Annotated in this window: 53 protein-coding genes (1 of these 53 running past the window's edge); 26 read left to right on the forward strand and 27 right to left on the reverse strand. The window is 40.7% G+C overall.

Features of this window, described 5'->3' with window-relative positions; translation table 11 throughout:
• Window positions 1–430 precede the first annotated feature (430 nt).
• On the forward strand, window positions 431–964 hold the full coding sequence (locus ACSFVZ_RS16220) for a gamma carbonic anhydrase family protein (protein ID WP_235383861.1): 534 nt from the start codon (window positions 431–433) through the stop codon (window positions 962–964).
• Here the strand turns inward: ACSFVZ_RS16220 and ACSFVZ_RS16225 are convergent.
• Both ACSFVZ_RS16225 and aroE read right to left on the reverse strand, forming a co-directional pair.
• Window positions 961–1,215, reverse strand: a complete 255-nt coding sequence (locus tag ACSFVZ_RS16225) for a DUF1488 family protein (RefSeq protein ID WP_435559234.1) — start codon at window positions 1,213–1,215, stop codon at window positions 961–963. The genes ACSFVZ_RS16220 and ACSFVZ_RS16225 overlap by 4 nt on opposite strands.
• Window positions 1,212–2,036: a shikimate dehydrogenase gene (aroE, locus tag ACSFVZ_RS16230; RefSeq protein WP_135923110.1), complete on the reverse strand. Its 825-nt coding sequence runs from the start codon at window positions 2,034–2,036 to the stop codon at window positions 1,212–1,214. Before aroE ends, ACSFVZ_RS16225 begins: the two co-directional genes overlap by 4 nt.
• Window positions 2,037–2,077: 41 nt before the next feature.
• Between aroE and ACSFVZ_RS16235 the strand changes: the two genes are divergently transcribed.
• The 3 genes from ACSFVZ_RS16235 to ACSFVZ_RS16245 all read left to right on the forward strand — a co-directional run bounded on the left by ACSFVZ_RS16235 (window position 2,078) and on the right by ACSFVZ_RS16245 (window position 4,705).
• Window positions 2,078–2,509, forward strand: a complete 432-nt coding sequence (locus ACSFVZ_RS16235; RefSeq protein WP_054554758.1) for a group II truncated hemoglobin — start codon at window positions 2,078–2,080, stop codon at window positions 2,507–2,509.
• Between the two features lie 81 nt (window positions 2,510–2,590).
• A complete protein-coding gene (locus ACSFVZ_RS16240) occupies window positions 2,591–4,186 on the forward strand; it encodes a methyl-accepting chemotaxis protein (RefSeq protein WP_253039935.1) in 1,596 nt (531 codons plus the stop codon).
• Between the two features lie 66 nt (window positions 4,187–4,252).
• Entirely contained in the window at window positions 4,253–4,705 is a 453-nt protein-coding gene (locus ACSFVZ_RS16245; protein WP_435559235.1) for a hypothetical protein, read from the forward strand.
• Here ACSFVZ_RS16245 and hemF read toward each other — a convergent pair.
• From hemF to ACSFVZ_RS16275, 6 genes are all read right to left on the reverse strand, one after another.
• Window positions 4,702–5,652, reverse strand: coding sequence for an oxygen-dependent coproporphyrinogen oxidase (gene hemF / locus ACSFVZ_RS16250; RefSeq protein ID WP_135923108.1), 951 nt, complete (start codon window positions 5,650–5,652; stop codon window positions 4,702–4,704). The genes ACSFVZ_RS16245 and hemF overlap by 4 nt on opposite strands.
• Window positions 5,653–5,654: 2 nt before the next feature.
• The gene (tsaC, locus tag ACSFVZ_RS16255; RefSeq protein WP_135923107.1) at window positions 5,655–6,221 is read right to left on the reverse strand and encodes an L-threonylcarbamoyladenylate synthase type 1 TsaC; all 567 of its coding nucleotides are present in this window, start codon (window positions 6,219–6,221) and stop codon (window positions 5,655–5,657) included.
• A gap of 34 nt (window positions 6,222–6,255) precedes the next feature.
• Window positions 6,256–6,825: a DNA topoisomerase family protein gene (locus ACSFVZ_RS16260; RefSeq protein WP_435559236.1), complete on the reverse strand. Its 570-nt coding sequence runs from the start codon at window positions 6,823–6,825 to the stop codon at window positions 6,256–6,258.
• A 71-nt stretch (window positions 6,826–6,896) separates the two neighbouring features.
• Complete coding sequence (locus ACSFVZ_RS16265; protein ID WP_054563780.1) at window positions 6,897–7,370, reverse strand: DUF494 family protein; 474 nt, start codon at window positions 7,368–7,370, stop codon at window positions 6,897–6,899.
• Window positions 7,363–8,460, reverse strand: coding sequence for a DNA-processing protein DprA (dprA, locus tag ACSFVZ_RS16270; protein ID WP_135923105.1), 1,098 nt, complete (start codon window positions 8,458–8,460; stop codon window positions 7,363–7,365). The genes ACSFVZ_RS16265 and dprA overlap by 8 nt, the downstream gene beginning before the upstream one ends.
• 30 nt (window positions 8,461–8,490) lie before the next feature.
• Window positions 8,491–9,609 carry a LysM peptidoglycan-binding domain-containing protein gene (locus ACSFVZ_RS16275; protein WP_435559237.1) on the reverse strand — a complete coding sequence of 373 codons (1,119 nt, stop codon included), beginning with the start codon at window positions 9,607–9,609 and terminating at the stop codon, window positions 8,491–8,493.
• A gap of 118 nt (window positions 9,610–9,727) precedes the next feature.
• Here ACSFVZ_RS16275 and def point away from each other — a divergent pair, with 118 nt between their 5' ends.
• From def to trkA, 4 genes are read left to right on the forward strand one after another with little or no spacing between them, the layout of a single operon-like run.
• The gene (gene def / locus ACSFVZ_RS16280) at window positions 9,728–10,237 is read left to right on the forward strand and encodes a peptide deformylase (RefSeq protein ID WP_135923103.1); all 510 of its coding nucleotides are present in this window, start codon (window positions 9,728–9,730) and stop codon (window positions 10,235–10,237) included.
• 20 nt (window positions 10,238–10,257) lie between these two features.
• Window positions 10,258–11,211, forward strand: a complete 954-nt coding sequence (gene fmt, locus ACSFVZ_RS16285) for a methionyl-tRNA formyltransferase (RefSeq protein ID WP_199526973.1) — start codon at window positions 10,258–10,260, stop codon at window positions 11,209–11,211.
• Window positions 11,204–12,490: a 16S rRNA (cytosine(967)-C(5))-methyltransferase RsmB gene (rsmB, locus tag ACSFVZ_RS16290; protein WP_435559238.1), complete on the forward strand. Its 1,287-nt coding sequence runs from the start codon at window positions 11,204–11,206 to the stop codon at window positions 12,488–12,490. Before fmt ends, rsmB begins: the two co-directional genes overlap by 8 nt.
• A gap of 12 nt (window positions 12,491–12,502) precedes the next feature.
• Window positions 12,503–13,879: a Trk system potassium transporter TrkA gene (trkA, locus tag ACSFVZ_RS16295; protein ID WP_054563775.1), complete on the forward strand. Its 1,377-nt coding sequence runs from the start codon at window positions 12,503–12,505 to the stop codon at window positions 13,877–13,879.
• An 84-nt stretch (window positions 13,880–13,963) separates the two neighbouring features.
• On the opposite strand, the gene ACSFVZ_RS16300 is transcribed toward trkA, so the two are convergent.
• The 9 genes from ACSFVZ_RS16300 to ACSFVZ_RS16340 all read right to left on the reverse strand — a co-directional run bounded on the left by ACSFVZ_RS16300 (window position 13,964) and on the right by ACSFVZ_RS16340 (window position 21,833).
• On the reverse strand, window positions 13,964–14,182 hold the full coding sequence (locus ACSFVZ_RS16300) for an EF-hand domain-containing protein (RefSeq protein WP_135923100.1): 219 nt from the start codon (window positions 14,180–14,182) through the stop codon (window positions 13,964–13,966).
• A gap of 87 nt (window positions 14,183–14,269) precedes the next feature.
• Window positions 14,270–14,485 carry an EF-hand domain-containing protein gene (locus tag ACSFVZ_RS16305; protein ID WP_135923099.1) on the reverse strand — a complete coding sequence of 72 codons (216 nt, stop codon included), beginning with the start codon at window positions 14,483–14,485 and terminating at the stop codon, window positions 14,270–14,272.
• A 135-nt stretch (window positions 14,486–14,620) separates the two neighbouring features.
• A complete protein-coding gene (locus tag ACSFVZ_RS16310) occupies window positions 14,621–14,833 on the reverse strand; it encodes an EF-hand domain-containing protein (protein WP_135923098.1) in 213 nt (70 codons plus the stop codon).
• A gap of 67 nt (window positions 14,834–14,900) precedes the next feature.
• Window positions 14,901–15,110 carry an EF-hand domain-containing protein gene (locus ACSFVZ_RS16315; RefSeq protein ID WP_135923097.1) on the reverse strand — a complete coding sequence of 70 codons (210 nt, stop codon included), beginning with the start codon at window positions 15,108–15,110 and terminating at the stop codon, window positions 14,901–14,903.
• Window positions 15,111–15,614: 504 nt separating this feature from the next.
• Entirely contained in the window at window positions 15,615–16,271 is a 657-nt protein-coding gene (locus tag ACSFVZ_RS16320; protein ID WP_135923096.1) for a flagellar brake domain-containing protein, read from the reverse strand.
• A gap of 37 nt (window positions 16,272–16,308) precedes the next feature.
• A complete protein-coding gene (locus ACSFVZ_RS16325) occupies window positions 16,309–17,760 on the reverse strand; it encodes a TrkH family potassium uptake protein (protein WP_135923095.1) in 1,452 nt (483 codons plus the stop codon).
• Window positions 17,761–17,857: 97 nt separating this feature from the next.
• Window positions 17,858–18,475, reverse strand: coding sequence for a YigZ family protein (locus ACSFVZ_RS16330; RefSeq protein ID WP_135923094.1), 618 nt, complete (start codon window positions 18,473–18,475; stop codon window positions 17,858–17,860).
• Between the two features lie 58 nt (window positions 18,476–18,533).
• Window positions 18,534–19,856: a Xaa-Pro dipeptidase gene (gene pepQ, locus ACSFVZ_RS16335; RefSeq protein WP_135923093.1), complete on the reverse strand. Its 1,323-nt coding sequence runs from the start codon at window positions 19,854–19,856 to the stop codon at window positions 18,534–18,536.
• A gap of 90 nt (window positions 19,857–19,946) precedes the next feature.
• The gene (locus ACSFVZ_RS16340; RefSeq protein ID WP_235383869.1) at window positions 19,947–21,833 is read right to left on the reverse strand and encodes a transglycosylase SLT domain-containing protein; all 1,887 of its coding nucleotides are present in this window, start codon (window positions 21,831–21,833) and stop codon (window positions 19,947–19,949) included.
• A 195-nt stretch (window positions 21,834–22,028) separates the two neighbouring features.
• Here ACSFVZ_RS16340 and fadB point away from each other — a divergent pair, with 195 nt between their 5' ends.
• The 3 genes from fadB to tusA all read left to right on the forward strand — a co-directional run bounded on the left by fadB (window position 22,029) and on the right by tusA (window position 25,753).
• Window positions 22,029–24,188, forward strand: coding sequence for a fatty acid oxidation complex subunit alpha FadB (gene fadB, locus ACSFVZ_RS16345; protein WP_199526969.1), 2,160 nt, complete (start codon window positions 22,029–22,031; stop codon window positions 24,186–24,188).
• A 5-nt stretch (window positions 24,189–24,193) separates the two neighbouring features.
• Window positions 24,194–25,360 (forward strand): acetyl-CoA C-acyltransferase FadA, encoded by a 1,167-nt coding sequence (gene fadA / locus ACSFVZ_RS16350; protein ID WP_138557619.1) that lies wholly within the window; start codon window positions 24,194–24,196, stop codon window positions 25,358–25,360.
• 153 nt (window positions 25,361–25,513) lie between these two features.
• Window positions 25,514–25,753: a sulfurtransferase TusA gene (gene tusA / locus ACSFVZ_RS16355; RefSeq protein ID WP_054554785.1), complete on the forward strand. Its 240-nt coding sequence runs from the start codon at window positions 25,514–25,516 to the stop codon at window positions 25,751–25,753.
• Between the two features lie 172 nt (window positions 25,754–25,925).
• On the opposite strand, the gene ACSFVZ_RS16360 is transcribed toward tusA, so the two are convergent.
• The 7 genes from ACSFVZ_RS16360 to dnaA form a co-directional block, all read right to left on the reverse strand.
• Window positions 25,926–26,375: an early set domain-containing protein gene (locus ACSFVZ_RS16360; protein ID WP_435559239.1), complete on the reverse strand. Its 450-nt coding sequence runs from the start codon at window positions 26,373–26,375 to the stop codon at window positions 25,926–25,928.
• Window positions 26,376–26,436: 61 nt separating this feature from the next.
• Window positions 26,437–28,506, reverse strand: a complete 2,070-nt coding sequence (gene glyS, locus ACSFVZ_RS16365; protein ID WP_435559240.1) for a glycine--tRNA ligase subunit beta — start codon at window positions 28,504–28,506, stop codon at window positions 26,437–26,439.
• A gap of 8 nt (window positions 28,507–28,514) precedes the next feature.
• A complete protein-coding gene (gene glyQ, locus ACSFVZ_RS16370) occupies window positions 28,515–29,414 on the reverse strand; it encodes a glycine--tRNA ligase subunit alpha (protein WP_054554789.1) in 900 nt (299 codons plus the stop codon).
• A 143-nt stretch (window positions 29,415–29,557) separates the two neighbouring features.
• Window positions 29,558–31,984, reverse strand: a complete 2,427-nt coding sequence (gene gyrB / locus ACSFVZ_RS16375) for a DNA topoisomerase (ATP-hydrolyzing) subunit B (RefSeq protein ID WP_199526834.1) — start codon at window positions 31,982–31,984, stop codon at window positions 29,558–29,560.
• Between the two features lie 12 nt (window positions 31,985–31,996).
• Window positions 31,997–33,091 carry a DNA replication/repair protein RecF gene (gene recF / locus ACSFVZ_RS16380; protein ID WP_199526835.1) on the reverse strand — a complete coding sequence of 365 codons (1,095 nt, stop codon included), beginning with the start codon at window positions 33,089–33,091 and terminating at the stop codon, window positions 31,997–31,999.
• A 5-nt stretch (window positions 33,092–33,096) separates the two neighbouring features.
• Entirely contained in the window at window positions 33,097–34,200 is a 1,104-nt protein-coding gene (dnaN, locus tag ACSFVZ_RS16385) for a DNA polymerase III subunit beta (RefSeq protein ID WP_199526836.1), read from the reverse strand.
• A 13-nt stretch (window positions 34,201–34,213) separates the two neighbouring features.
• Complete coding sequence (gene dnaA / locus ACSFVZ_RS16390) at window positions 34,214–35,614, reverse strand: chromosomal replication initiator protein DnaA (RefSeq protein WP_135923085.1); 1,401 nt, start codon at window positions 35,612–35,614, stop codon at window positions 34,214–34,216.
• A gap of 506 nt (window positions 35,615–36,120) precedes the next feature.
• Here dnaA and rpmH point away from each other — a divergent pair.
• From rpmH to yidC, 4 genes are all read left to right on the forward strand, one after another.
• Window positions 36,121–36,255, forward strand: coding sequence for a 50S ribosomal protein L34 (gene rpmH / locus ACSFVZ_RS16395; RefSeq protein ID WP_008488847.1), 135 nt, complete (start codon window positions 36,121–36,123; stop codon window positions 36,253–36,255).
• Window positions 36,256–36,262: 7 nt separating this feature from the next.
• Window positions 36,263–36,685 (forward strand): ribonuclease P protein component, encoded by a 423-nt coding sequence (gene rnpA, locus ACSFVZ_RS16400; RefSeq protein WP_435559241.1) that lies wholly within the window; start codon window positions 36,263–36,265, stop codon window positions 36,683–36,685.
• 128 nt (window positions 36,686–36,813) lie between these two features.
• A complete protein-coding gene (yidD, locus tag ACSFVZ_RS16405) occupies window positions 36,814–37,086 on the forward strand; it encodes a membrane protein insertion efficiency factor YidD (protein WP_054563758.1) in 273 nt (90 codons plus the stop codon).
• 8 nt (window positions 37,087–37,094) lie between these two features.
• Window positions 37,095–38,726 (forward strand): membrane protein insertase YidC, encoded by a 1,632-nt coding sequence (gene yidC, locus ACSFVZ_RS16410; protein ID WP_199526838.1) that lies wholly within the window; start codon window positions 37,095–37,097, stop codon window positions 38,724–38,726.
• Window positions 38,727–38,783: 57 nt separating this feature from the next.
• Here yidC and ACSFVZ_RS16415 read toward each other — a convergent pair whose 3' ends face one another.
• Both ACSFVZ_RS16415 and ACSFVZ_RS16420 read right to left on the reverse strand, forming a co-directional pair.
• On the reverse strand, window positions 38,784–39,989 hold the full coding sequence (locus ACSFVZ_RS16415; protein WP_435559242.1) for a PepSY-associated TM helix domain-containing protein: 1,206 nt from the start codon (window positions 39,987–39,989) through the stop codon (window positions 38,784–38,786).
• 9 nt (window positions 39,990–39,998) lie between these two features.
• Window positions 39,999–42,143, reverse strand: a complete 2,145-nt coding sequence (locus ACSFVZ_RS16420) for a TonB-dependent siderophore receptor (RefSeq protein ID WP_435559243.1) — start codon at window positions 42,141–42,143, stop codon at window positions 39,999–40,001.
• Between the two features lie 209 nt (window positions 42,144–42,352).
• Between ACSFVZ_RS16420 and mnmE the strand changes: the two genes are divergently transcribed.
• The 4 genes from mnmE (at window position 42,353) to ACSFVZ_RS16440 (ending at window position 50,097) form a co-directional block, all read left to right on the forward strand.
• A complete protein-coding gene (gene mnmE / locus ACSFVZ_RS16425; protein ID WP_138557628.1) occupies window positions 42,353–43,717 on the forward strand; it encodes a tRNA uridine-5-carboxymethylaminomethyl(34) synthesis GTPase MnmE in 1,365 nt (454 codons plus the stop codon).
• A 176-nt stretch (window positions 43,718–43,893) separates the two neighbouring features.
• Entirely contained in the window at window positions 43,894–45,027 is a 1,134-nt protein-coding gene (locus tag ACSFVZ_RS16430; protein ID WP_335668912.1) for a tyrosine-type recombinase/integrase, read from the forward strand.
• A gap of 356 nt (window positions 45,028–45,383) precedes the next feature.
• Window positions 45,384–48,680 carry a VPA1262 family protein gene (locus tag ACSFVZ_RS16435; protein WP_335668913.1) on the forward strand — a complete coding sequence of 1,099 codons (3,297 nt, stop codon included), beginning with the start codon at window positions 45,384–45,386 and terminating at the stop codon, window positions 48,678–48,680.
• A gap of 550 nt (window positions 48,681–49,230) precedes the next feature.
• Window positions 49,231–50,097, forward strand: a complete 867-nt coding sequence (locus tag ACSFVZ_RS16440; protein ID WP_335668914.1) for a phage integrase N-terminal domain-containing protein — start codon at window positions 49,231–49,233, stop codon at window positions 50,095–50,097.
• Window positions 50,098–50,115: 18 nt separating this feature from the next.
• Here ACSFVZ_RS16440 and ACSFVZ_RS16445 read toward each other — a convergent pair whose 3' ends face one another.
• Window positions 50,116–50,385 carry a helix-turn-helix domain-containing protein gene (locus ACSFVZ_RS16445; RefSeq protein WP_101566470.1) on the reverse strand — a complete coding sequence of 90 codons (270 nt, stop codon included), beginning with the start codon at window positions 50,383–50,385 and terminating at the stop codon, window positions 50,116–50,118.
• Between the two features lie 116 nt (window positions 50,386–50,501).
• Between ACSFVZ_RS16445 and ACSFVZ_RS16450 the strand changes: the two genes are divergently transcribed.
• From ACSFVZ_RS16450 to mnmG, 7 genes are all read left to right on the forward strand, one after another.
• The gene (locus ACSFVZ_RS16450) at window positions 50,502–50,711 is read left to right on the forward strand and encodes a hypothetical protein (RefSeq protein WP_335668915.1); all 210 of its coding nucleotides are present in this window, start codon (window positions 50,502–50,504) and stop codon (window positions 50,709–50,711) included.
• A gap of 29 nt (window positions 50,712–50,740) precedes the next feature.
• Window positions 50,741–51,103: a hypothetical protein gene (locus tag ACSFVZ_RS16455; protein ID WP_335668916.1), complete on the forward strand. Its 363-nt coding sequence runs from the start codon at window positions 50,741–50,743 to the stop codon at window positions 51,101–51,103.
• A gap of 465 nt (window positions 51,104–51,568) precedes the next feature.
• Window positions 51,569–53,260 (forward strand): DUF927 domain-containing protein, encoded by a 1,692-nt coding sequence (locus tag ACSFVZ_RS16460; RefSeq protein WP_435559244.1) that lies wholly within the window; start codon window positions 51,569–51,571, stop codon window positions 53,258–53,260.
• A gap of 63 nt (window positions 53,261–53,323) precedes the next feature.
• Complete coding sequence (locus ACSFVZ_RS16465; protein ID WP_016900014.1) at window positions 53,324–53,656, forward strand: excisionase family DNA-binding protein; 333 nt, start codon at window positions 53,324–53,326, stop codon at window positions 53,654–53,656.
• 286 nt (window positions 53,657–53,942) lie between these two features.
• Complete coding sequence (locus ACSFVZ_RS16470) at window positions 53,943–54,683, forward strand: isocitrate lyase/PEP mutase family protein (protein ID WP_253039947.1); 741 nt, start codon at window positions 53,943–53,945, stop codon at window positions 54,681–54,683.
• Window positions 54,684–55,269: 586 nt separating this feature from the next.
• On the forward strand, window positions 55,270–55,719 hold the full coding sequence (mioC, locus tag ACSFVZ_RS16475) for an FMN-binding protein MioC (RefSeq protein WP_295510807.1): 450 nt from the start codon (window positions 55,270–55,272) through the stop codon (window positions 55,717–55,719).
• Between the two features lie 428 nt (window positions 55,720–56,147).
• A protein-coding gene (gene mnmG / locus ACSFVZ_RS16480; RefSeq protein ID WP_138557631.1) for a tRNA uridine-5-carboxymethylaminomethyl(34) synthesis enzyme MnmG crosses the window boundary here: on the forward strand, window positions 56,148–57,671 show its 5' portion. Its footprint extends 366 nt past the window's final position; only the first 1,524 of its 1,890 coding nucleotides appear in the window; the start codon lies at window positions 56,148–56,150; its stop codon lies beyond the right edge, outside the window.

Consider the following 57,671-nt stretch of genomic DNA (forward strand, 5'->3'; position numbering starts at 1 on the left):
AAACTAAGCTTCGCTGTTAGAACTCAATCTGTACGAGTGCCCACACAGATGATTGCTTTATATTGTTAAAGAACGTTGCGACGTTGTCGCTAGGGATGCGTATAATACATCCTTAATTTTTCGAGTCAACACTTAATTTCAAACTTTCTTTCGATAATTTGAAACCGAAGTTTCACTTAACTCTCTGCTACATTGTTCAGCGTCTTTCGTTGCTGTCCGCCGTGTCAGTGGGGTCGCATTATAGGGAGATGGATTTTTTACGCAAGCACTTTTTTTCAATAAAATTTAAAAAAACGTACTGTTCGCTCAGCTTTTGAACTAAACACCCTAAAACTGGGTGTTTTGCAGTCAATTTAGGCCTGTTTTGGTGTATTTATTTGCTTCGCTGTTACACTAGACTGAGCGCATTTTAAAATTAAAAGGTGAATTTATGACTATCCGTTCTTATAAAGGGATCACTCCGACATACGATAATAGTGTTTATATTGATGAGTCATCGGTTTTAGTCGGTGATATTACGCTTGGTAAAGATTCAAGTGTATGGCCTCTTGTTGCTGCGCGAGGTGATGTTAACTATATACGTATTGGTGAACGTACGAACATTCAAGATGGCAGTGTTTTACATTTAACTCGTGCCTCTAAGTCAAACCCCGATGGTTACCCGCTTATTATTGGTGATGATGTCACTGTTGGTCATAAAGTAATGCTACACGGCTGCCAACTTGGTAATCGTATACTTGTTGGCATGGGTGCAATTGTAATGGACAACGCAGTTGTTGAAGATGATGTGATTATTGGTGGTGGTTCACTGGTACCACCTAATAAGCGTTTAGAGTCAGGTTACCTCTATGTAGGTAGCCCGGTTAAACAGGCTCGCCCTTTAACAGAGCAAGAGCTCGCCTTTTTAAAAATCTCTGCTGATAATTATGTTCAACTTAAAGATGAATACTTAGCTGAGGGCTAAAGCACCTCTGTTAATTCGATTTGTCCTGCCGAGTTATACTGCTCATCGTCGATCAGTTGCTCGGCGAGCTCTTCGTAATCGAAACGATAAGATTCAAAGTAATTAACCGCGCTGCTTTGATCGGCAAAATCATACTTGCTGGTATCAATGACACACTCCACCATCAAGCCACTTACTTGTGCGAAGAATACCAACTGCTTTTTTTCTGGCTTAAATTCGAGTCGGTCGATAAATTGGATAGCTTGATTCACGCAATTTCTCCTGCTTTTAGCGCGGTAACAACGGGTATGATTTCTGGCATTTTATTGCGCCATACAAAATAAGCTTGTGCCGCTTGACCAACTAGCATGCCACAACCATCGAGTGTTAAACATGCCGAGTTAATAGACTTAACCCAACTAATAAATGCGGTATCATCATTGGCGTAAAACATATCGTAAGCGCACTGACACTTAGCAACGTACTCTTCTGCTATACCTGGCAAGTCTCCCGTTACACTACTTGAAGTAGAATTAATAACCACATCATAGTTGTTTGCTGGGATATCATTTAAACCAAAGCCCTGCACATCTATTTCACCATTAAAATGACTCGCTAGCGCCTGCGCCTTTTCAGCGGTACGGTTTGCTATTGTTAAGCTTTCGATTTGCTCATTCAATAATGGTTGAATAACACCGCGCGCCGCACCACCTGCTCCAATAAGCAGTACTCGCTGACCTTTTAAGGTGACATTATTGGCTAAAAGGTCTTTAACAAGCCCTACACCATCTGTGTTATCGCCAAGTAGGCTACCATCTTCGAGTTGCTTAATAGTGTTGACTGCCCCAGCAATTTTCGCTTGCTCTGTGAGTTCATCGACCATGGCAAACGCCTGCTCTTTAAATGGCAATGTAACATTGGCCCCTTTACCACCGGCAGCGAAAAACTCAGCGACAGTTTTTTCAAATGCATCTGTTGGTGCTAAAATGGCGCTGTATTGTATTTGCTCGTTTAATGATGCAGCAAATTGTGCGTGTATTGCGGGTGATTTCGAATGTTTGATTGGATTTCCAAAAACCGCGTATTTATCCATAGTGAAGCAACCTCTTCGCCCTGTTGAGCTTTATTAATATTATGATTAAACGACTTTTTTCTAAATCGAAACCAACGCCTGAAACGCCTACCCCAGAGAAAACACCTTACGAAATTATTGGCGGTGAAGCTGGCGCTCGAGCAATTGCAAACCGATTTTACGACATAATGGCCACAGATGAATACGCCAAACCATTATATGATATGCATCCTCAACCTTTAGATAGAATTCGCCAAGTATTCTTTGAGTTTTTATCGGGCTGGCTGGGCGGCCCGGACCTATTCGTTGAAAAATATGGTCACCCAATGCTCAGAAAGCGTCACATGCCTTTCCCTATTGATCAAGACTTACGTGATCAATGGATGCATTGCATGAATAAAACGCTCGATATCGAAATTGATAACCCACTACTTCGCGAAGGGTTAAGACAATCGTTATCGCAACTCGCCAGCCATATGATTAATCAAAATTAACTAAGCTTTGCGCTATATCAATGTACGCTTTTTCTAAATAAAGATAATAAAATTTCCTTAATTTAGAAAAAGCGTCGTTAAATGAAATCTATCCAATTTAAAATTTATGCCTTGCTGGCAGTGACCGGGCTATTGGTTTTATTTGCCAGTATATTTAGTAGCGCCCAGCAACAACATGAATTAGCACAAGATACTGTTGAAAATAACATAAAGCTGCTTGCCGATAATTACTTTGACTCCATTAATACCATGATGCTGACTGGCACTATGGCTAACCGCGAAATTCTGAGTACTAAATTAAGAAGCCACCCTAATATTGAAGATGCCCATATCATACGTAGTCCGATCGTTAATAAAATTTATGGCCCCGGTAATGCAAACCAAGTAGCTGTGAATGATGCTGAGCGTCAAGCATTAACTGGCAATGAAGCACTTTTTATTGACCAAGATACAAGCACGATGACTTACCTTAAACCGATGTTTGCCAGAAGTGACTATAAAGGTACTAACTGTTTGGGGTGTCACCAAGCACAGGAAGGTGATGTATTAGGTGTAGTAAAAATTAGTTATTCGTTGGCTGATATTGAACAAGAAGTTTCAAAAAACACGTTAATGAACACGCTGCTATTAACGGCGATTTTCATTACTGCATTTACACTGCTGGCGGTGATGTTTAGAAAAATATTTATCAAACGCTTAAAAGTCATTAGCCATACCATGCATTTGGCAACGACCAATAAAGACCTAAGCCTAAAAATTGATGACAACAATAGCGACGAGCTTAGTTCACTTGCCACCAGCTTTAATCACATGATTGGTGCATTTAAAGATAATATTGCCCAAGTTTCCCATTCTTCTAAGGTGTTGATCCACTCTGCCGAAAGCATTTATGCCTCAGCGGATGCAACAGAACAGGCAATTTTAAAGCAAAAGCAAGGTACAGACTCAGTTGCAGCTGCCATTAATGAGCTCGAAAGCTCATCAAGCGAAGTTAAAAATACGACACATTTTGCGTCTGAGAAGTCTGAGCACAGTAATCAGCTTGCACAGCAAAGCTTACACGTTGCTGAGCATACAGAGCAAAGTATTAATCAACTTGCGGCTGATGTGAGAGCTGCAGCTGATCAAGTAACTCAACTACAAACCCAAACGCTAGACGTTGGCAAAGTACTTGAGGTGATCAGTAGCATTGCCGAACAAACTAACTTACTTGCACTTAATGCTGCGATTGAGGCGGCTCGTGCTGGTGAAGCTGGCCGTGGCTTTGCTGTGGTAGCTGACGAAGTGCGCACTCTTGCAACTCGCACTCATGACTCAACGGATGAAATTCGCCGCACTATCGACAAACTGCAAAGTGAAGCTGCGCAAACCGTTAATACGATGAATAACTCTTGTGAAGAAGCTGACGAGAGAGCAGTTCAAGTTAAGCAGGTTGCAAAAGCATTACGTGATATTTCTTCACAAATGAGCGAGATAAACCAACTTAACGTACAAATTGCTGATGCCACTGAACAGCAGAACCTTGCAGCTGAAGAAATTAACCAAAGCGTTATTGCAATCAGTGATAATGCCGAGCATTCATTGGTTGATGCGCATGAAAACCAAAAGGTCAGTGAAGAGCTGTTGTCGTTAGCACGCTCACTGGATGAACAAGTGAGACGCTTTAAATTAAGCTAAATTGCGAGTTTTTCATGCAACTGCTAGAGTTGTTATGAATATTTCATAGTAAATAAGGATGTTTAAATGAAATTTATAACAACTCTTTTAGTCTGCATTGGGGTTATTGCGGCACTACTGTTTACCTACCAGCACAGCGTAAACGATTCCTCAGTTCAAATAAGCACTATTGATGAATATATTTATCATGATGATATTCAACAGATTGCTCAATCACTGCTTAGTCAGGGTAAAACATCACTCAGTGATAAACATGAACAAAGCATTGTTGATGGTTTTGAAAAGCTTATTCAGCATCCTGAGTATTATGAAGTAAAACTCGACTTTTATGCCTGTGATATAAACCAATGTCTAACGCAAATCAGTGCTCCCATCAATACTCCTAAAGAAGAGTTAGAGATTTTAAAAGCTGAGGTGTTATTTAGCGTATTGCCAGAGCTGCCAAGTAGCGAACGGGTCGTCACCCTCGTCGAAGGTGACAACAAAATGTTGATTAGAGTGGTTTCAATATTTGATTAAAGCTGCCACTGGCGTGCAACTAGGTCTGACTCTTGCGTATTTAACCAATCTTGTGGGCGTAAATAGTACTGATACAGCTTAGCCTCAGGGCTGTCTGCAGCTGGTACATAGTTATATTCCCAACGTGCCAATGGCGGCATCGACATTAAGATAGACTCTGTACGTCCACCGGTTTGTAAGCCAAATAATGTTCCGCGGTCCCAAACAAGGTTAAACTCAACATAACGACCACGACGATACAGTTGGAAGTCGCGTTGTTGCTCAGTTGTTGGTGTGTCTTTGCGGCGCTCAATAATGGGTAGGTAAGCGTCTAAATAACCATTTCCTACCGCTTGCATAAAGGCAAAGCTTTGCTCAAAGCCAAGCTCATTTAAATCATCAAAGAATAAGCCACCAACACCACGAGTTTCACCACGGTGTTTTAAATAAAAGTAATCATCACACCACGTTTTATATTTGTCGTAAACCTCTGTACCAAATGGCTGACATAAATCGCTTGCCACCTGATGCCAGTGTTGTACATCTTCAAATACAGGGTAATAAGGGGTTAAATCAAAACCGCCACCAAACCACCAAATTGGCTCTTCGCCTTCTTTTTCGGCAATGAAGAATCGTACGTTGGCATGGCTAGTCGGAATATGAGGGTTATTAGGGTGGATCACTAATGACACACCACACGCATGAAAACTACGACCAGCGAGCTCAGGACGATGTGCTGTTGCAGAGGCTGGCATTGAAGCACCAAACACATGCGAATAGTTTACCCCGCCCTGTTCAATGACATTGCCACCTTGGATAACACGAGTACGGCCACCACCGCCTTCTGCACGTTGCCAATTATCTTCAACAAACTTTGCTTTGCCATCGGCACTTTCGAGGCCCTGACAAATTGTGTCTTGTAAGGCCATTAAATAGGTTTTAACTTGTTCGAGTAGCTCGCTTTGCATGTTTATCCTCTAAATACTTTGCCGGTCGCTGCGTCTTTGATCACGCTTGGTTGAGTGTTACCGCCAAGGGGCTCATCTACGTAGAAGTCAACCATATCAGTAAACTCTGCTTTTGCCTGTTCAATACTCATAACTGTAGGCTGGCCAGTTAAATTTGCACTTGTAGAAACAAGCGGTTTACCAAATTGCTGGCACAGGGCTTTTACTGTTGGATGATCAGTTACACGTACCGCAATAGTATCAAACTGACCTGTTAACCACTTTGGCGTTTCTTTTGCTGCTGGCATCACCCAGGTAATCGCACCTGGCCATTGCGAGAATATATCTGCACGCTTATCCATTGGGATTTTGGCATCATCAACATACTTTAATAACTGACCATAGTTATCAGCAATTAAAATTAAGCCTTTTTCAACTGGGCGCTGTTTAATAGCTAATAGCTTTTCAACCGCAGCTTGATCATCAGGATCGCAACCAAGACCAAATACAGCTTCGGTTGGATATACAATTACACCGCCTTGTTGCAAAGCATCAATAGCACTGGCAGGTTGTGCAACAGGTTCAGACAACGGAACTCTCCTCAATATGCGAATAACAAGTGTATTAAGATTCAACTAACTTATGCATACACGACTTCTGCGGGCATTGTAGCACAACACCTGAGGCAGTTTTCTTTTCAGTCATAATTGGCCATTGGCAAGCTGGGCAAGGCTTTGCAACGGGTTTATGATTTAATGTGTATTTACAGCGTGGATAGCAATCACAAGAATAAAAGGTTTTGCCAGACTTATTACTACGCGCAACGAGTTGGCCTTTTTTGCACTTTGGGCATGCTGGCAATACTGGTGCATCATCGGGCTCTTCATCATGAGCAATATAATGACAATCTGGATAGCCTGTGCAGCCTATAAACATGCCATAGCGACCATTTTTAATTACCAATGGCTTGCCACACTCAGGACAGGCACTGTCTTCAAGGACTTTTATCTGTTGGCTATCATGATGTGCTAATGGGCGAATGTAGTCACACTTTGGGTAACTGGCACAGCCTAAAAACGGTCCTGACTTTGAGTTGCGCATAACCAACTCAGAACCGCATTTAGGGCAAACCTCATACTCTTTTTCTAATGCATGTTTATCTGCAGAAAAAAGAGAATGGTCGATTTTACTCATAAGATTCCTGTGGGGTTGGCTAATTTTCGCCTAATATACCCAAACTCAACAAAGATACAAGCAAAGTCTACTCAGTGTAAGACGTCGGCTGGTTCGTCAAATATTAAGTCTTCCATTTGCGCATAAGCTTGCTCTGAACCTGGCACATTAAATAGCACCATTAACACTACCCACTTTAGATCTTCCAAAGAAATAAATGGCTTATCTAGAGCGCAAAGTCTATCAATGACCATTTCTCGAGTAACGGTGTTGATCACACCGATTTGCTCTATAAACATTAAAAATCCACGACACTCAACGCTCAGCATTTGACACTCACTATCAGTGTAAATACGCATTGCATGCTGCGGCTGTGCATTTAGATACGGATATATATCACTTTGTTGCAGATCAGCTAGCTGCTCTAACCAATCAAGTGCTTTGTAAATTTCGGGCTTATTAAAACCTGCTCGAACTAACTCATCAGTAAGCTCGTTCTCTTCTGTAAAGATTTCAGCTTCGCTATGAATGTAGTTTTCAAAAAGATACATGAGGATGTCAAACATATTTATGTCCTCCAAGTCTTATATAACCGTCTAGCACTCGCTCAACTTTATCGGCAAGTTCTAGGTCAAGCAACCGAGCTTGTACTTCATCGACTGGTAATTGGCTACGCTGCGTTATTTGATCAACACTTGTGACTTCATACCCGATACTGTTGAAGACAGGACAGTTAGGCTCATTTGCACTAGGCTGTTCTATACTATATAGACTGTTTTCACAGAAAAAGCTCACTTCATCGAGAATATCACTTATATTTTCTGTGAGTTTAGCTCCTTGCTTAATCAAAAAGTGGCTCGCTTCAGACAAAGGACTTTTAATTGATCCCGGTACTGCAAAGACTTCTTTATTTTGCTCTAACGCATAGCGTACGGTAACAAGTGAACCACTTTTTATCTGCGCCTCTACTATAAGTACACCTAAAGAAAGGCCGGAGATAATACGGTTTCGACGTGGAAAATTAGTAGCACTAGCTGCCGTGCCAGGTAAGAACTCCGACACTAATAAACCACGTTCAGCCACCTGTTTAATCAACAATTTATTTCGTTTGGGGTAGGCAATATCAATTCCTGTTCCAAGCACAGCAATTGTGTTGCCGGTACCAGCTAATGCACCTTTATGCGCCGCACTATCAATACCCATAGCCATTCCAGAGGTAATTGTCATGCCAGCCAGTGAAAGTTGATGAGCAAACTCTGCGGCTATTTCAAGACCTATTGGTGTAGCATTACGGCTACCAACAATAGCTATTTGCGGTGACAGCAGTAGATCCGTGTTACCTAAACAAAACAGTAATAAAGGTGCACTCGCTATTTGTTTAAGTAACGGCGGATAATCGTCATCAAAGTAACTCACAACCTTAATTTGCAACTGCTCAATTTGTGTTTCATGGTGAGCCACTAACTGCCAGTCAGTATTTACTAAATTATCAGCTTGCGCCTGCGATAAACCAAGCTGCTGTAACTGTAGGCTAGTGAGTGAAAATAACTCACCAAGCGGATGCTTTTGACTTAATGCTATAAGGCTTTTGATCCCTAAGCCTTTACATAAATAAAAGGCAAGCCAATGGGATAGCTTGCCTGAAACCTGTACCATGCTCCCTCCTTAGAGCCTCCAGATTGTGAGTTAGTTTAGAACTGCATAATCCCCAACTCGAATTGGATGCTGGTTTTTTACTATTAATGCGTAGCTAACGTTGTCATATACTTTAAACACCATTAACTCACCCACTTTTTCCTTTGGCATATGCCATACATTACTGTCTTCATCGCTTTCAATACCAAAAAACTCATTTGTATCTGAAATTAGTTTTTCAAGACTGCTAGAGTCTTCGCGATAACGTGGCCCCTCTCGACCATCAAAAACTTCTGGTGATTGGCGCTGAATATCTAGCACATAACCCGGTTCAACTTTATCGGCGCCCAAGTTTAGTACCACAATATCCATGGTACTAAATTCACGCAACTCATTGGCTGACGCGATAATCGTGCCATTCATTGTGGTATCTGGGCGTTTCATAGTGAAGTATGCAGGTAACATTTGCCCTTCCATTGCGGGCATCAAGAAATCGTGTGGTTTTATTTCTTGCTTAACTAACTCAACTTTAACTGAGGCAGGCACACCATTAGCAACATCTCCACTTCTGAATGCGCGTACAATAGCAACTAACTCAGCTTTGTGTGCCAAAACGTCTTTAGATTCAGGATCAACCAACTTATCACCTTGGCGGTACACACCATATGCCTCGTTAAGATGCAGATCGCCTTTAACATATAAAACATGCCCCATGGTGTTCATTTTTGTATTGACGCTAGCACCAAGCACATATGGCTGTTCGGCGATACCATCTGTACTAATAGCTTGCTGATAAGTGAGGTATGGACGCAACAACTCAAGCGGTAATGTAGGGACGGCTTGCTTACCTTTCGGCGTAATTCGCCCTTCAGGAGACAGCTTTTTATAGCGTGCATTTTTAACCAAACGAGGATTACCATCTTTATCGTAAATTAAAGAAAGCGCATCCCCCGGATAAATAAGGTGAGGATTCGCGATTTGCGGATTCATTTGCCACAAATCAGGCCATTGCCATGGCTGGTCAAGATACACACCTGAAATATCCCAAAGTGTATCACCTTTCTTTACAATATATTGTTTTGGAGCGTCTTTTTTGATCGTTAACACATCAGCAGCTGCTGGAAAAGCACAGCTAATGGCTAGCAAAGCCGCAACTAGTGAGTATCTCATTTGGCTTCCTTGAGTTGTTTTTTGATTATTATCAACCAAAACCTGTTAAAGGTGAACACGAATGGCTAAAATAAGAGCATACAATACCCTAAATGAATCACAAGTGTAAAAGGTAACTATGGCTAGGTTAGAAGTTTTGAGATTTCCGGATGAGCGTTTACGTACAATCGCGAAAGAAGTACCAGAAGTAAACGATGAAGTTCGTCAAATTGTCAAAGACATGCTTGAAACAATGTATGACGAAAACGGTATCGGCTTAGCTGCAACGCAAGTAGATATCCACCAGCGAATTGTGGTGATCGATGTATCAGAAGAGCGCGACCAACCGTTAGTATTAATTAACCCAGAAATCACCAAGAAAGATGGCTCAACGGTAAGTGAAGAAGGCTGTTTGTCAGTGCCTTATTCATATGCAAAAGTTGACCGCGCAGAAACGGTAACTGTAAAAGCGCTAAATGAAAATGGTGAAGAGTTCAGCCTAGATGCTGACGAGCTATTAGCTATTTGCATTCAGCACGAGCTTGATCACCTTAAAGGCACCCTATTTATTGATTATCTATCGCCTTTAAAGCGCCAACGTATCCGTAAAAAGCTTGAAAAAGAAGCAAAGCTGGCTGCAAAACAATAAGTTAATCAATAGGAATTTCTGTGACACAACCATTACGCATTATTTTTGCTGGTACGCCAGATTTTGCTGCGCGCCATTTACAAGCATTGATCGACTCAGAGCACGACGTTGTTGGTGTTTATAGCCAACCTGATCGCCCTGCGGGCCGCGGTAAAAAGCTTAAAGCCAGTGAAGTTAAAGAGCTAGCACTTGCTCATAACTTACCTGTATTTCAACCGCAATCGTTAAAATCAGCTGAAGCGCTTGCAGAGCTTACAAGCCTAAACGCAGACATCATGATTGTGGTGGCATACGGCTTATTATTACCAAAAGCAATTTTAGACGCGCCACGCTTAGGCTGTTTAAATGTGCATGGTTCTATTTTACCGCGCTGGCGTGGTGCAGCACCGATTCAACGTGCTATTTGGGCTGGCGATAATGAAACCGGTGTAACAATAATGCAAATGGATGAAGGCTTAGATACCGGTGACATGCTGCACATCAGCCGCTGCCCGATTGATAGCACAGAAACCAGTAGCTCTTTATACGATAAGCTGGCTGCGCTTGGTCCAGATGCACTGATCAGCACGATTAATCGTCTTGCTGCAGGTGAAATCACAGCAGAAAAGCAAGATGACGCACAGGCAAATTACGCCAAGAAGCTTTCAAAAGACGAAGCTAATATTGATTGGTCAATGGATGCTGCGCAAATTGAGCGTAATATCCGTGCCTTTAACCCTTGGCCAGTTTGCTTTACCGAAATGGCAGGGCAAACAGTAAAGATTTGGCAAGCTGAAGTGGTAACACAAAGTGCACAGGCAGGTAAAATCATCGCTGCTGATAAACAAGGCATTACAGTAGCCTGCGGGCAAGATGCACTTAAAATCACCCTTCTTCAACCGCAAGGTAAAAAGCCAATGGCAGTGAGCGATTTCTTAAATGGCCGCAGTGATTGGGTTGAACCGGGTACAACATTAGGCCAAAACAATGAGTAATGTAAGAGCACTCGCTGCTGAGACTCTCTATAACGTAGTTGATAAAGGTGCATCATTAAATCAAGAGCTACCTTTTGCCAGCCAAGGTTTATCGCCTAAAGACAAGGCCCTTTTACAACAAATTTGCTACGGTGTGCTGCGCTATTTACCTAGTTTAGAGAATTATTGCCAGCAACTTTTAGATCAACCCTTAAAAGGTAAGCGCCGTATTTTCCAGTTTTTGTTGTATGTGGGTATTTACCAACTTCAACATATGCGTGTACCGCCTCATGCGGCTATTAGCGAAACAGTAAATGCACTTCAGCAAATGCGCGCACTGGGTTTAAAAGGCCTGATCAACGCGATTTTACGTAGTTTTCAACGTGAACAAGCAGAGCTTGAAGAAAAAGCGCAGCAAATTCCTGTTTGCAAATTTAACCACCCAGGTTGGTTTATCAAACAACTAACTGCGGCTTACCCTGACAACTGGCAAGAGATCCTTGAAGCCAACCAACAACAAGCACCTATGTGGTTACGTGTAAACCAAGCGCAATACAGCACTCAAGAATACAGCGAGATGCTTAAAGCCAATGATATTGAGCACACCTTAAATCCTGACTTTCCTGATGGAATTAAACTCGCAAAACCGTGTGATGTATACGCACTGCCAGAATTTGATACCGGTGCCTGCTCAGTGCAAGATGCGGCAGCTCAGTTAGCGGCACGTTTTCTTGAGCCACAAAATGATGATGTTATTTTAGATGCGTGCGCGGCCCCTGGTGGCAAAACCTGCCATATTCTAGAGCTTGCCGATGCCGACGTATTAGCACTTGATAGCGATAGCGAACGTCTTGAACGCGTTAAACAAAATCTTGTACGCATTGGTTTAACTGCCGATCTACAATGTGCTGATGCTTCACAACCACATATTTGGTGGGATGAGCAGCAATTCGATCGTATATTACTTGATGTGCCTTGCTCAGCAACAGGTGTTATTCGTCGTCATCCTGATATCAAGTGGTTACGACGCGCATCTGATATTGAAGATCTGGCAAATTTACAAGGCGATATCCTCAATAGCATCTGGCCACTACTTAAGCCTGGTGGTACGTTAGTTTACGCGACCTGCTCTGTATTACCGCAAGAGAACCAGCAACAAGTTGCTAAGTTCCTTGCTAATAATCAAAGTGCTGAACATGTACCTCTGCATGAAAACGACGCCCCTACTTTACCTGGTCTGCAATTATTGCCTGGTGAAAGTGACGGTTTCTACTATGCAAAGCTAGTTAAAAAACACTAATAAGAACACGCTATGAAAATAATCATACTCGGTGCCGGACAAGTTGGTGGCACATTGGCAGAAAACCTCGTTGGTGAGCAAAATGAGATCACCGTTGTCGATATCGACGGTAACCGTTTGCGAGAGTTACAAGATAAGTACGACTTACAAGGTGTTACTGGCCACAGTGCGCATCCTGATGTATTGCGCCGTGCAGGTGCAGAAGACGCCGATATGATTATTGCCGTAACCAGTTCTGACGAAGTGAACATGGTCGCTTGCCAAGTCGCTTATAGTATTTTTAACACCCCAACCAAAATAGCCCGAATTCGCTCAGAGCAATACTTAAAGTATCGCGAAAAGCTATTTCATAACGATGACTTACCTGTTGATCACTATATTGCGCCTGAAGCGTTGGTTACTAAGTATATTCGTCGCTTAATCGATTATCCGGGCGCTTTACAGGTATTACAATTTGCCGATGGCATGTTATCGCTAGTTGCGGTGAAAGCGTATTACGGCGGTTTACTGGTTGGTTATGCTCTTTCAGCCTTGAAAGAACACATTCCGAATGTCGAAACTCGCGTAGCGGCTATTTATCGTCAAGGTAAAGCAATTAAACCGCTTGGCACAACCGTTATCGAAGCGGACGATGAAGTGTTCTTTATCGCTGCAACCAAGCATATTCGAGCGGTAATGAATGAGCTGCAAAAGCTCGAACGTTCATACAAAAAGATCATGATTGCCGGTGGTGGTAACATCGGTGCAGGTCTTGCTCGTTCACTCGAGAAAAATCACAGTGTTAAATTACTTGAGCGCAATAAAGAGCGAGCTGCGCAGTTATCCGAAATGCTTGATAACACCGTGGTGTTTTGTGGCGATGCCTCTGATCAAGAGCTGTTATCAGAAGAACATATCGAGCAGGTTGATGTGTTCATTGCGGTAACTAACGACGATGAAGCAAATATTATGTCTGCGATGCTGGCAAAGCGTATGGGCGCACAAAAGACCATGGTGCTTATTCAGCGTGGTGCTTATGTCGACTTAGTACAAGGTGGTGAAATTGATATTGCTATTTCGCCTCAGCAAGCAACCATCTCGGCGCTGCTAACACACGTTCGTCGTGGTGACATCGTTAATGTTTATTCATTGCGTAAAGGCGCAGCAGAAGCCATTGAAGCGGTTGCTCATGGTGATGAGCATACTTCTAAAGTTGTTGGCCGCGCAATTGCTGATATCAAACTACCCGCAGGTACGACTATTGGCGCAATAGTACGTAACGACGACGTACTGATTGCCCATGACGATACGGTTATTCAGTCTGGTGACCACGTAATCATGTTCTTGATTGATAAAAAGCACATTACGGTTGTTGAAAAGCTGTTCCAAGTAAGTGCTATCTTCTTGTAAGTAAAAGCTTATAAACGAAAAAAGCAGCCATCACAGCTGCTTTACGACTCTTGAAGTGAAAGTACCTAACTTTTCTAAAAGATTCTATTGGATTTGAGCGAACTCTTCTTTTGATAGTTCGCCATTACCATCGCTGTCTAGCTCTGGGAATAACTTTTCAAGCTGTGTATTTGCAGATGCTTCTTCTTTACTGATCACACCATCGCCGTCAGTATCAAATGTTGCAAAGCTTACGCCCTGTGCAAAAGCTGCTGATGATGTTGCTAATGCTAAAATTGCGATTGTTGTGCTTAACTGTTTCATAATAACTACCTCAAAATTTGAAAAGAGTGAAATCCGTTTCTGAGATCCCTGTTTAGTGGAAACTGGTATAACTGCGTATTAGTTCAGTTATTCGGCTTTAGAAAACTCTGCTTCAGTAAGAACGCCGTCGCCATCAACATCTAATGTTTTGAACTGCGACATAATGTTTGCATCAACGGCCGCTTCGCTTTTGCTGATCACGCCGTTACCGTCTACATCTAAGGTATCAAAGTCTGTTGCTGCAAATGCTGCCGATGAAGATACAAGTGCAATAAGTGCTAAGGTTTTATTAACTGTTTTCATAATCATATTCCTTCAATATTAAGTGTTAGCTGATCGCACTTCCGGTATTGTCCTTTTTCATGGATTCCCTTATCCATTTAGGCTGTCTTTGGCAGCACAGAACTGATCAGCTAAGTAAACTGTTATTTAATTGCATTAAGCTTTTGAGAACTCTTGTTTCGATAACTCGCCGTTACCGTCAGTGTCTAGTTCACTGAATTTGCTCATTAACTCTGCATCAACGGACGCTTCGCTTTGGCTGATTACACCATCGCCATCAACGTCTAGGGTATCGAAATCACTCATCGCAAATGCTGCTGATGAAGATACTAGTGCCATAAGTGCAAGTGTTTTATTTACTGTGTTCATAATGTCATTCCTTCAAAGTGTGTTGTCTGAGTTAGAAAGTCCTTTTCAGTGTGTCCTTACAATGAAATTAAGCTTTTGAATACTCTTCTTTAGAAAGCTCACCGTTACCATCTGTATCTAGCTCTTTAAATTGACTCATTAGTGCTTCGCTTACAGATGCTTCACTTTTGCTGATAGCGCCATCACCATTAACATCTAATGTGTCAAAATCTGCAGCAAACGCTGCTGAAGATGTTGCTAGAGCTACCAGTGCTAAAGTTTTATGTAATGTTTTCATAATCACTATTCCTTCAATGTTGTCTCAACTTTGATAAAGGATATATTCCTTCAATGTTGTCTCAACTTTGATAAAGGATATATTCCTGAATCAGTTTTTCTCTGTGTTCGCTAGGACTATTTCAACTTCGATGCCAATGTTTAAAAAGTCATAAAAATCAACAACTTTCACGTTAAAATATGGTTTTTAATAAAAATTAGTCGATTTTTTTGTTGCTATTTTGCAACAGAGTGAATGGTAGTTTTTTTACATCATTTAAAATCAATGACTTATAAGATTTAAAATGGAGACAGTGGGTGTAATACAGGATCAGAAAAGCAAAATTTTCTGAGTTTGAATATAAACTCAATCTGAACGAAGAAATTAAAATAAAATAACGAAAATAAAAATCACATTCAAAATATTGATTTTTAAGATAAATTTAAATTTATTATGAATTAATTTAGGTGTTGGCAGGATAAAAACATGAAAAGTCGCCACTTTGTTGCAAAATGGCGACTTCTGCTATTTTTCAAGTACAGACAAGTCGATTAAATGTTCTTTCATAAAGCCTTTCATTTCATCTTTACTCGAATCTAACTGAATACCTAAAATAAAACCTGCCGCTCTTTTACGTACTCGACATACAGTGCCATTAAACTCCCGTTTACTTAGCACAACTTTACACTCTTGCCCTTTGAGCTGGCTCAAGTCTTCTTTACTGTCGATATCAAACTGCACGCCAGTGAGAGAAATATCTTTAATGAGGCCTTCGAGTGTTTGCTCTTTGATCAGTAAGTTTGCAGAAAATAGTGTGGGAATTCGCGTTTCACTTCTTAAACTATAAAGCTGCACTTGCTGTGGAAAGTTTAGAAAAATTAAGCGATGAGGATGCGATGAAATTGCACTAACCTGCTGACGAAACGCAATGACTTGACCACCACCCGTCTCAAGTACAGCACGTATTATAATCATTACAGCATCTTTAATGTATTCATGTGCATTCGCTATCCGCTTAATAGATGGGTAATTTAAGATTATATATTGATCATTTAACAAACCAATAAACTCTGTTTTTACGCGTTTACTATCAGTTGGTGTGGTGATTTCAATATCAACCAAACTACCTGCAGGAATGCAGCCCAGTTTTTCAAGATTAATTTGTTTTTGTGTCTTCGGCATTGTTTCGCCTCCACTAACAGAAAATCACATACTCGTTTTATCCACGCCAGAAGGTTGGAGTAAATAACACTAACAAGGTAAATATTTCTAGACGACCAAACACCATAGCTATCGTTAATAGCCATTTGGCTGAATCTGAAATGGCACCATAATGCGCAGCAACTTCACCTAACCCAGGGCCTAAGTTATTTAGACACGCGGCCGTTGCAGAGAATGCACTTATGTTGTCCATCCCCGTCCCCATCAATGCCAGCATGATGATCACAAACACCAAAGCATAGGCAGAAAAGAACCCCCAAACGGCTTCGACTACTTTATCGGGCAACGCTTTTCGGCCCAGTTTAATAGAGTAAATAGCCCTAGGATGCACAAGTCGATTTAGCTCACGGATACCTTGTAAATAAAGTAAGAACACACGTACTACTTTCATGCCGCCGCCAGTAGAACCTGCACAGCCACCAATAAAGCTTGAAAAGATAAGTAGAATAGGTAAAAACAAAGGCCATGCCGAAAAATTATCGGTAGCAAAGCCCGCGGTGGTACTCATTGATACCGCTTGGAACATAGCTTGGTCGAGAGTCTCATCACCATCGGCATAAATGTTATTCGATGACAATACCGTAAAACAGACAATCACCAACGCTAATTGAATGAGTAAGAACACTTTAAATTCAGGGTCACGTAAATAAACACGAATACTGCGTGATGATACCGCCGCATAGTGAAGTGAGAAGTTAATTGCTGCAATAAGCAAAAACACCACACAAATAAAATTAATGACAGGGCTATCAAACTGCCCCATTGACGCGTCATAAGTAGAAAAGCCACCAATCGCAATAGTAGAGAACGCATGACAAATCGCATCAAACCAATCCATACCCGCAGCCCAGTACGCTAAAGTACAGGCAATTGTTAGCGATACATAAATATACCAAAGATGCTTTGCTGTATCGGCAATACGCGGCGTCATTTTAGAGTCTTTAACAGGTCCTGGGGTTTCTGCACGATATAACTGCATACCACCGACCCCTAGCATAGGCAGTACCGCGACCGCGAGTACGATGATCCCCATACCACCTAACCACTGTAATTGTTGGCGATAAAAGAGTACAGACTTTGGCAGGTATTCAATTCCGGTTAGTACCGTTGCACCTGTGGTTGTTAGCCCTGAAAAGGCTTCAAATACGGAGTCAGCTAAGGAGAGGTTGGGCTCTTGTAAGAACACTAAAGGCACTGCTGCGAAGGTACCTAGTACCAGCCAGAACAAAACCACAATCAAGAAGCCTTCTCGGGCTTTTAGATCACCATGCTCATGACGGTTCGGATAGTAAGCCGCTAAACCAATCACAACACTAAAGATGAAAGCAAGAACGAATGGCACACCACCACCGTCTTTATAAATTAAAGACACCAGTGCCGGTGGCACCATGGTGATACTAAATAGTGCCACAAGTTGGCCGAGAATTTTAATTATGGTACGAAATTGCATCGAGGCGTATCGCTTTCTTATTTAATTGATTTAGCTAATACAGTTTATTGTCTTATAGGCTTAATTGTAAGTAAACGGAATGTATTATTTTTACATTTCAAACTTTTCTGAGTTTTAGCACCACTGCTCCATGAGTAAGCTCATGCACATCATTAATGGCTTGCTCAGCTTGCCGACTATCAATCTCTATTTGCCAAGTAATGTTTTCAGCAAATTGCTTATCAATATTAAGCACTTGATATTTACTTTTTAGTAACTGCTCTATTGCCCCTTGTGCGCTGTAGTCGCTGTGGCCAATTAACTCAATACTCGGAACTTTCGTGATGGTTTTAAGCTCACGCATAGCATTATTTAAACTACCGCCATAAGCACGTACTAGACCGCCTGTACCAAGCTTAATACCACCAAAATAACGTGTTACTACCGCCGTTATTTCACCGATACCCGATCCAGTTAACACATTAAGCATGGGCTTACCGGCAGTGCCATTTGGCTCTCCATCATCCGAAAAACCATAAACGTGACTACCACCTGGGTTGCCTGCAACATGCGCCCAACAATTATGTCGTGCATCACTGTATTTATCTTGGATTTCTTTAATAAAGGCTTTTGCAGCCGCTAGATCTGGGGTGTGGGCAATATGCACAATAAAGGTGCTTTTTTTAATTTCTTCTTGGTAAAAAACCGGCTCAGCCGGATATTGATATTCAGACATAATTGTTTATCTAAAAAAATGGGGCCAAGCGGCCCCGACATTCACTAACATGTAACGATTAATCTAAGTGTAGATCACGGGTCATGTTTTCTAAGCTATCTTCATGAACGATAATGTTATCTTCAATACGGATACCGCCAAATGGCTTGAACTCTTCAACTTTTTCCCAGTTAATGAATTGCTTGTTATCAGTTTGCGCAAGGTCACCAAGTAATGATTCGATGAAGTATAAACCTGGTTCAATTGTAAATACTTGGTTTTTCTCTATTAAACGAGTACAACGAAGGAAAGGATGACCCTCTGGCGGTGCCTGATGCGTCCCCTTATCATCGGCCATAAAGCCGCCCATATCATGAACTTGCAAGCCTAAATGATGACCAAGACCATGTGGGAAGAAGGTTGAAGTAATACCACGCTCAACAATCTCAGCAGCTGGTAACTTCACAATATTAAAGTCGCTCAGTACTTGTGCTACACGTTGATGACAATCTAAATGCAGTTCGCCATATAACAAACCTGGCTTTAAAGACTTACCTAAAGCAATTTGATGTTCAGTCATTACCTTGATTAAGTCACTAAATTCGCCTGACTTTTTAAAATCATAGGTACGCGTGATGTCTGCCGCATAACCATTAAAGTTAGCACCCGCATCAATTAAGAAAGAACGATGGCTTTGCGGTGCTTGAGGCTCAAAATGGGTGTAATGCAAAATCGCACAGTTTTCATTAAGCGCAACAATATTGCCGTATGGCATTTCGTTTTCACTCTGACGCGTTGCCATGAGATAAGCTTGCTGAATATCAAACTCTGAACCACCAGCAAAGAAAGTATCGCGTGCTGCTTTGTGACCCTCTACTGCGATACGGTTGGCTTGACGCAAACACTCAAGTTCGTATTGCGTTTTATAAGCACGATTGTAATGCAAGTAGTTCATTACTGGCTCAGGGTTCATAATGCTAAAGCCCAGCGCTTGAGCAACCTCTAAATATTCACCGATATAAGCAAATTTAGCCTTGTCGTAAGGAAGCAGTTTCTCTACCTGATCTGGCTGAACTAACAATTCAATATCAAAATACTCAGCCCAAAAATCACGAGGTTCATCGGGTACCTTGTGCCAAAAATCAACAGGACGATAAAAGATTAATTTAGGTTTTGCTGTACCATCCACCACAATCCAGCAGTGTGGATTATCAATCACCGGCAACCAGGCTTTAAATTGTGGATTCACTTTAAACGGATAATACATGTCATCTAAAAACTGGCGCTTAGCTTGACCTGAGTGAATCACCAACCCTTCTAAACCTTCACGCTCTGTAATAGTACGAGTACGCTGTTGTAAGGTTGCAATGTGTTCGGCGTATAACACCGCTAATTTATCCATAGTAAACCCATTTTAGTAAATTTAACTTGTTGTCAGTCTATCATAGTCGGCTATATCCCCCAACAGAGGCAATTTAGCAACATATATAAACTAACCACCCATAGTCATATCAAGAATTGGCGCCAATACATTACCATCTCGACCAAGACGCGTATGGTATACCTGCCTATACGCAAAAACATTTTTTACATAGTTGCGCGTTTCTGTGTAAGGAATTAACTCTATCCATAACTCTGCTGGCATTGCTTGCTCTGGTATCCAGCGCTTAATTCTATGATAACCCGCATTATAAGAAGCCGTAGCTAAGATCTCATTGCCATGATTTTTCTTTTTCAAATACTGTAGATATTGACTACCTAAACGAATATTTGTTCGCGGTTGATATAACTGTTTTCGAGATACAGCGCTTTTATTCATATATTTCGCTGTACTTGGTAACAATTGCATCAAACCGTAAGCATTGGCATGAGAGCGAGCATCAGGAGCAAACGAACTTTCACGTCGTGAAATTGCAATACTCCACGCAACATCTATATGACTGCGATTACTGTAGTTTTCAAAAATATTTTTAAAGGCAAATGGAAAGCGCAGCTCGACATAATCCCATTCTTTTATTTGTGCCAAGGTATAAATAGTGCTGTCATACCAGTCAAGCTCTGCCGCAAGCATCGAAGCCGCGAGCTTTTCTTCTTTGGTTGATGTATCTGTTAAATAATTCCACTCACGACGCGCAGATGTGAAACGTTCAAGCTCATAAAGCGCTCGAGCCCGTTTAAAACCAGGTGCATTTGCAACCTCAAGCTTGAGTTGATCACTTACTTGTAATCCTTTGTTATTTAAGCTTACAGGGATACCTAACCGAGCAGATGCTAAAAACCCATAATAATCACGCTCTTTTGCCACTGTTTGCCAAATGGCACGAGCTCGTTCGACTTCGCCACGCTGATTTAAGCTATATGCCAACCAATATTGCTGCCCTAAACTTAAATTTTCTTTACCGGTAAAAAAGGCAGCGATCCCCGACCAATCTTGTCTTTCAAGCATGTTAGCGAGCTGCCATTGCATAAGTTTACTTGTTTGCCGCTCTTTCGGTACTTTGTTAAGCCAAAAACGCGCTTGATTATGACCACTTGAAGCGAGCGATAAAGCAAAGCTGTAATACACATCCGCTTTTTGTTCATCCGTATAGGTGAACATTTTATCGAGTTTTTCCCACGCCCTTAGTGCTAAATCTTTATCTCGCCAAACTAAACGCTTCACACCATAAAGTGCTATTTGTCCCTCTTTGGCTGTTTTCTTTTTAAATCGATATAAGCCAGCTGATGCACTTGGGTCTCTTCGCACTGTTAAATATAAATCAGCTAAATATTGTTCATTGCGAGGAAGCAAGGTTTTTAAATAAGGAATTAAACTTGCTGACCCACCTTCAGCCGCTAATGTAATGCGTTGCCAAACTCGTTGCTGAGTTTGGTAGCCTTTTTTCTTCCATAAGGAAAAAAGCTGATCACACTCTTTCGGTTGTGAATCTCCCACCACCCATAAATCAGTCACCTGATTCATAATAGCTTTTTCGGGTGCACCCAAATCTAATTGAAAACTCAAGTATGGGCAGGTCAGTTCGTTATTACTGGTTTCTCGATAATTACGAATATACGCTGCTTTTTTATTATTCTGTCTTAAGTACTCAAGCCACGTTTTTCGCACAGGCCATTCTAAAGGCGTATTTTGATAAACGTTTAAAAAGTTTTCGATTTCAGTTTGATGCTTAAGGCTTGGGTTACGCTGCCAATAAGCCATTTCAACATAAGGCTTTAATGGGTGATTAAGCCCATTTGCCGCCTCTTTCATGTCTTGATAATCACCGTAACGGGCCTTTTTTTCTGCTTTTAAGAAAGCGTCATGTTTATCGTTGGCGTCGGCTGCAAAAAAAGGAAAAAGTAATGCGGCAGCCGTCCAACCAAGGAGTTGTTTTTTCATGATGACCTTTAACAAAAATTAAAGAATAACTAACAATAAAGTTCCACTACACCTTAGCATCAAACCAGCTATATTTTAATCAATCGCGATAAAGCGTAGTAATTTTTTCGTTGCATTTTCATTTTAAAGCAAGCACACTGATTGAAATGCAAACTCATCGTACCAGTCTTAGTTAATAAACTAGGGAGAATAATAATGTTATATAAAAGCGATTCATTTGAAGTTGCTTTCATCAAGGACAACATCGCCGAGTTTAAGTTCTGTGCTGACGGCTCAGTAAACAAACTTTCGCAGCAAACCTTGCAAGATTGCGCTTTAGCATTAAAAGAATTGGCAACAAACTCAGATATCAAAGGCATGGTGTTCACCAGCGATAAAGATCATTTCATTATCGGCGCCGACATTTTCGAATTTTTACCTACTTTCACTAAACCTCAAGAAGAACTTGTTGCATGGATCAAAAATGCAACTGACGTTTTTGACGCTATTGAAGATTTACCTTTCCCAACGTTAAGTGCTGTAAACGGCATGGCACTTGGTGGTGGATGTGAGTGGGCACTTGCTACCGATTATCGTGTTGCTAGCTCTAACGCTAAAATAGGCCTACCTGAAGTGAAATTAGGCATTATGCCTGGTTTTGGTGGTACAGTTCGCCTTCCGCGCCTTATTGGTGCTGATAATGCGATGACGTGGATCACCACAGGCAAAGAAAACCGTGCTGAAGATGCCTTAAAAGTAGGTGCATTTGACGCGGTAGTTAGTGCTGACAAACTTTTAGAGTCAAGTATTGCAACACTTGAGCAAGCCATCGCTGGTAAGCTAGATTGGCAAGCAAAACGACAAGTAAAATTACAGCCACTGAAAATGAACCGTGTTGAGCAAGGTATGAGCTTTGCAATGGCGGAAGGCATGGTAATGGGTCAGACAAAAGGTCATTACCCAGCACCTGTTATGGCTGTAAAAACAATCAAAGCTGCTGCAAACTGTGAACGCGCTGAAGCAATGGCTATTGAAAACGCTAACTTTGCTAAACTTGCAGCAACAAGCGAAGCTGCCGCGCAAACCGGTATTTTCTTAGCTGACCAATACATTAAAGGTAAAGCGAAGAAGCAAGCTAAGCACAGTGAGCTTGAAATTAAACAAGCTGCTGTATTAGGTGCTGGTATTATGGGCGGCGGTATTGCATATCAGTCTGCTTATAAAGGCACACCTATTATCATGAAAGACATCAACCAAGATGCTCTTGATTTAGGTATGGGCGAAGCATCTAAGCTACTTGGTAAAAAAGTACAACGTGGCCACATGACGATGGATAAGATGGTTGCTACTTTAGGTAAAATCAAACCAACGCTAAACGATGCAGACCTACAAGGTGCTGATATCGTTGTTGAAGCGGTTGTTGAAAACCCTAAAGTTAAGCAAGCCGTTCTTGCTGGTCTTGAAAAAGACTTACCAGCGGGCACTATCCTAACTTCAAACACATCAACTATTCGTATTGATGAGTTAGCGTCTGCTCTTGAAAAACCAGAAAACTTCTGCGGTATGCACTTCTTTAACCCAGTGCCAAAAATGCCATTAGTAGAAATCATTCGTGGTGAAAAAACATCAGAAGCAACAATTAATGCCGTTGTTGATTACGCATTAAAACTTGGTAAATCACCAATTGTTGTAAACGACTGCCCTGGTTTCTTTGTAAACCGCGTGCTATTCCCTTACTTTGCAGGCTTCAGCAAACTAGTTGTTGAAGGTGCTGACTTCGCAAAAGTTGATAAAGTGATGGAAAACGTATTTGGCTGGCCTATGGGTCCTGCTTATCTGCTTGATGTTGTGGGTATCGATACAGCTTACCACTGCACTGGCGTAATGGCTGACGGCTTCCCTGAGCGTATGGCTCGTCAAGACAAAGACCCAGTAACTGTATTTGCAAACGAAAAACGTTTTGGTCAGAAAAATGGCGCTGGTTTCTACCAATATGCACCTGACCGTCGCGGTCGTCTTAAAAAATCGCAAGATGCAACAGCAACTGAGCTACTAAGTGCTATCACTGATGCACCTAAAGATTTTGATAAACAAGAAATCATCGACCGTTGTATGGTACCTATGATCAACGAAGTACTACTTTGTTTACAAGAAGGTATCGTAGCGTCACCACAAGAAGCTGATATGGCGCTAATTTACGGCATTGGTTTCCCTCCATTTAGAGGCGGTGCATTCCGTTACTTAGATCAAACAGGTTTAGCGAACTTTGTTGCAACAGCAGACAAGTACGCTCACTTAGGTGCGATTTACCAAGTATCAGATGAAACTCGCAAGTGGGCCGAAGAAGGCCGTGTATTCTATAAGGTGGAAGGATAAGAAACATGAATAATCCAGTAATCGTAGATTGTATCCGCACACCAATGGGTCGTTCAAAGAACGGCGTATTCAAAAACAAGCGTGCGGAAGATTTAAGTGCTCACTTAATGAAAGGTTTGTTAGACCGTAACCCAGCCGTTGATCCAGCATCAATTGATGATATTTACTGGGGCTGTGTACAACAAACTTTAGAGCAAGGCTTTAACATTGCTCGTAACGCAGCACTACTAGCCGGTATCCCACACTCAGTACCAGCAGTAACAGTTAACCGTTTATGTGGTTCATCAATGCAAGCATTACACGATGCGGCACGTGCAATTATGACAGGCGCTGGTGATACCTACATCATTGGTGGTGTTGAGCACATGGGTCACGTACCTATGACTCACGGTAATGATTTTCACCCTGGTTTATCAACGTCTGTAGCACAAGCTGCTGGCGTAATGGGTTTAACAGCAGAATACCTTGCTACGCTGCACGGCATTAGCCGTCAGCAACAAGACGAATTTGCTTACCGTTCACACCAACGTGCACACGCTGCAACTGTTGAAGGTCGTTTCCGTCGTGAAATCCTGCCAATGGAAGGTCACGATGCAGATGGTTCTTTAATCTTAGTTGAAGACGATGAAGTAATCCGTCCTGAGACAACCGTTGAAGGTTTATCGCAACTACGCCCAGTATTCAATCCAGCATCAGGTAGCGTAACTGCAGGTACTTCATCTGCTCTTTCTGACGGCGCATCAGCCATGCTTGTAATGAGCGAAGAGAAAGCTAAAGAACTGGGTTTACCAATTCGTGCGCGTATTAAAGCAATGGCTGTTGCAGGTTGCGATCCATCAATCATGGGTTATGGCCCTGTTCCTGCATCGCAAAAAGCACTTCAACAAGCTGGTATCACTATTGACGATATCGATGTTGCAGAGCTTAACGAAGCATTCGCAGCACAATCTCTACCAGTGTTAAAAGACCTAGGTCTGATGGATGTGGTAGATGAAAAAGTTAACCTAAATGGTGGTGCAATTGCACTTGGTCACCCACTTGGTTGTTCTGGTTCACGTATTAGCACAACGCTTGTTCACCTAATGGAAGACAAGAACGCTAAATACGGTCTAGCAACTATGTGTATTGGTTTAGGCCAAGGTATTGCAACTGTATTTGAGCGCGTAGAATAACGAGCTCACACCAAACATCTTGGTGATAAAAAGGCGCACTGATTTGCTCAGTGCGCCTTTTTTATTTGCTTTGCTTTCGCTTATTGAAACTGGCGGCAATAGAAAGTTAAAATAGCCGCTTATTAATCGTCTCTTTCATCCAAAAGGTCAGCCATGAGTTTTGATAATCCCGATCACCAATTAGATGCACTTGGCCTACGTTGTCCAGAACCTGTGATGATGGTGCGTGGCGCAGTACGTAAAATGAAAGATGGCGAAACTTTACTTATCATCGCCGATGACCCATCAACCACCCGCGATATCCCAAGCTTTTGTACTTTTATGGATCACACACTTGTGGCAAAAGATGTAGAGCAAGCACCGTATCGATACTTAGTGAAGAAAGGGTTGTAACGAGCTCGTAGGTTGGGTTGAGAGCAACGAAACCCAACGTGTTAGAGATACCTATCTGCTGCGATATATCGAACACTCCCGATCAATAATCCGTTGCAGAGTTAGATACCCCAGCTAACTTCAAAGTGAGTGTGTGTTGGGTATCGCTCCGCTCTACCCAAGCTACCAACTTTTACTTTCGAGTTACTATCACTTTTGGTTGATTACTATTGCGGTAATCAAAGCTCACTACATACACACCTTTTGCAGCGGGTTTAAAGCTGAAATAATTGTAGATGGTATTACAGTCAGCATTTGCAGCTTGGCCTAAAACCAATGATTGCCCTGCTGGGTCCATATCACTGTAACCACAGTTGTAGCCTTCACTAAAATCAGCATCCGCTACTTTGAATTCATACACCTTACCAGGTGTTGAAAATTTTACTTCGGTTTGGAATATACCCGGTGCAACTTGCTCTAATTGATACTGAGGCTCAGCATCCCATAGAGTAAAGTCACCACGTAAATACATAGTACGGTCGAGGTCTTTGCTTGGCAGAATATCGTCAATGCTTGGCATTTGCATTTGGCTAGAACAGGCAGTTAATAAGCCTGCTAATGCTAAAGTAATTATACGTTTCATTACTGTTCCTTATGCTACAAAAAAGCCAGCACTGAGCTGGCTTTTATTAATTGGCTACTGCTTACTTCTGAAGTACAGAAATATCAGCAATATCTAAAAACAGACGGCTTAGTTGGCTTAATAATGCTAAACGGTTTTGTTTAACCGCTTCGTCATCGGCCATTACCATGACGTTATCGAAGAAGTTATCAACACTCTCACGAATACCCGCAAGTTGTGACAATGCTTCTTGGTAATCGCCATTTGCATATAAAGGCGCAAGCTCAGTTGCAAACTTAGCAACGTGTGACGCTAATACTTTTTCTGCGTCATCGCTTAATAGGCTCTCATTTACATCACCTTGTGTTGTGATGTCATTTTTAGCCAAGATATTGCTTACACGTTTATTTGCTGCTGCAAGCGCTTCTGCTGCGTCTAACGTACGGAAGTGACTTACCGCTTTAACACGACGATCGAAATCAACTGGTTTAGTTGGACGACGTGCTAGTACAGCTTGAATGACATCAACTTCGATACCTTCATCTTGATACCATGCGCGGAAACGACCTAGCATAAACTCAAACACATCTGTTGATACGTTTAGGTTAGTTAGCTTTTCACCGAATAGCGTTTGTGACTTAGCAACAAGGTCTAAGATATCTAGCGGTAATGATTTTTCAACCATGATGCGAAGTGCACCAATTGCAGCACGGCGAAGTGCAAATGGGTCTTTGTCACCTTTTGGCGCTTGACCAATACCGAAAATACCCACCAGCGTATCAAACTTATCAGCAATTGCGACAGCGCAGCTGATCACATTTGTTGGTAAGTTATCACCCGCGAAGCGAGGCATATATTGTTCATTTTGCGCGAGTGCAACTTCTTCAGCTTCACCGTCGTGACGCGCGTAATGCATACCCATTACACCTTGTACGTCGGTAAATTCCATGACCATTTCGGTCATTAAGTCTGTTTTACTTAACAGACCTGCACGCTTAGCAAGCTCGGCATCGGCACCTAATTGCTCAGCAATGTAACCTGCAAGCTCACTAATACGCTCAGATTTATCTTTCAGCGTACCAAGTTGCTTTTGGAATAAAACAGTATCTAGCGACTCTAAACGGCTTTCTAGCGTTTTCTTCTTATCTGTTTCGTAGAAGAACTGTGCATCGGCTAAACGAGGACGAACAACTTTTTCGTTACCCGCAATTACTACGCTTGGATCTTTACTTTCGATATTAGAAACAAATAGGAACTTGTTAAGTAAGTTGCCATCTTGGTCTAATAACGGGAAGTACTTTTGATCGTCCTTCATAGTATAAATAAGCGCTTCAGAAGGAACGTCTAAGAATGCTTCTTCGAATGTTGCTGTTAGTGTTACAGGCCATTCAACCAACGATGTTACTTCTTCAAGTAAGTCTTCATCCATCGCTACTTTTGCATTTACAGCTGCAGCTGCTGCTTCAATCTGTTCACGAATTTGTGCTTTACGCGCTTCGAAGTCAGCGACAACGTAAGCAGATTTCAGAACATCAAACACATCATCAGCGTGGTTGATTGTTACTTTTTCTGGATGATGGAAACGGTGCCCTTGTAATTGGTTACCAACTTGCTTACCAAGGATCTCACCTTCGATTAGCGTGCTACCAAATAAAATGGTTGCTGTGTGTACAGGACGAATGAATTGCGTTTTACTCGCACCCCAACGCATTGGTTTAGGGATAGGTAATTTTGCAAGTGCCTTGTTTACAGCATCGCTCATAAGCGAAGTTGTTGCTTTACCTTCAACCTGTGCTTTATGTAATAACCAAGCACCTTTATCTGTTTCAATCGTTTCTGCATCGCTTACATCGATACCACAACCACGTGCCCAACCCATTGCTGCTTTAGTTGGGTTTCCATCGGCATCAAAAGCGGCAGCTACTGCAGGACCACGCTTTTCAACTACTTTGTCACTTTGCTTTGCTTCAAGTGCTGTTACACGTAAACCTAAACGACGTGGAGATGCGTACCAGTTAACACCTTGATGTGCTAATTCTAAGCTTGCAAGTTCTGCTGTTAAGTTCTCAGCAAATGACTCAGCAAGTTTACGAAGTGCTTTCGGTGGCAACTCTTCAGTGCCAATTTCTACTAATAAATTTTCTGCTGACATGCTAATTCTTAATCCTTACAAAGCGGGAAACCAAGTGCTTCACGGGCATCATAGTAACTTTGTGCACACGCTTTAGATAAAGCACGAACACGTAAGATATAACGTTGACGTTCTGTTACTGAGATAGCGTGACGAGCGTCTAATAAGTTAAACGCATGTGATGCTTTCATTACTTGCTCATAAGCTGGTAATGGTAAGCCTGCTTCGATTAGCTTTTCACTTTCTTTCTCACAGTGATCAAACTGTGCAAATAAGAACTCAACATCCGCTTGTTCGAAGTTATAAGCTGACTGCTCTACTTCGTTTTGATGGAACACATCACCGTATGTTACACGTCCCATAGGGCCGTCTGCCCATACTAGATCATAGATGCTATCTACGCCCTGTATATACATTGCTAAACGCTCTAGACCATATGTGATTTCACCCGTAACCGGTGAGCACTCTAAGCCACCTACTTGTTGGAAATAAGTGAATTGAGTTACTTCCATACCGTTTAGCCAGATTTCCCAACCTAGACCCCAAGCACCTAATGTAGGTGATTCCCAGTTGTCTTCTACAAAGCGAACTTCGTCAGTTAGCGTATCAATACCTACAGCAGCTAAAGAGCCTAAATAAAGCTCCTGGATGTTCTCTGGTGATGGTTTTAATACTACTTGGAATTGGTAGTAGTGTTGTAATCGGTTCGGGTTTTCACCATAACGACCATCAGTTGGACGGCGGCATGGTTGAACATACGCGCTCGACATTGGCTCTGGGCCAATCGACTTTAAGAACGTTAACGGATGAAATGTCCCTGCTCCCACTTCCATATCCAGTGGTTGAGCAATCACACAGCCTTGCTGTGCCCAATAGTCCTGTAAAGCCAGGATCAAACCTTGAAAGGTTTTAACGTCATATTTTTGCATATTTGGCTTATAGTATCTGGTGCGTTTAGTCTGAAAATTGCTCTCAGTATACCTTGTGTGCAGTAAGGTTTTAAGCAGTTTGTGCTTTTTCAGTAATAAAAAAAGGAGCCATGAGGCTCCTTCTTATGATTATCATTATTTGCTTATACGTCTAGGTTAACTACACGTAGCGCGTTCGTTTCGATGAAATCACGACGAGGCTCAACTTGGTCACCCATTAGTGTCGCAAACAATTGGTCAGCGGCAACAGCATCTTCGATTGTTACTTTCAACATGCGTCGTGCAGCTGGATCCATAGTTGTTTCCCAAAGCTGATCAGGGTTCATTTCACCCAATCCTTTATAGCGTTGGATATAAAGGCCACGCTTCGATTCATTGATTAACCACTCTAATGCATCCACAAAGTTATCAACAGCTAATGTTTTTTCACCACGTTGTATGTAAGCACCTTCTTCAAGTATGTTAGCAATGTTTACGCCCGTTGCTGCAATGCGTTTATAGTCACGCGATGTAATGAAGTCATGGTTTAGTACATGAGCTTTATCCACACCATGCTGACGAATATTCACAACAGGATAATACATATTGCGCTCAGTATCGTGCTCAGTGCCGGCGTGGAAGATAGTTGCATCTTCATCACGTGCAATTAAGTCGTCAACAAGGGTTTTAGTCCACTCTTTAACTTTTGCTTCATCAGCTAAATCAGCTTCGGTAATTTCGCTTTGATAGATTAAACGTTCCATAACCGAATTTGGATATTTACGTTTTAAGCGCTCAATAACTTTAACTGTATTTTGATAATCGTGAACGATTCTTTCTAAATCTTCACCTTCAAGTGCAGATGCACCTTCACTTGTATAAAGTGCAGCATTGTTTAATGCCAATGACGTTAAGTAATCAACAAGTGCTGGATCATCTTTAATGTAGCGTTCTTGCTTACCTTTTTTCACTTTATAAAGTGGTGGTTGCGCAATATAGATAAAGCCTTTTTCTACAATCTCTGGCATTTGACGATAGAAGAAAGTTAGCAATAATGTACGAATGTGAGAACCATCCACGTCCGCATCGGTCATGATAATGATACGATGATAACGAAGTTTTTCTGGGTCATATTCATCACGACCAATACCACAACCTAGCGCTGTGATTAATGTTGCTACTTCTTGAGAAGAAAGCATCTTATCAAAGCGTGCTTTTTCAACGTTAAGAATCTTACCTTTTAGTGGCAAGATAGCTTGGTTTTTACGGTTACGACCCTGCTTAGCTGAACCACCTGCAGAGTCACCCTCCACTATGTATAGTTCTGATAAAGCTGGATCTTTTTCTTGGCAGTCTGCCAGTTTACCTGGTAAACCCGCTAAATCCATTGCACCTTTACGGCGTGTCATTTCTCGTGCTTTACGCGCTGCTTCACGAGCACGTGCTGCATCAATGATTTTACCTACAACCGTTTTAGCATCAACAGGGTTTTCTAATAAGAACTCTGTTAGTTTTTCTGCCATCGCTTGTTCTACAGCAGACTTAACTTCACTTGATACTAGTTTATCTTTGGTTTGTGATGAGAACTTAGGATCAGGAACTTTAACACTTACAACTGCAGTTAAGCCTTCACGAGCATCATCACCCGTTGCGTTGCTGGTTGTTTTCGCTTTTTTGTTAAAGCCTTCTTTTTCCATGTAGTTATTTAGCGTACGCGTTAATGCCGCTCTAAAGCCAGCTAAGTGCGTACCACCATCACGTTGTGGAATGTTGTTTGTGAAACAGTAAATGCTTTCTTGGAAACCATCGTTCCATTGCATTGAAACTTCTACACTAATACCGTCTTCTTCACGCTCATGGGTAAAGTGGAAAACACTTTTATGTACAGGTGTTTTATTACGGTTTAGATATTCTACGAACGCTTGAATACCACCTTCGTATTTAAAGTGATCTGTTTTAGTTTCTTCACGCTCATCAGTAAGAATGATACTTACACCTGAGTTTAAGAAAGAAAGCTCACGTAAGCGCTTCGCTAAAATGTCGTAGTGGAAATTCAGGTCAGTAAACGTTTCACCGCTTGGCCAAAAACGTAACTCAGTACCTGTGTCATTTGCTTCACCAATCACAGCTAATGGTGCATCTGGCACACCCATAGTGTAAGTTTGTTGGTGAATTTTTCCTTCACGACGAATAGTTAGTTGTAGTTTTTCAGAAAGTGCATTTACTACTGATACACCTACACCGTGTAAGCCACCAGATACTTTATATGAGTTATCATCGAACTTACCACCAGCGTGAAGTACCGTCATAATAACTTCGGCAGCTGATACACCTTCTTCTTCATGAATTGACGTAGGAATACCACGACCGTTATCTCTTACAGAGACAGAACCGTCTAAGTGAATCGTTACAAAAATATCATCACAATGACCAGCTAAGGCTTCATCGATAGAGTTATCAACAACCTCAAACACCATATGGTGTAAGCCTGTACCGTCATCGGTGTCCCCTATATACATTCCTGGACGCTTTCTTACTGCGTCTAATCCTTTTAGTACTTTAATACTCGACGAATCGTAATTCTCAGACATGGTTAATCCCACTTATCTTGTTATTAGGTTGCCATGTTTCACGTGGAACATTTTTAGTTCTCGTTGCATGGGTTCCACCACAGCAGAAATACTTTCAGATAAAATCGATGAGATAAAAAGTTGTGAATCGCAGTGTGTCAAAAGTTGACCCACTTTTTCTTTTGTATCTTCACCTAACTCTGAAGGTAAGTCATCTATTAGCAATATAGATTGCTTATTAGTTTCTGACTCAATTAAGCTATTTTGCGTCACTTTTAACGCATAAAGCAATAGCTTCAATTGACCGCGCGAAAATGTATTTTCTACGCTATTACCAGAAACGCTAAAACTAAAATCAGCTTTATGCGGGCCTTTACTTGTGAAACCTTGCTTGGCATCACGCTCAAAGCTTTGCTCAAGAGCTTCTGAGAGCATTTCACTCTCTTTCCAACCCGCATTGAAGTTAATTTGTAAATCGCTTACTAGCGTTAATTCTGCACACATTTTATCAAAAAATTGCTGCTTAAACCTACTTATATACGCGATTCTTAGATTATTTATTTGTTCAGCTAGTCTAACAAATTCTTTATCCCAAAACTTGATCTGTTGAAAATAATCTCGTGGCTTACTCTTTAGTAATGCATTGCGTTGCTTTAGTACTTTGTTAAAAGATTGCCACAAATAAAAGAAGTCATGTTCCACGTGGAACAATCCCAAATCGAGAAATTTTCTACGCTCTTTTGGGCCACCAAAAAACAAAGAATAACTTTCTGGCGTAATAACTTGAACAGGCATTAGTTGAGCCAATTCAGATATTTTACGGCTCGTTTTACCTTGAATTTTTAAAGATGTTTCACCCGCTTGGTTTTTGCTTATACCAATGGGAATAGACAAATCATGTAATGCTTTACGACCGTGGATCACAAACTTGTCTTGTTGATGCTGAATGATATTTTTGTGCTTGGCGGTACGAAATGATTTACCGTGAGAAAGGAAATAAATAGCCTCAAGGAGACTGGTTTTTCCGCTGCCATTCTCGCCGTAAATAATATTAATCCCATTTACTGGCTCGAGTGTCAGCGCCTCAATATTCCGAAAATTATTGAGGCTTAAATGACTTAAACTCATAAAGTCTATAAACGCATCGGCATAACAACATACATTGCTTCTTCGTCACCAGCACCTTCTATTAATGCACTACTATTTGAATCAGCAAGTGTAAAAGTGACATCTTCTGTTTTTAAGGTATTTAAAACATCAAGAACATATGAAACGTTAAAACCAATTTCTAGCTCACCGCCTTGATACATTACTTCAACTACTTCCTCAGCTTGTTCTTGCTCAGGGTTGTTTGCCGTAATCTTTAATAAACCTTCAGACAGATTTAAACGTACACCACGAAATTTTTCATTTGATAAAATAGACACACGTTGGAAAGCACTGCGTAACCACTCACGATTAGCAGTAATCACTTTGTCACCACCACGCGGCAATACACGACGATAGTCAGGAAAACGACCATCAACAAGTTTACTGGTAAATGTGAACTCTGTATCAATAATACGAATATGGTTAGCACCAAATTGAATGGTTACTAACTCATCATCAGCTACCATTAGGCGCATAATTTCTTGCACACCCTTTCGTGGAATAATTAGCTGACGTTGTGTATTCAAAGATTGCGGTAATTGCTTTTGTGCAATCGCTAAACGGTGGCCATCTGTAGCAACCGTTTTTATGTCAGTGTTATCAACTTCAAATGACATACCATTTAAGTAATAACGTACGTCTTGATTCGCCATAGAAAAATGTGTGCTTTCAAGAAGCTTACGTAATTCTAAGCGAGTCAGTTGAAACTCAACTTCACCATCCCACTGCTCAAGATTAGGAAAGTCTTCTGCGGCAAGAGTTGTTAAAGAAAAGCGGCTTTTACCACTGGTTAGTAGCAATTGGTGATCTTGACTACTTAAAGTAAGGTCTGAGCCATCAGGTAAACTTTTACAAATATCGAGTAACTTTTTAGCCGGCAAGGTTAATTTTGTATCAGATGTGTCTTCACCAACAAACACACTCGCCACTAACTCAATTTCAAGATCGGTACCCGTCATCGAAAGTTGCCCGTTTTCTACAACTAACAGTACGTTCGATAAAATCGGTAAGGTGTGCTTACGCTCAATCGCACCAGACACTTGAACTAAAGGTTTTAAAAATTGCTCTCTTGATATTGTTATTTGCATAATAAAGTCGGCCTTAAGATGACAAGGTTCTTATTAAGTTTTGATAATCTTCTTTCACTTCGTGGCTTTCATCACGTAGTGATTTAACTTTACGACAAGCGTGTAATACAGTTGTGTGATCGCGGCCACCAAAGGCGTCGCCAATCTCAGGTAAACTGTGATTTGTAAGTTCTTTTGATAATGCCATTGCCACTTGGCGTGGTCTTGCTACTGAACGACTACGGCGTTTCGATAGTAAATCTGACACACGAATACGATAATACTCAGCAACAGTGCGTTGAATATTGTCTATCGTTACCAGTTTATCTTGCAGCGCAAGTAAATCACGTAGGGCTTCTTTTACAAAGTCGATCGAAATTGGACGACCAGTAAAGTTTGCATTAGCAATAACGCGGTTTAACGCCCCTTCTAATTCACGCACATTTGAACGCAATTTCTTAGCGATGAAAAAAGCAACTTCATGGGGTAAGTTAATTTTACTTTGCTGCGCTTTTTTCATCAAAATGGCAACCCGCGTTTCAAGTTCTGGCGGCTCAATTGCAATGGTTAAGCCCCAGCCAAAACGTGACTTAAGGCGGTCTTCAACCCCTTCTATCTCTTTTGGATAGCGGTCTGAAGTTAATATAATCTGTTGATTTCCTTCAAGTAAAGCATTGAAGGTATGAAAGAACTCTTCTTGTGAGCGCTCTTTATTAGCGAAAAATTGAATGTCATCGATCATCAATGCATCAACACTTCGGTAATAACGTTTAAACTCTTCGATGGCATTATTTTGCAGCGCTTTAACCATGTCTTGCACAAATCGCTCTGAGTGCATGTAGACAATTTTCGCGTCTGGCTTATTAGCCATAATACCGTTACCAACAGCGTGTAATAAGTGAGTTTTACCTAAGCCCGTACCACCATATATAAATACAGGGTTAAATGCCGAACCTGGGTTATCTGCTACTTGAGTCGCTGCGGCTTTTGCTAATTGGTTTGATTTACCTTCAACAAAGCTATCAAAGGTGTAATTTTCTTTAATGTTTGATTTATAACCTGATTTTGGCGCAGGCTCTACCGCTGCTTTTTCAGGTTTTGGTTGGAGTTTTTCGGCAGTGTGCTGTGCACTCACTGGTGCGCTTGCTTCTGATGCAGCCGGTGCTGATGCCGCTTGGGCATTTAAAATTGGTTTACTACCTACATCAAAACGAAGTTCAGGCGCTTCATCACCACAAATTTCGACGAGTAGTTCATTAATACGGTTTAAGTACTTTTCTCTCACCCAATCTAAAACAAAACGGTTAGGTGCATATATAGTCAACGTATCTTCGGTACTTTCTGCTTGAAGTGGTCTTACCCACATACTGAACTGCTGTGAAGGCAATTCATCTTGCAATACATATAAACAACTTTGCCAAACCGACAGATACACTATTAAACTCCCAGAGATTTAATTATTATTCCCGTTCATCTTTAATGATGGAAAATCAAACATTTATTGCTAATATTTGACCAATATTTCTGGCCAAGACCGACTATTATGAAGGTACTTTATCCACAAGTACAAGATTGATTTTTATTTAAAATATGATCTCGCACAAAGAAAATACTAAACCATTGATTATTATGTAAAATATTTTTTAACTCCGAATAGTGATCATAGCAAATTAAGGGGCAGATCGCGATCAAATTCTACGATCGAATTCGCTTTTCCCAAGCTTTTATTCACTTTTTATACAGAGGCTGTGGAAAACTTCTTATTTATGATGATCCTATATGATCACGAAATAAGATCCTTTATAATTACGGCCTCTGCAGCGTTTTAATGATTGACTTTTGTTGTCTTCATCTATAATATCTCGCGCTCGCAATGGCACCTGTGCCAGGATCGCGACCTGCATAGGATGTTTTAACCTTAACCGATCGGATGGAATTGTTATGAAAAGAACTTTTCAACCTAGCGTTTTAAAACGCAAACGTACACACGGTTTCCGTGCTCGTATGGCAACAGCAAATGGCCGTAAAGTATTAGCTCGTCGTCGTGCTAAAGGCCGTAAAGTTCTTTCTGCTTAATATATAAGTGGAAGACTTTAGCTTCAGCAGGGAGTTACGTCTGTTAACTCCCTCGCATTACTCTCGAATCTTTAATGAACCAGCACGCGCTGCGACTCCTTTCTTTACCCTATTAGCTAAACGCAATGACCAAACTAATCCTCGATTAGGTCTTACGGTCGCCAAAAAACGCGTTAAAAAAGCCTGTCAACGTAATCGAATTAAACGACTTGCTCGCGAAAGTTTCCGTTTAAATCAACATAAACTCGATAACATTGATATTGTGCTTATGGTTAAAAGTGGTATAGATGAACAGTCAAACGAAGAGCTGACAAAACAACTGAATAAATTGTGGCGAAAAATAAATGAGCGCTGCAAGCAAGGTGCGCCAAAACCACCACCATTCAAAAAACGCCCCAAGAAATCAGCTAATTCTAATAATCAAGCTTGATAGCAATAGAATTACAGGCTTAATTAAGGTATCTTTAGCTCACCTTTTAATCATGCATTTAAAATTCTTCGCTAGGAATTTAAATTCATGGTATCCATTGACTAAATTAACGCAGGGGCTGACACATCATGAGGTTACTTAAACCACTTGTTGCTATTCCAAAGCGCTGTTTAGTCATGTTAATTCGAGGCTATCAAAAATGGATAAGCCCGTTATTAGGCCCGCATTGTCGTTTTAATCCAACTTGCTCTAGTTACGCAATTCAAGCAATTAATTTGCACGGAAGTGTAAAAGGCAGTTGGTTAGCTGTTAAACGCATATTAAAATGCCATCCTTTACATGCTGGTGGGGATGATCCCGTACCGGCAAAAAATCATATTAACCACCAACACGAGAAATAAGAGCTGTTATGGAATCGCAACGCACGTTTTTATTAATCGGCTTGATGCTTGTGTCGTTTTTATTATTCCAAGAATGGAATAACGACTACAATGCACCAAAAGCTGATCCAAGTGCCACAACACAAACACTAGGCGCAACTACACCAGAATCTGATGACTTTATTCCAGCATCATCTGACGGTGAAGTACCAACTGCTACTACAGCAAAGCGCTCAGTTATCGATGTAACAACTGATGTATTCACTGTTAAAATTGACACCCGTGGTGGTGACATTATTGAAGCAGACCTACTTCAGTACGAAGAGACAAAAGGCAGTGATACTCCTTACATGCTACTTGGTGTGTTTGACGGTAAACAATACTTCTCACAAAGTGGCTTAATTGGTTTAAATGGCCCAGATGCGACAGTTGAAGGCCGTCCGGTTTATAAAGCCACACAAAAAGCATTTACTTTAAATGGTGATGAACTGCGTGTACCACTTGAGTTTACCGACAGCAAAGGTGTGACGTTTACTAAAACCTATATCTTCAAAAAAGGCAACTACGCTGTAGGTTTAGAGTACACAGTAAACAACGTAACAGCTGACCCAATTCAAGTTCAGTTATACACGCAAGTAAAACGCACAGTACAAGAAAAAGGTAGCTTAGTAGATCAAAACTACTTAGGTGCAGCATACGGTACTGAAGAAGAGCCATACGAAAAGTATAGCTTCTCAGATATGGCTGATAAAAACCTTAACATCACCACAGCTGGTGGCTACATTGCATTTATTCAACACTACTTTGTAAGTGCATGGGTACCTAAGCAAGATCAACAAAATACCCTTTACAGCAAGTTAGTAGCTGGTAATGCGGCAATTATTGGTACTAAGGGTGAAGCAGTTAACGTACAAGCAGGTACGCAAGCGACACTTACTTCTACTTACTACATGGGCCCGAAAGAGTCTGATGTACTAGAAGCGATTCACCCAGACTTAGACCTAACTGTAGACTATGGTTGGTTGTGGTTTATCTCACAACCATTATTCGTACTACTTAAGTGGTTACACAGCATCCTAGGTAACTGGGGTCTAGCTATCATTGCAATCACGGTTATCGTTAAAACAGCAATGTACCCGCTTACTAAAGCACAATACACGTCAATGGCGAAGATGCGTGCCTTACAGCCTAAAATGGCTGCACTAAAAGAGAAGTATGGTGATGACCGTCAAAAATTCGGTCAAGCGATGATGGAAATGTACCGCAAAGAAAAAGTGAACCCTATGGGTGGCTGTTTCCCACTGTTACTACAAATGCCAATCTTCTTAGCATTATTCTACGTATTCTTAGAATCAACTGAGCTACGTCATGCTGAATTCATTTTATGGTTAAATGACTTATCAGCAATGGACCCATACTACGTATTACCGGTTTTATTTGGTTTAAGTATGTTCATCACTCAAAAGCTGCAACCTATGACAGTTACTGATCCTATGCAGCAAAAAATGATGACCTTTATGCCAGTAGTATTCTCAATTTTCTTCTTATGGTTCCCATCTGGCCTAGTACTTTACTGGTTAGTATCGAACCTTATCTCAATCGCACAGATGCTAATCATCTACCGCGGTATGGAGAAAAAAGGTATTAAGGTAAGAGGCTAAACTCTTAACCCAACAAAAAAGGCGCTAATTAGCGCCTTTTTTAATACCTGAAAAAATTTAACCGAGGATAGGAGAATATACCTGATTAGGCACACTACGCTCAGTAAAGCTCAAACTTGTTGTTAGTAGCGAAGCAACCACCAAACCGATTGCAATCCCCCCAGATACTCCAAGCCACTTTACAGCTGTTGTTTTACGCTTAACCCTAAGCCAACTCATATAAATGCCAGCAGCACTTATAAAGCTCATCAATGCACCAAATAACCCCCAAATAAGTTTAGTACCAACTCCTGCAAAGTTACCAAAGTGCAGCGGATCAGCGGTATCTGAAATTCGGGCTACAATAGGTAATTGTTCGCCTATTTGTATACCTAGTAACTCACCCGAGCTTGGTTTTAAATAAACACGGTTAGCACGCAGACGCAGTAAAATATCATCGTTATAACCACGCACTTCAATAGGCTGATCCGCTTTATTTGGATAACGAATATAGCGAATATCAAGGCTCGGAAACGACTGTTGAGCGGCTTCATAAGCTGCAGTTAAGCTAATTGGCGGTATATCTTTACGAGGGCTTTGTTTTTTAAACTCACTTACCGCTTGTGGCGCAGAAACAGTATGCGACACTTTAGCTGTTTGCAGCCCATGCTCTACCAGATACCAAACACCTGTAATGGCCATCACTGCGATAAACCATAAACTCCAAAGCCCTAACAGTTTGTGCCAATCAGCCCAACTACTGCGTTTATCAAGACTAAGCGCAGCAGGCTTTTTTATAAAACCTTGCCACCAGCGCCGATACACATAAAAACTCGAAACCAATAAAATAACGAGTAACATACTCAAACTGGTAACGATTAATTTACCCGTCCAGCCCATCGACAAATTCATATGCCAATTACGTAAAAACCGCGATATCCGCGCCCACTCTCCTTCACCAAGTAAGCGGCCCGTTGCAGCATCTAAATAAACAAAACGAAATGAATCACCGACTTTAAGAGCCGCTTCAGTGGCAAGGTAATCTTGTTTATGACGTTGGATATAAAGTAATTGACCCTGTGGATAATGCTTATTTAGGGTGTTTTCGATAGCCTGATAGTTAGTCGAGGCTGAAGAAGATAAAGCACGATACTTAGCGTCTGTTAAGTATTCGAGTTCATGACTTAACGTAGCGAGTGTTCCCGATACGCAGGTAACAAAAAGCAGGACTCCAACAAAGAGTCCTGCCCAAGAATGTAAGTTAAACCAACTTTTAGCGTTCACACGCCACCATTAAAAGCTGTATTTAGCACTTAAATAGACACGGCGTGGCTCACCAGGAAAGTGCCCTGTTCGCTCGATAAAGCCACTGCTTGCGTATTCTTTATCAAATAGGTTCTTAACTGATAGCTGCCATTGCCAGTTATCAACGGTTGTTTGCCACGCCATGTTGTAAACAGTGTAAGGTTTAACACGTTGACCACCTAAACTAAGCTGTTCATCAACATAATCTAAGCCAGCAGAAATAGATGACGATAAGCTAGGTAGCTCATAGCGTGTCCATATACCTAGGGTATTTTGCGGCGCGTTAGCAAATTTATCGCTATCAGGAATTTGATTACGAATGCTGTCGTTGGCTTTAGTAATACGGGTATCATTATAAGCGTAGCTTGCGGTAACTACCCAGCGCTCAGTGATGTCACCAACCACTTCGAGTTCAAAACCCTTACTTTGTACTTCACCAACGGCAACTAAGTCATCAACGCCGTCACCCGCAACATCACCTAATAAACTAGGTTGCAGGATATTTTGGCGGACAATATCGTACACAGCCATATTAACAGCAAGTGTGTCTGCTAATAGCTTGGTTCTTAAACCTAACTCGTTAATACGGCTAGTCTCTGGCGAGAACGGGCCGCCCTGTGCTGTTTCTTGATCACTGGCACTTTGCGGCACAAAGCCAGTGCCATGTAGTGCATAAGGGAAGAACATATCGTTAATGTTATAGCTGGTACCAATACGGTAGGTTAAGTCGCTATCAGAAAACTCTGTTTGATTTAACAGATCTTTATCTTCAAAACGATCATATCTTAAGCCAGCTGTGACGCTCCAATTAGCGGTGATATCTAGCTGATCTTGCAAGTACGCGCCAAAGCGAGTGCTATTCGTTTTCCCAAGCCTTGGTGTAATACTATCAAGATCATAATCATCGGCAGAGGTTAAACCATATTCAGGATCGTTAAGATCAAGACCAGGAACTGGGCCACCTTTACTTTGTTGCGTAGCTGTACGGTAAACACTTTCAAAATCATGTTCATACCAGTCACTACCAAACAGTACTTGATGCTGCATGTTGGCAAATGCAAACTCCGCAATCGCATTGGCAGTTAAACTAAAGCCGTTGTTCTCACGTACTTGATCACGAAACTCGCGATGACTCCAATCAACAATTCCATCACCGTTAGTATCTACTAGACCTCTTGGCTCATGGTAGTTTTGCACTTCTTTGTTATCAAAATAGCGTGCCGTGACATCTGTACGCCAAACATCATTAAAATCGTGTTTTAAAGTCGCCTGATAAACATGCGCTTCAACATTTTGAAAGTCTGTTGCCTCGTTATGGTTCCAGCTAATGTCAGTTAGAAAATTGCCATTATCATCAGCAGGGACACCACGTAAACGTGCCCCACCCAACTCCTGCTCTATATAGGTATACTGCGTGGTTAATTCAGTTGCACTATTTATAAGCCACGTATATCCAAGGTCAACAATGGTATTATCGCTGCTAGTATTTGCACGGAATGGTTTTTCAGTATCACGGTAGATACCAACACGATAAGCATGGTTATCAAGTGATTCACTCAGAGTTCCAGTGCTTTCTAATGCACCACTGAAGAAATCATCATTACCCACTTCAACTTCAATACTGTGCTCACTGGTGAATTTAGGCTTCTTAGTTACATAGTTAATAATACCGCCCGGATTACCGCTACCATAAATGGCGCCAGCAGGGCCTTTTAAAACCGCAACTTGTTCGATATTAAATAACTGCGGCACAGCAAAACCATTGAAAGGGTCGCCCTTTACGCCATCATATAGAATCTCATCTTGGCGAAAACCACGAAATGTCACGCCGGAATAACTAAAGGCATTAACACCAGCAATATTGCTATAAAGGTCGGTAATTTGGCGAGCAGCCTGATCGTTAATCAGCTCCTGCGGCAAAATTTGAATTGACTGAGGTATTTTTTCTAACGGTGTATTAGTACGAGTAGCAAAACTTGACTCAGTTGGTCGATATAAAGAAAACGCACGGCCAACAACTTCTATTTTTTCGATCTCTTTAGAATCGTTTTGATCAGTAGAAACTTCAGTTTGAGCATGGGCAACGCCCGAAAAACCAGCAGCAAGTGCAATAAAAACAGCAGAAAGACGCATAATAAAAAAGGACACAATTAAGAATGTGCAACATGGTAATGAATATAATTATCATTTGCAATGACGATTTATTATTAATTAAAGCTAAATAAAGTATTACTTACATCAAACTTTTGCTATTTCATTACTCAAACAGCTATTCGCATGAAATTAAGCCATAGGTTACAATAGAGCCAGCATTCATTCTTTTATTGGCATTATTTCATCGCATGATTAATCAAGACACAATTGCAGCACAAGCGACCGCACCAGGACGTGGTGGGGTTGGTATTATTCGCGTCTCTGGCAGCTTAGCTAAAACAGTGGCAGAGCACATTATTGGCCGTTGTCCTAAAACACGTTACGCAGACTATGTGCCATTTAAAAGCTTGAGCGGTGAACAGCTTGACCAAGGTATTGCTATTTACTTCCAAGGGCCAAATTCATTTACCGGTGAAGACGTACTTGAACTACAAGGTCATGGCGGCCCTGTTGTACTTGATATGCTATTAAAAGAAATTAGCCAAATTGACGGTGTACGTTTAGCAAAACCGGGTGAGTTCTCTGAGCGCGCATTTATGAATGACAAGCTTGATTTAACTCAAGCAGAGGCAATTGCTGACCTTATCAATGCAACCAGTGAACAGGCAGCAAAAAGCGCCCTACAATCACTGCAAGGTGAATTTTCTAAACATATCGAAACGCTGGTGGAAAAAGTCATTCACCTACGTATGTATGTAGAAGCTGCGATTGATTTTCCTGATGAAGAAATCGACTTTTTATCAGACGGTAAAGTTTCAGCAGATCTTGATGCCATTATTGAGCAACTCGATAATGTAACTCAGCAAGCTAAACAAGGTAGCATCATGCGTGAAGGTATGCGTGTTGTTATTGCGGGTCGCCCTAACGCTGGTAAATCAAGTCTACTCAATGCATTAGCTGGCCGTGATGCAGCCATCGTTACCGAAATAGCGGGTACAACACGTGACGTATTACGCGAACATATCCACATTGATGGTATGCCACTACATATTATTGATACCGCAGGCCTGCGTGAAAGCCCAGATAAAGTAGAGCAAATTGGTATTGAACGCGCATGGGACGAAATTAACCAAGCCGATCGCGTACTATTTATGTTAGACGGCACAGATACATCAGCCACTGATCCCCATGATATTTGGCCGGAGTTTATGGCCAAGTTACCAGAGGGAATGGGTGTTACTGTGATCCGTAATAAAGCCGATATTTCCGGCGAAAGTGTAGGTATGGATGAGCATGATCAATATCCTGTGATCCGTTTAAGTGCTAAAAATGCTGAAGGTATAGAGTTAGTTCGTACTCACTTAAAGGCATGTATAGGTTTTCAAGGGGCAACTGAAGGTGGCTTTATGGCACGCCGTCGTCACTTAGATGCACTGGACCACGCAGCCTATCATTTAAACACCGGTAAAGAGCAATTAGAGATGCATATTGCTGGTGAGATCTTGGCTGAAGAGTTACGCCTAACTCAACAGTTCTTAAATGAGATAACGGGTGAATTTACTTCTGATGACTTGCTAGGGAAAATCTTTAGTTCGTTCTGTATCGGTAAATAACAAGGTAAACCAAAGGAAACAAACATCCAACTTAAGTTAAAAAACCTAATTTATTCATACATTTAATTACTTTTTTATCTTTCTCTAGCTTCCTTTAGTTTCATAATATGGGCCTCGAATGGCCCACCGACCTCTTTGTTGTGGGCCACTATTGGTCCACCAAAGAGGAAGTTATTATGAAACTAACCATCGAGAAAAAATCACCTGATAGCACAGGCCGCCAACAACTACTGTTAACCAGAAATTATGGTTCTTACCTAAATGAAAATGGCAAACGAGTTAAACGCCGTAAAAGACAATCAATGGACTTGTTCATTTATGCCACTCCTAAAGACAAGTTCCAACGTGACCATAATAAAAAGACCCTAGATATTTCTGAAAAGATAAGGGCACAAGCAGTTGTCGATTTAGCTAACAACAAGCATCATTTTGAAGACTCAGAAAAACAGCAAGAAAGCTTTTATAGCTACATGCAGCAAATAATAAACGACAAAGAGCACACAGACAGCACATCAAACGTATCGCTGTGGGAATCGGCGTTAATACATCTAAAGAGATATTGTGAAGGAAACCCGCTGTCATTTGCTGATTTTGATGCTGATGTATTACTAGGGTTCAGAACATACCTAATAAAACATGCACGAACAAAATCAGATAAGCCACTTTCTTCAAATACTACATCATGCTATTTCAATAAAGTGAGAGCGGCCTTAAACAAAGCATTCCATGAAGGCATTATTCGTCGAAATCCTGTAAACGAAGTAAAAAGCATCAAGATAGAACAAAACCCTCGTAATTACTTAGAAGAGGAAGAAGTAACAGCTCTTTATAGAACAGAGTGCCGATATGATGTACTAAAGCGAGCATTCTTATTCGGATGCCTAACAGGTATGCGCTGGAGCGATATTCAAAAACTAACGTGGGATCGAATAGCTTTAAAAGAGCAACGCGCGACGTTCAGACATACGAAAACAAAACACCTACAGTACCTTGATTTACCCGATGATGCTATCAGCTTATTAGGTTCGCAAGGAGAAGCCCATGAACGTGTTTTTAAAGGCTTAAGATACTCGAGCTATACTAACGTAGCCCTAACCCAATGGATGCTCAGAGCAGGTATTACAAAGCACATAACCTTTCACTGCGCGAGACATACATTTGCAGTCCGTATGTTAACTAATGATATCGATATCTATACGGTATCAAAGCTACTAGGCCACTCAGAGTTGAAAACAACACAAATTTACTCTGATATAGTTGAGCGTAAGCGAAAAGAGGCGATGACCACCTTACCTAGCCTATTTCAATAAAGGATATTAGGTTGGGAAATATGGGAAACTGGGAAAATATAACAAAAACAGATAAATATAAATTTATTTACCTTCCCTCTTTCCCGCTTTATTTGAAATGCCAGTTGTATCCAGGAGGTGTGAAAGCGTCGAGTGCTTGCCACTCAGAGCGCCGCATACCTCTTGGATAACCTTCACTACGCAGAGAAAAGCCAGTCAAGCTATAAATCGCCCGAAGGGTTGCGTAGCAAGGGGGCCCCGCTTGCGGGGTTCCGATTTATGGCTTTACAGGGTTTGAAAGGAGTGGTTAGTACTAATTCACTGCGGCTTTAGTAATGTGATATAAACATTCTATATTCATGTTACAGGGAAGAGTTATGTCTTTTAAATTAGACAATTTATTGAATGATCCCCGCCTTGCACGGTTATTCTCACCTCAACACAAGCATTGCGCATTTCAGTTTTGGGTTTTACAGCTAAAAAATGATGATACTTCTGTTAATCGACTGATTTACGGTAGGTTACTGCCATATTCCTATTCAAATAATTCTTGGTCCTTTAGCCATAAGGATAATTTTCGCTCTTTTGGTACATTTAAGGCTAGCGTAACTAAGCTTAATTTATATATTGATAGCTCTTTATGTGGAGAATTTTTACAAATGGCTTGTGAGGGCCGAACTATTGAAAGTATAAATAAAGCCTTAAAATTAAAAACTAGCCAAAAATTAAACGCACGATTCGGAGAAACAATACTCTCTGACCAAAGTGCCGTTTATCGTCCAGTATCCTATCAGCTAAATCGTAATGCTCATTTACAAAGCACTCTAACGAGTCCTCATGCAAGTGCTGGCGCTTTAAGTGCCTCAATAAGCCGATGCAATAAGAAATCTTTATTTAGTTGGGAGGATAACTACAATAAAGAACTCACTTCAATGATAGTTAACCTTTTAAATGAAGACACAGGAATGGACTTTGGAGGAAAGGATATTAGTCGGTTTTGCGATATTGAGCTCTTAGTATTTCCCACAATTGATGAAAATGAAATATCTCTCCTAGATGTTATTTGGAACAGAGATGGTGATTTAAATGTTCGATTTAACTCTTCTCAACTACCAACTTTCGATTGTTTTCAGTTCCTATTAACAATCGAAAATTGCAATCAAGTAGTATGCTCTAAAATTTTGTTATCCAGATCTGATAATGAGTTATTTGAATGCTATTTTAAATTAGAAGAGCCATTATTCGACATTGCCGACAGTGCTAGGATTGATATTTTTTCTTTTAAAGATAATGAATATGGCGAAGGTGAATTATGCTGTAGTTGGAAATTGCATTATATTCGTGAGGCGAACATTCAAATGCATCTGGTTGGAAATCATTCAAGTCCCGTCAAATTTGATTGGCTTGAAAAAACTACAACACCTCAAACTGCAGACCGAGTATCCTCAGCTTTGTCTCTTTCTAAAAGTGATTACCTATCACAAAGCAAAGTTGGCGGTCGTAAAATTGATAAATGGGTTCCCGAAAATAAGGAGTTAAACAATTTATTCTCTAAACTTTACCCTCCTAAATCCGACGGTAATTTTTTTCTGAGATGGGGGCAAACTAATGGAGAAGGACGTATTCAATTTGTTGAATGGTTTAAAGCTTTACTACAAAAAAATGCAAAGCAACACATTGCTATTTTTGACCCGTATTTTGAAGACGTAGGTATTAGTCTACTGGCACTTTCAGCTATTCATGGTTCCGAATACTCTATTTTTCGCAGCTTGCCAAAAACTAAAGAAAACCCCTCTCAAGGGAATGTTGGTTCTAATGATTCTATCAATAGAGGTGTTGACAACCTAATTGCCAACTGTGAGCACAACAGAAAGCTATTAAAACGTAGTGAGGTTACAATTTATGGAATTAAAGAGGGGCGTTTGCATGACCGGTATATATTGGTAATTGGAAAAAATGGTCTTCCAGTTGAAGGCTACCATTTATCAAATTCATTTCAGACAGCTGCAGAAAACTACCCGTTATTAATAACCCCGATCCCTACAGATGTTTTATACAAAACAAATCAGTATACATATGAACTTATCCGAGAAGCTAATAATCCCTTGGATCAAGGAAATGGGCAAACATTAATTTCTGTATTATTCAATTCAAGTTCGGAAGCTTCATCTGAAAAAACGAAGCTATATGACCCTTTAAATATCTTGGATGGGGAGATAGCAGGAACGGTATTAAGTATTTGGTTTCAGCAGCCATCACTAAAAGGGTTATCTGGAAACGACTTAAGAAGTGAAATGACGGCACAAGGAATTCTTCAACGTGAGTCCCTTATTAACTTAACGAATACAGGATTATTTAACTGTTTAAAAGAAATTGAAGGCGAACTTTCAAATTTTATGACGTCATGGGAAGTTATAGCGGATATACTTGCCCACACTCCAACTGGCGATTCAAACATTGATGAGCTCAAATCAGAAACAAAGTTTTTGGTGTTTTTAACTGAGTATCTATCTTATTCATTTCGAAGAAACCCGAGTTTTGATCACCAAGAAACATCAGTAATAGCCCCCAACTACTTTAAACAAACATTAAATGAATTTATCCATAGCTCGCTCCAAATACAGGACTTTGTTCAGTCAACAAAATATAAGCCGCTCACATGGGCTGAATATTACGCTGTAAAATATTTATGGAAATTTAGCCCTGCATCCCTCATTGCATTAGTTGAAAATGAATCAAAACTTATAACAACTGAATACCTATCAGAGGATATTGTTAGATTATCAATACTGGGACAAGTCATAAGTGAGATTTCATTAAGCTCAGAATTCGATGCAATATCGGAAGAACAAAATATAGCACTAATAACGAGTAATATTGCCATACTGAAGTGGTTTGGGTGGAATTCACTTGAACAAAAGTTACAGTCATCTGTTGATTTATCAATAGATAAATTGTCAGATTTAAGTGCCTCTGAACAATTGTTGTTTTTAGGTTGGGCAATAAATAAAAATGCAAAAAACTCTAAAAACCAACAGTTTTATGAGAACCTAATTAATCTACTTTATAAATTGTTACCTGATCAAATTCCCTATTGTGAACTAATAAGTACTATTGATTCTTTAAGAGGACATATGTATCAGCTTGGGTGGGCTGAACCTTGGTTATTTAAGGACGTTATAGAACCATTACTTCACAAAAAACGAGTTAGCTTTGAGGATGTGTGTAAAATTTGGCTTGAAGATTTAATTCAATTATTAGGCGGCCAAAACACTAATCATTATTTTTCTTCTGAACGCGATGGGCAAACAACTAATGTCTGCGCTTACCTATGGGCAAATAGTGAAACAGTCTTTCAAAACAGTTGTATTAAAAAACTCAATACTATTTTAGAAGCACAAGGAAGAATTATACGACAGCCGTTAGCCAACACATCCAATTGGTCTAAATGGGATGAAGCTCTCAAAATTTCATTATGGATTCTGGTATTCACAAAATGGGGTAAATACTATCTGAATGATTTGAATATTTTTAATCATGAAAAACTGGATCTTTTATTGAAAAGCGCACACTCCCTTGCTTTGAAACGACCAACATTAGAATGGAAAGCTCTAAGTGAACTGTTCGAATATATGGAAAAAATTGATGAACTGATAAATGAGCTCTCAAAGTGAGTAAAGATTGCGGATTAGCGACGAGTCGTCCCTACTCGAAAGAGGTAGGGACGACTCGCTGAGTCGCCCGTCGAGGCCACTGCTCATGATGCCTCGACATCCAATCCGCCCTGAAAAATTACAGGGCCAGAAGAGGGATGGAGATTTGAGCGTGTAAAAAAGGTGTTGCAATCTCTGATCACTGTGATAATTTTAATTATGAACTAGCTCGAAATGAGCACAAAGAAAAAGGGCGTATCCACTTATCCACTGCCCGCAACACGTTCCTGAGGAGCTGCATTCGCAGCATTATGGGTCACACGACCACTTCACTATAAACAACACAAATATAAACCACAGTAGTTCGCGCTGCATTTCAACAGAAATCACACGGCTCAGCTTTGTTGCTTTAGACCAGTTAGCCTTTATGTCTTATGACAATATGCTCGGTTACGCACCGTTCATATGGCTTTAAAACTTACCTATTTTGGCATTTCGCCCCCTGGTCTTTGGTTTGGTGTTTTTCTCAATACTTTCAAAAATTAGTTTTTAAATTTATGAGGAACATGAAATGAGCCAGTTAGGATATCGTCTTCACCAAATGGTGAACGACACACACCGTGAAAGTAGCTTTAGCACTAGAGCTACACGAAGCAACGTTTTAAACCTTGCAGCAGCACAACTACTTAGCCATGGTTATAGGTTAAGAGATCCATCAGGTCTTAAAACCAAGCATATCAATCATCTTGTTACACGTTGGCAAGATGAAGGTCTAGCAGCAAAAACAATAAAAAACAGAATGGCGGCCTTGCGTTGGATTGCTGAGAAAATAGGTAAACCTAATATCTGTTCACGCAGCAATGATGATTACGGCATTCCCAGAGTTCGCAACAACCCCATTGGCAAGTCAAAAACGTTAGACATGGATAAGCATGCCAAGATCAAAAGTGACTTGATCAAGCTTTCCCTGCGTTTGCAGCAAGAGTTTGGGCTTAGAAAAGAGGAGTGTATGAAATTCAGCTTATCCTATGCTTTGATAAATGCTAACACTCTACAAATAAAAGGCTCATGGGCTAAAGGTGGCAAATACCGCAAAATTCCGATCTTAAAAGAATCTCAACGACAGCTCATTCGTGATATTGGTGCCGTTACTAAAGGCGCACTTATCGAACCTGACAAAAACTATAAGTCACAAATGGAACAGTACGACCGCGAAACAATTCGAGTTGGATTAAATAAAAATCACGGACTGCGTCATCATTACGCAAGGGAGCGTTATTTAGAGCTTACAGGCTGGAAATGCCCTGCCGACGGTGGCCCACATAGAAGAGAGCTGTCGCCCACTGATTATGAGCACGATACCAAGGTCCGTGAGCAAATAAGCCAAGAGTTAGGTCATGAACGATTGAAGATTACCTATGCGTACTTGGGCAGTTAAAATTAGGCATGCCTAATTTTATCCGCTTACTGACCAATCCAATATCTTTTCAGCCAACTCGTCTTCAATGCAGTACAAGAAGGCAGTTGGCACCTTTAGAACACCGCTCAACGCGACTACTGTTTTGAAATCTGGAGTGTGAACACCACGTTCATATTGGTTCATACGAGCAGACGCAACAAACTTATCCATCCCCGCCATTATTCCTAACTGCTTCTGGGACAGACCAAGTCTTGTTCTTGCTTGCTTTAGCCGTGTTGGAAACGGCGAACCATCATTAGTTTTCAATTGGTGTAAGACATCTGCTCTTGAAAACTAAGATTTTCTTAGCTTTAATTGAATCTAGATACTAAGGAATGCTTAGCTATAGATTAGGCATGCCTAATTTTTTAGAGGATATGACTATGCTTGAAACTTTCGTGTGTGTGTCGGTAGTGGTTATCTACTTGTTGATTAGTATATTTACCGCTGATGATCAATCATCTACGGAAAGTGAACAACTCGATAAGCTTGATGATGGTATGGGTAATATTATCGCTGATGGCGAACATATGACTCGTCAAGAGGCTGAAGATGCTCAGGCTCGTGGCGAGCTCTACGATACTCATCTATAAATTAGGCATGCCTAATTTTGAGAGAAGAAATGATGACAAATAAAGAGCTTTGGCCATTTAAGCCTGTATACGATGAGTTGAAGATTCGCTTAGCTGGTATTGAGGAGGAGTGTGAACCATTAGGTTTAGAGCTTAATCTTCGCAATGAAACTGAAGAAGAGATGTTCGTTGCTTTAACCACACAAAAAGCGTTTGCATTTGATGTTATGAATGAACATGACGATATTTGGGATATTCGACTGGAGCCCTTTTCCGCATTTAAAAATCGTAGCGCTCAGGTTTTCTTTCCTTTCACAGGTCTAAACCCAACTAAACGGTTGAAAATTAGTAACTGGATGTTAGAGCTTTGCAATTGGGAAGGTAATATCTATTTAGGTAATACAAGACATTAAGGTGTACTTATGACTGATTATGAATGGTTTCAAATGTGGGTGTTAATGGTGCTGGCTATTCGCGCTACTCGGCACTACGACAAACTGAAACATGATCTATTTGAAGCAATTAAAGAGGGGAGAATATAGCAATGGCTCCTTTACTAACAGGCTGCGCTTTAATTCTAGCAATAGTGATATTTTTTGCTGTTCTATTCCATTTAAATCGAAAAGCCCTCAATAAATTCGACTGATACCTAATCATTCCTAGCAAAAAATTAGGCATGCCTAATTTTTTACGTTCAAAAGCAGCATATTCACACCAAATTCGGGTGAAGTTACCCCTTGACTTTTACGAAAGACTTATTATTAAAGGGCTGAAAAACCCACTGAAACTTCCCCTAGTTTCTCTCAGCATCTGATTAAATCTCCTGCTTAAATAACTCCAAGCGAAACTAAAAGAAATCAAAGTAAAGGAGCTTTATTATGTTTGAGCTTAGAGATAAGGGTTTATTTTATACCCCAACAGCCGACTCAGAACCAAGGTTCTTATGTGGCCCAATTCAAGTGCTTGGCATCTCAAGAGGAGGTAACAGTACTAGAGACTACGGCTTGCTTGTTGAGTGGAAAAATTTAGACGGTATTTGCATACGCAAACTGATACCACGACGCCACATAATTAATGATCAGGGTAAGGTGTTAAAAGAATTGCTTGTAGATACAGGGCTTGCACTATCAAGCCGTAAAGGTATATGGGACCCAATAACATCTTACCTGATTCAAGCAAGGCCAGAAAAACGATATAAAAGCTCGACTCAAACAGGCTGGCTTAATAATAGCTTTGTTACACCTAGTTGGTGCGTAAGTAATGGAGCAGAGCAAGTTATTTACTCAGGTGCAAAAGAAGCTGATTTTTTAAGTTCCGCAGGTACTTTATCTAGCTGGCAAAAAGAGGTTGGTACTCTTTGTATAAATAACCCATTGCTTGCATTTACTGTCTGCACTGGCTTATGTGCCCCACTACTTCACTGGCTAAATTGGCCCAGCTGTGGTGTTCACTTATTTGGTAAGTCCAAAGTATCTAAAACAACGATCTTAATCATGGCTGCAAGCCTGTACTCAGGTACTGACTTCTATTATGCATGGAGAAGCACCGCTAATGGGTTGGAAGCAATAGCGGTGGAACACAATAACTTACTGCTTTGCTTAGATGAACTGCATCAGGTTGACCCTGAGGTGGTAGACCAATCCATTTATACAATAGCTAATGGAATGTCAAAATCACGCAGTAATAAAGATGGCTCCCAAAGCCAGCGAAAAAAGTGGCGACTTATTTTTTTAAGTACCGGTGAAATGGGACTTGAAGAAAAGCTTTCATCAATACACAAAGGCGTAAAAGCAGGTCAAGAAATCCGCTTCTTAGAAGTACCAGCCCAAAGGCAGTATGGTGCCTATGACGATCTTTATGGTCATAACAACATGAATGACTTTTCTGAATCTATTTGGAAAGCCGTTAACGAAAATCATGGCACTGTTATGCCAAAATGGGTTGAATTCTTAAGCACTATTGACGATCTCCCTACTCTTTTAAATCGCAATATCAAAGCGATGTTAACCCATTGGGAAATAACAAAAGAAAATAATGGCAATCAGGTTATTGAAGCAGCAAAAAGATTTGCGTTACATGGTGTGAGTGGTGAATTAGCAGCTTCAGCTGGGCTTATGCCTTGGCCTAAAGGCCTTGCTGAAAAAAGCGCAAAAGAAGCATTTGATGCTTGGCTCGAAATACGTGGCTCTTCTAGTGATTCAGAAGATGACAAGTTGATAAAACAATTACCAGCTGCATTAAAACTTTGGCGACGAAAATTATTACCTGAAGGTAAGTTTTTGGGTGATAACTACGGCTACGCGATAGAAAAAGACGGCCAGCTTGCTTGGTTCATAACTCGTGATGCATTTATAGAAGGATTAAAGGTTAATTATAAAAATGATATTTCTCATACGGTTAAATTGATGTGTAAAAATCATTGGTTGGAAAGTCGTGAAGGTCGAGGAACATTCAAGAAAGTAATCGCAGGTGGGCCGCCTGGTGGTCGCTACTTTAAGGTGCTACCACAACAAATTGTGGCTGATTTAGCTTTAGATGAGACACTTTCCCAAGTTTATTTCCCAACTTAAAGTGATGAATTAATTTGATTTTCCCAATATTCCCGTTTTCCCAAAGATTTTAGAGAGTAGACCATGAACGTGAGCAATAATGACAGACCAAGCAATGTTGAAAAGATGACTTTACTAGAAAAAGTACAGATAAAAAGCTATCTAAGTACTGTATCTAATCTTACTGTAGATGAATGCGTGATCTATACGGGGTTAGCTAAAAGCTATATTTATAAACTCACTCACGCAGGGATCATCCCTCATTCAAAGCCTAATGGCAGAAGAATCATCTTTAATCGATTAGAACTAGATGACTGGCTGTTTAGTAATAAGGTTGAAAGTGCTGATGATCTGAGTGATTTCATCAAACATTCAGCAAAAGCTCTTAACAGAAAAGCATCTATAAACTATCGATGATTAAACTTGGTGATCGGGCTTACTTTCCTTTAGTTTACTTGCACGATATTTTCTAATGCGAAAGTGGGCCACCACAGACCCACCTAGAAAATATAAACCTACTGTTTTTATTGGTTTTTCACTTATTGTATCGGTAAATAAATTCCGGTCATCAATATTATAAAAAAGAGTCGCAAGGCTCTTTTTTATTTTTAATCCAGCAATCAATTATCGGTTCAGGGCCGAAACCAGCCAGTATTAAACTCAGTTTCAATTAGTCTAGTGATGTCATTAAACGGAGGACATCATGGACAAATATCAACAATTTCACCAGCTACACCACCAGCCAACAGGCTTTGTACTTGCTAATGCGTGGGATCTTAGTTCTGCACAATTCATTCAAGCTGCGGGGGCTAAAGCCCTAGCAACAACCAGCTGGGGCATTGCTGCCAGCTTAGGTTTAGCGGATGGTGAAAACATCTCTTTTCAAACTCAATTAGCGCTGGTTAAAAGCTTGACTAAACACATACACATTCCACTCACTGTCGATATAGAGTCAGGCTACAGTAACGATCCGCAGCAAATTAGCCAAAACGTTTTAGCGTTAGCAAAATTAGGGATTGTAGGCATCAACATTGAAGACTCAAACAAAGAAACTAACGCACTCAGATCTATCGAACAGCAATGCACTATTATTAGTGAGATAAAGAAAGTACTTAACGAAAATGGCTTCGGTAGTTTATTTATCAACGCCAGAACCGATACCTTCTTTGTTAGTGATCGCCCTTTTCAAGCAACATTAGAACGCGCAAAAGCCTATCAAAATGCTGGTGCAGATGGTCTATTTGTACCCGGCCTCACAAACATAGAGCAAATAACCAGCTTAACAAACGCGATAGATATGCCACTAAATGTGATGGCAATGAGCAATTTTAACTCAGCAAAAGCGGCTTTCGCTGGTGGCGCTAAACGTTTTTCATTGGGTAATTCGCTCTATGATCTAGTGGGTAATACAATTAAAAGCACCTTAATTCAGCTCGAAAGTTAACTTGGTAAACAAAAAAATCAGATCAAAACAGCTTTTAAGATCGAGTTTGTCTAAAAATGTTATCCACATTTGGGGTATTTTTAGATCTGAAAGCTGATTTGATCATAAAAAATCGCTGATATTTGAGCTCGCTGATGATCAACAGCCATTTTTTATAATTAATTTTCTTAAAAACGGCCTTTATATGTGCTGTTTTAAGTTTTTTTCGATCTATTTTATTGATCACAATTTACAAACCGATCGTTATCAACAAGCGATCTATCCACAAAACGATCACACTCAGCACGACTTACAGATCTAACCAATCTTTCTCTTTGCGACGACTAAAGATCAACAACTTAGCAAAGTTATACAGTTTACGAAATCAAACTTGATCAGAACTTTCCCCAAAATTATTAACAGCTTGATCAAAGGGTTAAACTCGCTAAAAATTTAAAAAAACTATTAAAAACAGCAAATTGTAAAAACAAATAAGTTTAAGCACATATTTTAACCATAAAAACTTATTCAGATCGTAATTCAACGCTTTACTCACACCCTAAGTTCGTTATCATGTGGCCACTTATTTCTATACATGATCAAACACATGCAATCAGTAAATATCATCGTTGGCAGCCAAATGGGATCGGCAGAGTACGTGGCAGAACAGCTCGCTGAAGCCCTTGAACAACAAGGGATCCAAGTTAAGCTGCATGAGCAGCCGGTATTTGATGATATTGATCAGCAAGACACAATCTGGTTGTTATGCACTTCAACTTATGGTGCCGGAGACTATCCAGATAATTTATTGCCATTTATTGAATCAGTTAACCAACAAGTTGATCTAAAAGAATTAAACTACAGTGTGGTCGGTTTGGGTGACACCAGTTACGACACCTATAACTATGCTGCTCGTAACCTAGATGAGTTATTAGCAAGTAAAGGTGCAACACGCGTGGCAACGCGCTTAGAGCTTAATATTCTTGATGAAGAACTACCCGAGGACACAGCATTAGCTTGGTTGCCAAGCTGGATCGAAACAGTGGGACTTAATTAAGCCGATCGAGGATGATCGTGTTTTAAAAGTTATCAACAATTTACTGATAATTTAGATCGAATTGTGGATAAACACTGATCTAACTGCGATTTTAAGGTAGTTTATCCCTTGGATAAGATCCACTCGATATTGCCCTGTGTATAAATAGCCCTTTTGATCAAAGCTTGTTCCCCGTAAGATCCGATCATATTAACACCTTTAGATCTGCGTTAAGATCATGTTTTAAATAGTAAAGCAAACATTATCAACAGATCTAGCCGTTACTAGTAGTAAAAGTAATAAAAGATCTCTTTAAAAGATCCTTTATATTATTAGAGATCACCCACTTAGATCTTGAGTACTGTTTAATCATTTATCTTCTCTAAATTTCTAGGTAGAATACGCTCCCTTTACAAAGTTTTGCTGGTCGATTAAGTAGGATCCCATAAATGATTTTTCACGAACGTTTTGATGTTATTGTTGTAGGTGGTGGACATGCAGGTACTGAAGCTGCATTAGCATCTGCTCGCATGGGCATGAATACCCTATTGCTAACTCATAATATGGATACCCTTGGTCAAATGTCTTGTAACCCGGCAATTGGCGGTATTGGTAAAGGCCATTTAGTAAAAGAGATCGATGCTCTAGGTGGTGCTATGGCACAAGCAATCGATAAAGGCGGTATTCAATTTCGTACTTTAAACTCATCTAAAGGCCCTGCTGTTCGTGCTACACGTGCGCAAGCTGACCGTGCTTTGTATAAAGCTGCTATCCAACACACTTTACAACATCAAGAAAATTTAAAGATCTTCCAGCAATCATGTGACGATCTGATTGTTGAAGGCGATCGTGTAATGGGTGTGGTAACACAAATGGGTCTTCGTTTTAGTGCCCCATCAGTTGTACTTACTGTAGGTACTTTCTTAGGTGGTCAGATCCATATTGGTTTAGAGAATTTCAAAGGGGGTCGTGCTGGTGATCCACCTTCAATAGCACTTGCAGAGCGTTTACGTGAATTACCATTTCGTGTTGATCGCTTAAAAACAGGCACGCCTCCGCGTATTGATGCACGCACTGTTGATTTTAGCAAGATGCAAGAACAGCCAGGTGATACTCCAACGCCGGTATTCTCGTTTATGGGTAAACAGTCAGATCACCCACAGCAGATCCCGTGCTACATCACCTATACAAATGAAAAAACTCATGATGTGATCCGCAACAACCTACATCGTTCACCTATGTATTCAGGTGTTATTGAAGGTATTGGTCCTCGTTACTGTCCTTCAATTGAAGATAAGATCGTACGTTTTGCTGATAAAGACAAACATCAAATCTTTGTTGAACCAGAAGGTTTAACATCATACGAATTATATCCAAATGGTATCTCTACGAGTTTACCGTTTGATGTACAACTTGAAATTGTGCAATCAATCACTGGTTTTGAAAATGCACATATTTGTCGTCCTGGTTACGCAATTGAATATGATTTCTTTGATCCGCGCGACTTAAAACAGTCATTAGAAACTAAGTTTATTAATGGTTTATTCTTCGCAGGCCAAATCAATGGCACAACGGGTTATGAAGAAGCTGGCGCGCAAGGCTTAATTGCTGGTATGAACGCGGCATTACAAGTACAAGGTAAAGAGTCTTGGACACCACGCCGTGATGAAGCATACACAGGTGTACTAATTGATGACCTAGCAACATTAGGTACTAAAGAACCGTACCGTATGTTTACTAGCCGTGCTGAATACCGTTTATTACTTCGTGAAGACAATGCTGATATTCGTTTAACTGCAAAAGGTCGTGAACTTGGTTTAGTTGATGATGCTCGTTGGGCTGCCTTTAACGAAAAAATGGAAATCATCGAAAAAGAAACGCAACGTTTAAAAGAAACGTGGATCCACAAAGATCACGTTGCTGTCGATCAAGTAAATGCGTTATTAAAAACGCCACTGACTCGTGAAGCGAGC

It is taken from the genome of Pseudoalteromonas nanhaiensis (assembly GCF_051235485.1).
Classification (GTDB): domain Bacteria; phylum Pseudomonadota; class Gammaproteobacteria; order Enterobacterales; family Alteromonadaceae; genus Pseudoalteromonas; species Pseudoalteromonas lipolytica_C.

What these genes read in the sequence shown, in the direction of transcription:
- ACSFVZ_RS16220 (WP_235383861.1), top strand. Translation starts at nt 431, where the DNA reads ATGACTATCCGTTCTTATAAAGGGATCACTCCGACATACGATAATAGT.
- aroE (WP_135923110.1), bottom strand. Translation starts at nt 2,036, where the DNA reads ATGGATAAATACGCGGTTTTTGGAAATCCAATCAAACATTCGAAATCA.
- ACSFVZ_RS16235 (WP_054554758.1), top strand. Translation starts at nt 2,078, where the DNA reads ATGATTAAACGACTTTTTTCTAAATCGAAACCAACGCCTGAAACGCCT.
- ACSFVZ_RS16240 (WP_253039935.1), top strand. Translation starts at nt 2,591, where the DNA reads ATGAAATCTATCCAATTTAAAATTTATGCCTTGCTGGCAGTGACCGGG.
- ACSFVZ_RS16245 (WP_435559235.1), top strand. Translation starts at nt 4,253, where the DNA reads ATGAAATTTATAACAACTCTTTTAGTCTGCATTGGGGTTATTGCGGCA.
- hemF (WP_135923108.1), bottom strand. Translation starts at nt 5,652, where the DNA reads ATGCAAAGCGAGCTACTCGAACAAGTTAAAACCTATTTAATGGCCTTA.
- ACSFVZ_RS16260 (WP_435559236.1), bottom strand. Translation starts at nt 6,825, where the DNA reads ATGAGTAAAATCGACCATTCTCTTTTTTCTGCAGATAAACATGCATTA.
- ACSFVZ_RS16265 (WP_054563780.1), bottom strand. Translation starts at nt 7,370, where the DNA reads ATGTTTGACATCCTCATGTATCTTTTTGAAAACTACATTCATAGCGAA.
- dprA (WP_135923105.1), bottom strand. Translation starts at nt 8,460, where the DNA reads ATGGTACAGGTTTCAGGCAAGCTATCCCATTGGCTTGCCTTTTATTTA.
- ACSFVZ_RS16275 (WP_435559237.1), bottom strand. Translation starts at nt 9,609, where the DNA reads ATGAGATACTCACTAGTTGCGGCTTTGCTAGCCATTAGCTGTGCTTTT.
- def (WP_135923103.1), top strand. Translation starts at nt 9,728, where the DNA reads ATGGCTAGGTTAGAAGTTTTGAGATTTCCGGATGAGCGTTTACGTACA.
- rsmB (WP_435559238.1), top strand. Translation starts at nt 11,204, where the DNA reads ATGAGTAATGTAAGAGCACTCGCTGCTGAGACTCTCTATAACGTAGTT.
- trkA (WP_054563775.1), top strand. Translation starts at nt 12,503, where the DNA reads ATGAAAATAATCATACTCGGTGCCGGACAAGTTGGTGGCACATTGGCA.
- ACSFVZ_RS16300 (WP_135923100.1), bottom strand. Translation starts at nt 14,182, where the DNA reads ATGAAACAGTTAAGCACAACAATCGCAATTTTAGCATTAGCAACATCA.
- ACSFVZ_RS16305 (WP_135923099.1), bottom strand. Translation starts at nt 14,485, where the DNA reads ATGAAAACAGTTAATAAAACCTTAGCACTTATTGCACTTGTATCTTCA.
- ACSFVZ_RS16310 (WP_135923098.1), bottom strand. Translation starts at nt 14,833, where the DNA reads ATGAACACAGTAAATAAAACACTTGCACTTATGGCACTAGTATCTTCA.
- ACSFVZ_RS16315 (WP_135923097.1), bottom strand. Translation starts at nt 15,110, where the DNA reads ATGAAAACATTACATAAAACTTTAGCACTGGTAGCTCTAGCAACATCT.
- ACSFVZ_RS16320 (WP_135923096.1), bottom strand. Translation starts at nt 16,271, where the DNA reads ATGCCGAAGACACAAAAACAAATTAATCTTGAAAAACTGGGCTGCATT.
- ACSFVZ_RS16325 (WP_135923095.1), bottom strand. Translation starts at nt 17,760, where the DNA reads ATGCAATTTCGTACCATAATTAAAATTCTCGGCCAACTTGTGGCACTA.
- ACSFVZ_RS16330 (WP_135923094.1), bottom strand. Translation starts at nt 18,475, where the DNA reads ATGTCTGAATATCAATATCCGGCTGAGCCGGTTTTTTACCAAGAAGAA.
- pepQ (WP_135923093.1), bottom strand. Translation starts at nt 19,856, where the DNA reads ATGGATAAATTAGCGGTGTTATACGCCGAACACATTGCAACCTTACAA.
- ACSFVZ_RS16340 (WP_235383869.1), bottom strand. Translation starts at nt 21,833, where the DNA reads ATGAAAAAACAACTCCTTGGTTGGACGGCTGCCGCATTACTTTTTCCT.
- fadB (WP_199526969.1), top strand. Translation starts at nt 22,029, where the DNA reads ATGTTATATAAAAGCGATTCATTTGAAGTTGCTTTCATCAAGGACAAC.
- fadA (WP_138557619.1), top strand. Translation starts at nt 24,194, where the DNA reads ATGAATAATCCAGTAATCGTAGATTGTATCCGCACACCAATGGGTCGT.
- tusA (WP_054554785.1), top strand. Translation starts at nt 25,514, where the DNA reads ATGAGTTTTGATAATCCCGATCACCAATTAGATGCACTTGGCCTACGT.
- ACSFVZ_RS16360 (WP_435559239.1), bottom strand. Translation starts at nt 26,375, where the DNA reads ATGAAACGTATAATTACTTTAGCATTAGCAGGCTTATTAACTGCCTGT.
- glyS (WP_435559240.1), bottom strand. Translation starts at nt 28,506, where the DNA reads ATGTCAGCAGAAAATTTATTAGTAGAAATTGGCACTGAAGAGTTGCCA.
- glyQ (WP_054554789.1), bottom strand. Translation starts at nt 29,414, where the DNA reads ATGCAAAAATATGACGTTAAAACCTTTCAAGGTTTGATCCTGGCTTTA.
- gyrB (WP_199526834.1), bottom strand. Translation starts at nt 31,984, where the DNA reads ATGTCTGAGAATTACGATTCGTCGAGTATTAAAGTACTAAAAGGATTA.
- recF (WP_199526835.1), bottom strand. Translation starts at nt 33,091, where the DNA reads ATGAGTTTAAGTCATTTAAGCCTCAATAATTTTCGGAATATTGAGGCG.
- dnaN (WP_199526836.1), bottom strand. Translation starts at nt 34,200, where the DNA reads ATGCAAATAACAATATCAAGAGAGCAATTTTTAAAACCTTTAGTTCAA.
- rpmH (WP_008488847.1), top strand. Translation starts at nt 36,121, where the DNA reads ATGAAAAGAACTTTTCAACCTAGCGTTTTAAAACGCAAACGTACACAC.
- yidD (WP_054563758.1), top strand. Translation starts at nt 36,814, where the DNA reads ATGAGGTTACTTAAACCACTTGTTGCTATTCCAAAGCGCTGTTTAGTC.
- yidC (WP_199526838.1), top strand. Translation starts at nt 37,095, where the DNA reads ATGGAATCGCAACGCACGTTTTTATTAATCGGCTTGATGCTTGTGTCG.
- ACSFVZ_RS16420 (WP_435559243.1), bottom strand. Translation starts at nt 42,143, where the DNA reads ATGCGTCTTTCTGCTGTTTTTATTGCACTTGCTGCTGGTTTTTCGGGC.
- mnmE (WP_138557628.1), top strand. Translation starts at nt 42,353, where the DNA reads ATGATTAATCAAGACACAATTGCAGCACAAGCGACCGCACCAGGACGT.
- ACSFVZ_RS16430 (WP_335668912.1), top strand. Translation starts at nt 43,894, where the DNA reads ATGAAACTAACCATCGAGAAAAAATCACCTGATAGCACAGGCCGCCAA.
- ACSFVZ_RS16435 (WP_335668913.1), top strand. Translation starts at nt 45,384, where the DNA reads ATGTCTTTTAAATTAGACAATTTATTGAATGATCCCCGCCTTGCACGG.
- ACSFVZ_RS16440 (WP_335668914.1), top strand. Translation starts at nt 49,231, where the DNA reads ATGAGCCAGTTAGGATATCGTCTTCACCAAATGGTGAACGACACACAC.
- ACSFVZ_RS16450 (WP_335668915.1), top strand. Translation starts at nt 50,502, where the DNA reads ATGCTTGAAACTTTCGTGTGTGTGTCGGTAGTGGTTATCTACTTGTTG.
- ACSFVZ_RS16455 (WP_335668916.1), top strand. Translation starts at nt 50,741, where the DNA reads ATGATGACAAATAAAGAGCTTTGGCCATTTAAGCCTGTATACGATGAG.
- ACSFVZ_RS16460 (WP_435559244.1), top strand. Translation starts at nt 51,569, where the DNA reads ATGTTTGAGCTTAGAGATAAGGGTTTATTTTATACCCCAACAGCCGAC.
- ACSFVZ_RS16465 (WP_016900014.1), top strand. Translation starts at nt 53,324, where the DNA reads ATGAACGTGAGCAATAATGACAGACCAAGCAATGTTGAAAAGATGACT.
- ACSFVZ_RS16470 (WP_253039947.1), top strand. Translation starts at nt 53,943, where the DNA reads ATGGACAAATATCAACAATTTCACCAGCTACACCACCAGCCAACAGGC.
- mioC (WP_295510807.1), top strand. Translation starts at nt 55,270, where the DNA reads ATGCAATCAGTAAATATCATCGTTGGCAGCCAAATGGGATCGGCAGAG.